This is a genomic window from Escherichia sp. WS1368, from assembly GCF_046487485.1.
GTDB lineage: Bacteria > Pseudomonadota > Gammaproteobacteria > Enterobacterales > Enterobacteriaceae > Escherichia > Escherichia coli.
This window is the reverse complement of the sequence record NZ_JBJQJI010000016.1, coordinates 1-57671: the sequence shown is the minus strand read 5'-3', so window position 1 is coordinate 57671 and position 57671 is coordinate 1. Positions and strand designations below refer to the sequence as shown.

Here is a 57671-nt window from a genome sequence, read left to right as displayed (position 1 = left end):
TACTGGTTTATGTGGATGGCGGTGGGGATCTCAGAAATCACCGCCATTGGCGTTTATGTCCAGTTCTGGTTCCCGGAGATGGCGCAGTGGATACCCGCATTGATCGCGGTGGCGCTGGTGGCGTTGGCGAATCTGGCGGCGGTGCGGTTGTACGGCGAAATCGAGTTCTGGTTCGCGATGATCAAAGTCACCACGATTATCGTGATGATTGTCATTGGCCTGGGCGTGATTTTCTTTGGCTTTGGCAATGGCGGGCAGTCGATTGGTTTTAGCAACCTCACAGAGCATGGCGGTTTCTTTGCGGGGGGCTGGAAAGGGTTCCTGACCGCATTGTGTATTGTGGTGGCGTCCTACCAGGGCGTGGAGCTGATTGGCATTACCGCTGGTGAAGCGAAGAATCCGCAGGTGACGCTGCGCAGTGCAGTAGGCAAAGTGCTGTGGAGGATTCTGATTTTCTACGTAGGCGCGATTTTCGTTATCGTTACTATCTTCCCGTGGAATGAAATAGGCAGCAACGGTAGCCCGTTCGTACTGACTTTCGCCAAAATCGGCATTACCGCAGCGGCGGGCATTATCAACTTTGTGGTGCTGACGGCTGCGCTCTCTGGCTGTAACAGCGGCATGTACAGTTGCGGACGTATGCTCTACGCACTGGCGAAAAACCGTCAGTTACCGACGGCGATGGCGAAAGTTTCCCGTAACGGCGTACCGGTTGCGGGTGTGGCAGTATCTATTGCTATCCTGTTAATTGGCTCATGCCTGAACTACATCATTCCCAATCCGCAGCGTGTGTTTGTCTACGTCTACAGTGCCAGCGTGCTTCCGGGGATGGTGCCATGGTTTGTGATATTGATAAGCCAGCTGCGTTTTCGTCGTGCGCATAAAGCGGCGATTGCCAGCCATCCGTTCCGCTCAATCCTGTTCCCGTGGGCCAACTACGTAACAATGGCATTCCTGATTTGCGTTTTGATCGGCATGTACTTTAATGAAGATACGCGTATGTCGCTGTTTGTCGGCATCATCTTTATGCTGGCGGTGACGGCGATTTATAAAATTTTTGGGCTTAATCGCCACGGTAAAGCGCATAAACTGGAGGAATAAGCAGCAAAACGCACAAATCGTAACCAAACGCGCAATTTATTTAAAAAGGGACTAGACAGAGGGGTGGGAAGTCCGTATTATCCACCCCCGCAACGGCGCTAAGCGCCCGTAGCTCAGCTGGATAGAGCGCTGCCCTCCGGAGGCAGAGGTCTCAGGTTCGAATCCTGTCGGGCGCGCCATTTAGTCCCGGCGCTTGAGCTGCGGTGGTAGTAATACCGCGTAACAAGATTTGTAGTGGTGGCTATAGCTCAGTTGGTAGAGCCCTGGATTGTGATTCCAGTTGTCGTGGGTTCGAATCCCATTAGCCACCCCATTATTAGAAGTTGTGACAATGCGAAGGTGGCGGAATTGGTAGACGCGCTAGCTTCAGGTGTTAGTGTCCTTACGGACGTGGGGGTTCAAGTCCCCCCCCTCGCACCACGACTTTAAAGAATTGAACTAAAAATTCAAAAAGCAGTATTTCGGCGAGTAGCGCAGCTTGGTAGCGCAACTGGTTTGGGACCAGTGGGTCGGAGGTTCGAATCCTCTCTCGCCGACCAATTTTGAACCCCGCTTCGGCGGGGTTTTTTGTTTTCTGTGCATTTCGTCTCTTTCCCTTCGCAATAAACGCCCGTAATAACTCATTGCGCCACGGTATGATTTCGCCCTTAACTTATTGAAGGATGACTTCAGGCAAGGAGCGACCATGCTGCAACAGGTTCCAACGCGTGCTTTTCATGTGATGGCGAAACCGAGCGGTTCCGATTGTAATCTGAACTGTGACTACTGTTTTTATCTCGAAAAACAATCCCTTTACCGCGAAAAGCCAGTCACGCATATGGACGATGACACGCTGGAAGCGTATGTCCGTCACTATATCGCTGCCAGCGAAACCCAAAACGAAGTGGCTTTTACCTGGCAGGGCGGCGAACCAACGTTACTCGGGCTGGATTTTTACCGCCGTGCCGTGGCGCTACAGGCGAAATATGGTGCTGGCAGGAAGATAAGTAACAGCTTCCAGACTAACGGCGTTCTGCTTGATGACGAATGGTGTGCATTTCTGGCAGAAAATCATTTTCTTGTAGGGTTATCGCTGGATGGTCCGGCTGAGATCCACAATCAATATCGCGTGACCAAAGGCGGCAGACCAACGCATAAGCTGGTGATGCGTGCCCTGACGCTCCTGCAAAAACATCATGTCGACTATAACGTGCTGGTCTGCGTTAATCGCACCAGTGCGTTACAACCTTTGCAAGTCTATGATTTTCTGTGTGATGCAGGCGCTGAGTTCATCCAGTTTATTCCGGTGGTCGAGCGCCTGGCTGATGAAACGGCTGCTCATGCTGGACTTAAGCTACATGCTCCCGGCGATATTCAGGGCGAACTGACGGAATGGTCGGTACGCCCCGATGAGTTCGGTGAATTTTTGGTGGCGATATTCGACCACTGGATCAAACGCGACGTCGGCAAGATTTTCGTGATGAATATCGAATGGGCGTTTGCCAATTTTGTTGGTGCGCCAGGTGCGGTTTGCCATCATCAGCCAACCTGTGGGCGCTCGGTGATTGTTGAACACAACGGCGACGTTTACGCCTGCGATCACTATGTTTATCCGCAATATCGACTGGGGAATATGCACCAGCAAACAATTGCAGAAATGGTAGATTCCCCGCAACAGCAGGTGTTTGGTGAAGATAAATTTAAGCAGTTACCGGCGCAGTGTCGCAGTTGCAACGTGTTAAAAGCGTGCTGGGGAGGCTGTCCGAAACACCGCTTTATGCTCGATGCCAGCGGCAAACCCGGGCTGAATTATTTGTGTGCCGGGTATCAGCGTTATTTCCGCCATCTACCGCCATATCTTAAAGCAATGGCTGATTTGCTGGCGCACGGTCGTCCGGCCAGCGACATTATGCAGGCGCATTTGATGGTGGTGAATAAGTAAAAAAGCGGCCATTTTGTGGCCGCCTGCGGTTAATTGCCGGATAAGGCGTTCACGTCGCATCCGGCAAGGTCAGTGTGGCCCGATGTAGCGATAGCGCCGGCTTAATCAGATTTAATCTGCGCGCGTGGTGGATATTTTTTCAGGATCTCCATATACGCGTGCATTTCGGTCTGTAGCGGTACACCCATTGGGATATGGCGCACGCCGATGGAGTCGCTTTCCTGCGGATCGGTGTACAGGTTAAACACCGACGATCCCGCCGTTTGCATTACTGTGCCGGTGAATCCACCCTGATACCCGCTCTGGGTATACGCGTACGGTTGCTGGATCAGGACGTGATACTTGAACTCATCCATACGCACAGCAGAAAGTTTACCGTTGAGGAAGTAGTGCTCGGCCTTACGGTTAGACTGACCATTTGTTCCCAGGAAGAAAGATGTCTGGTCCACACCATCGATAAAGGTGGTTTTCGGTACTAAATTCGCTACTTTCGCCCCAGGATGCCCCGCCAGATCCAGCGCCGTAGGGAAGAGATCCGCCAGATCGACAATGCCGTCAGATTTACGCGGTTGGATCATGCCTTTCCAGTAAACGAAGGTTGGCACACGAACGCCGCCTTCCCATGTAGAACCTTTCGCACCGCGGAACGGCGTGCGACCGTGTGGCGGAACTTCGGCTTCCGGACCGTTATCAGAGGTGAACACAATCAGCGTGTTATCAAGCTGACCGTTTTTCTCCAGTGCTTTATACAGATTGGCGAAGATATCGTTCATCTCCACCATGCAGTCGCCGTAAGAGGTGCGCGCCGGAGAGCTACCCGCATATTTCGCATTTGGGTAGTTATCGAAGTGACAGCCGCGAGTGCCGTAGTAGAGGAAGAAAGGCTTATCGCTCTTCGCCATCTTGTCGAGGAACTTAACGCCATATTCCATCCAGCGTTGATCCAGGTCTTCCATATATTTCGGCGTAATGTCGGCAATGGCTTCCTGTTCACCGCCGCGCACGGCATGAACGTCATCTTTGCTGAACGGCAGTTTTTGGATGTATTCAGAACGATCCGGGCTCAGGGCGACTTCCGGGTTGACGTGAACATCACGCCATTCGGTATACATATCGGATACCGAGTTAAAGCCGCGGAAATCATCAAAGCCAACGTTCTGCGGCTGCGACTCTTTGTTTTCCCCCATATGCCATTTCCCGATGGCCTGAGTGACGTAGCCCTGATCGTGCAGCAACTGCGGCAGAGTGGTTAACCCTTGCAGACCGCCCGGTTGCCCGTACATTGGCGGCATCAGAATGCCGTGGTGGATGGAGTATTGTCCGGTAAGAATCGTGGCGCGGGTTGGGGAAGAACTCGGTTGAGAATACGCCGAAGTTAAAATCAGCCCCTGGCTGGCAACGGCGTCGATATCTGGTGTAGGATTACCCACCGCCACGCCGCCGCCGTTAAAGCCAACATCCATCCAGCCCACATCATCCAGCAAGAAAACAACCACGTTCGGTTTCTTACCGGTTTTTTTCTCAAGTTCTGCCAGCTTCTGCTGGGTTTCTTTGTCTTGTGCAGGATGCTGCATCACCGGCATCATGTTGTCGGCAATAGTGGTCGCCGGTTTAACCAGATACTGGTTTGGGTGATCGTATCCGGCAAAGCCTTTGCGTGCGGTGGCGGTTGACGGGGTATCTGCTGCGTTGGCCATGAGTGGAAGAGCGGCGGCGACAGCCACAACAAGAAGTTTGGGTGAAAACGAAAATTCCATGCAAAATGCTCCGGTTTCATGTCGTCAAAATGTTGACGTAATTAAGCATTGATAATTGAGATCCCTCTCCCTGACAGGATGATTGCATAAATAATAGTGATGAAAATAAATTATTTATTTATCCAGATAATGAATTGGAAAATCAGGAGAGCGTTTTCAATCCTACCTCTGGCGCAGGTGATATGTAAGGCGGTGATGTTATATCGCGTTGATTATTGATGCTGTTTTTAGTTTTAACGGCAATTAATATATATGTTATTAATTGAATGACTTTTATTATTCATTATATATATGTGTAGAATCGTGCGCAGGAGAAATATTCACTCAGGAAGTTATTACTCAGGAAGCAAAGAGGATTACAGAATTATCTCATAAAAAGTGTTAAGGGATGTTATTTCCCGGTTCTCTGTGGCATAATAAACGAGTAGATGCTCATTCCATCTCTTATGTTCGCCTTAGTGCCTCATAAACTCCGGAATGACGCAGAGCCGTTTACGGTGCTTATCGTCCACTGACAGATGTCGCTTATGCCTCATCAGACACCATGGACACAACGTTGAGTGAAGCACCCACTTGTTGTCATACAGACCTGTTTTAACGCCTGCTCCGTAATAAGAGCAGGCGTTTTTTTATGTATCAGAAAGGTCCCGGAGGTGCTTGCCTCCGGGTGAGAAAGAACTACTGTGGCGGGTTGTTCTGCAACGTTAACATCAAACCGTCGCGGCGCATCGCTGCAGCTTCTTCTGGTTTGTGCAGTCTGTCCAGCGCGTCGGCGAGCCATGCGTAATCGTAGGCGTCCGGACGTTGTTTCAGCGCCGCGCGGAAGGCGAGCGATGCTTCCTGCCATTCACCGTGCTTCATCAGTGACTGACCCAATGTGCTCCACAACAGCGGGCGATCACCGACGTTTTTGATTTGCTGGCGTAGCACTTTTTCCAGCTGTTCCGGGTTATTGGTTTTCAGACGCGGGATCGGCAGCAGCAGACGATCATCATACTGGCGTTTCAGGCCGTCGATGATAATTTGCTGAGCAGTATCATGATCGTCACATTCAATAAGATGTTCCGCCATTGCCACCTGTAACGCCACCTGATGACGCGTTTTCCGGCTTTGGTTTTTCCACCAGTTTCGCAAACCTTCGCTACCGTCATCGGCGCGCGCCTGATCCATCAGGCCAATCCATGCCTGTTGTTCCAGCATTGCACGATGTTCTTCATCGCCAACGTGGGCTTTCGCCATTGATGGGATGATATCCAGCAGCGAACTCCATGCACCTGTGCGGATATACGCCTGTTCCGCCAGACGTAATACTTCCGGATGGCGTGGCGTAACTTCCAGCAGCTTATCCACGCCGTGGCGTGCAGCATGGTTTTCATTACGGGCCAGTTGAAGACGTACACGGGTGATTTCTACCGGAATGGTGTCGTTGCCGGCCAGCTCCGCTGCACGTTCCAGATGTTGGTTGGCGCGTGCTTCATCACCACGTTGTTGCGCGGCTTCGGCAGCCAGTAGATAGTTCACCACCGGTTGTTCAGCGTGATCGGCATTTTTCGCCATCAGCTTTTCAACTTGCTGATAATCGCCTTCCGCTAGTTTCAGCAGCGCCTGCTCGGTCTGCTTACGGGCACGGCGACGCTTACGTCCGACAAACCACCCACGGGTGTGTGCGCCTGTGCGGAAGATCCGCCGCAGTAGCCACTCAATGGCAAACAGCACTACCATCGCCAGAATCAAAATAATCGCCAGGCCAGTGACGCTGGTTTCGATATTGTAGTTGTCGGTCTGGATCAGCACGTAACCCTGATGACCGGCAATCATCGGGCCAACCACTATCCCCGCAATCAGCAAAACAAAGAGCAATAACACTTTTAGCATGGTTATTCTCCTTGCGGCGCGGCTGCCGGAGTATCAGCTTGCGGTGCAGGTGCAGGTGCAGGTGCAGGTGCAGGTGCAGGTGCAGGTTTAGCTTCCGTTGTCCCCGCTGCCGGTTGTGCCAGCAGGTTACGCACGCGAGTCTGCATCAGTTTTTCCAGCATCGCCTGGCTTTGCAGGGTTTCCGGAAGATCCATCGAGATATTTTGCTGGCTTAACTGGTCCACCTCGTCGAGGAACGCTTTGGTGGTGGCATCATCAGTATCGTAGTAAGCACGTACCCAGGTGGAGACGTTCTCCAGCGCCTGGCGATAAGTCTCTTGCTGGTGACGCGGTACAGCTTGTGCTGCGACCAGCAGGCGAGAGCGAATATTTTCGCGCAGATAGATATCCTGATTTGGCGCTAACAGCGGTACGGCGGTGTCATCACGACGGCGAATCGTAATGAAGTTGTCCATAAAATTCTGCCAGCTTTTTTGTAGATTGATACGCCATTCGCTGATGGAACTGGAAAGCTCTTCACCGTCGGAATCCATCGGCGAACCATCGCTGTCATTATCGGCCAGACGCAGGTTATCTACCTGATTTGAAAGCTGATTAAGCTTAAGGATGATGCCGTCATAATCCACCTGCGATACCGCAGAAAGGCTGGCGATATCATCGGTAATTGCCCGACGAACGGTAATCAGACTCGGGTCATTCATATCCGCCAGGCTGGCATCTGCACTTTTCAGCAACGCTGCAGCGGTCGTGACGTCTTGATCGCTCCACAGCTTCCGTCCTGCGAGTTTCACCAGAAAATCGGCCTGAGCCAGCAGCCAGGTTTTAGCATCGCTGCCGGAAATGGTGGCGACCTTTTGTTGGACTTCATCCAACTGTTTTGCCAGCGTTTCTTGCTGACGATTCGCCTGTTCAAGCTGCGTAGCCTGTTGCTTGATAATGCCTTCCAGCTCGGCTTTTTGGCTCTCCTGGGCTTTTTGCAATGCCGTCAGTTGGTTAGCCAGGGCATCGCTGGTGGCGGTCTGATTGACGGCCTGTTGTTTACCCCAGCCATACAAACCGACGCCCGCCGCCAGAGCAATAGCGATAGCCACCGCGCTGAGAATCAATGCGGTATTGTTCTTACTCTTTTTTTCTGTTGCGACAGGTTGTGACGTGGTGTCCACGGCCTCCCTGGTCTCTTCAACCACGGCGGAGGTTTTTTCTTGTTCCGTCATTATGGCTTCCTGTTATGAGAGTTATTGTAATGCCCGTAAAAGCGCATCGTTGTCAGCGTTATCGGCGATCTTAATGTCTTGCCAGCCCAGTTCCCGGGCGAGTTTCGCCAAACGCTCACTGACGACCAATAGTCGACAGTGTAGTAACCAGTGCTCACGATACCATTGTGGGATCAGCGACCAGAGTTGCTGCAACATTTCACCGCTGGTAACAACGACCGTCGTCACCTCGCGGGATTGCCAGCGCATCGCTTCTTCTGCACCATCGTAATGGATTGCGCATCGTTGATAACATTCACAAAAAGTGACCTCAGCACCGCGCGCCGTCAGGGTATCCCCAATTAGCTCACGACCGCCATTGCCACGTAATATCAGCGCACGTTTGCCCGCAATATTTTGTAATTCAGGTAATTGTAGCAAGACTTCGCTGATTTCCCGATCCTGCGGGTAGAGAATCTTCTGTCCGCTTACAGTATGTAGCGCCAGTGCGGTGGTGCGTCCAATGGCGAAATAATCAGGTAGTCGGGGCCATTTACGATCTTGCTGATGCAGCTGTGATTGGGCAAAAGCAACCGCGTGTTGCGAGAGGGCAAACAACAGATCGCTCTCCCCCAGCGCTGCAAGTTGATCAGCAAGTTGCGGTAATTGTCGACCCGGAGAAAACTCAATCAGCGGAAAATGCCAGGCCACCTGCCCCAGTGTGCGCAGACGGCTCACTAACTCTTCTCCAGCGGGAGACGGGCGGGTGACCAGGATACTCATGCCGGGGCGTCTCCGTTATAGACTTCAGCAAGGATCTCGCGCGCGCCGTTATTCAGTAGCTCTTCTGCCAGCGAAATCCCCATTTGTTCGGCATCTTGCGGCGCACCGCGGCGTTCACCGCGAATAATCTGCGAACCGTCCGGCGCGCCGACCAGCGCACGCAGCCAGATTTCGCCATCAATAAGCTCGGCGTAGCTACCAATTGGTACCTGACATCCGCCTTCGAGACGGGTATTCATGGCGCGTTCTGCGGTAACGCGCAGTGCAGTTTCGTGGTGATTCAGCGCGGCAAGCAGCTCGCGAGTGCGTGTATCATCAAGGCGGCATTCAATACCGACCGCACCTTGTCCTACCGCCGGAAGAGAAATCTCGGGTGGCAACGCGGCGCGAATGCGTGACTCCAGACCTAAACGTTTTAGTCCGGCTACGGCAAGAATGATGGCATCGTATTCGCCGTTATCCAGTTTGCTCAGGCGAGTGCCGACGTTGCCGCGCAGGGAGCGGATAATCAGATCCGGGCGGCGTTCAGCCAGTTGGCACTGGCGACGTAAACTGGACGTCCCGACGATACTGCCTGCCGGTAACGCATCCAGACTGTCATAGTTATTGGACACAAAGGCATCGCGAGGATCTTCACGCTCACAAATAGTGACCAGTCCCAGACCTTGCGGGAATTCAACCGGCACATCTTTCATTGAATGTACGGCGATATCGGCGCGATTTTCGAGGAGCGCGACTTCCAGCTCTTTTACAAATAAGCCTTTTCCGCCTACTTTCGCCAGCGGCGTATCAAGAATCACATCGCCGCGCGTCACCATCGGTACCAGTTCAACGACCAGGCCCGGATGGCTCGCCATCAACTTGTCTTTGACATAGTGTGCCTGCCAGAGTGCAAGTGGGCTTTGGCGTGTGGCAATTCTTAAAACATTGTCTAACATGCTTGTTACCGTCATTATCATCCGTGGCCCATCCTAACATCCTTGCCAGAGCGATGTCAGTGTTGTGGTGAAACGTAGACGCCTGCGCAAACCGTAAAATGAGGTCTGGCAGTGGATCCTGACAGGCGTTTCACGCCGTCGTAATAAGGAATTTACAGAGAATAAACGGTGCTACACTTGTATGTAGCGCATCTTTCTTTACGGTCAATCAGCAAGGTGTTAAATTGATCACGTTTTAGACCATTTTTTCGTCGTGAAACTAAAAAAACCAGGCGCGAAAAGTGGTAACGGTTACCTTTGACATACGAAATATCCCGAATGCCGCGTGTTACCGTTGATGTTGGCGGAATCACAGTCATGACGGGTAGCAAATCAGGCGATACGTCTTGTACCTCTATATTGAGACTCTGAAACAGAGACTGGATGCCATAAATCAATTGCGTGTGGATCGCGCGCTTGCTGCTATGGGGCCTGCATTCCAACAGGTCTACAGTCTACTGCCGACATTGTTGCACTATCACCATCCGCTAATGCCGGGTTACCTTGATGGTAACGTTCCCAAAGGCATTTGCCTTTACACGCCTGATGAAACTCAACGCCACTACCTGAACGAGCTTGAACTGTATCGTGGAATGTCAGTACAGGATCCGCCGAAAGGTGAGCTTCCAATTACTGGTGTATACACCATGGGCAGCACCTCGTCCGTAGGGCAAAGTTGTTCCTCTGACCTGGATATCTGGGTCTGTCATCAATCCTGGCTTGATAGCGAAGAGCGCCAGTTACTACAACGTAAATGCAGCCTGCTGGAAAGCTGGGCCGCCTCGCTGGGCGTGGAAGTTAGCTTCTTCCTGATTGATGAAAATCGCTTCCGTCATAATGAAAGCGGCAGCCTGGGGGGCGAAGATTGTGGCTCCACCCAGCATATACTGCTGCTTGACGAATTTTACCGTACCGCCGTGCGTCTCGCTGGTAAGCGTATTCTGTGGAATATGGTGCCGTGCGACGAAGAAGAGCATTACGACGACTATGTGATGACGCTTTACGCGCAGGGCGTGCTGACGCCAAATGAATGGCTGGATCTCGGTGGCTTAAGCTCGCTTTCTGCTGAAGAGTACTTTGGTGCCAGCCTTTGGCAGCTCTACAAGAGTATTGATTCCCCATACAAAGCGGTGCTGAAAACACTGCTGCTGGAAGCCTATTCCTGGGAATACCCGAACCCACGTCTGCTGGCGAAAGATATCAAACAGCGTTTGCACGACGGCGAGATTGTGTCGTTTGGCCTCGATCCTTACTGCATGATGCTGGAGCGTGTTACTGAATACCTGACGGCGATTGAAGATTTCACTCGTCTGGATTTAGTACGCCGCTGCTTCTATTTAAAAGTGTGCGAAAAACTCAGCCGTGAACGCGCCTGCGTAGGCTGGCGTCGTGAAGTGCTAACCCAGTTAGTGAAAGAGTGGGAATGGGACGATGCTCGTCTGGCAATGCTCGATAACCGCGCTAACTGGAAGATTGATCAGGTACGTGAGGCGCACAACGAGTTGCTCGACGCGATGATGCAGAGCTACCGTAATCTGATTCGCTTTGCGCGCCGCAATAACCTTAGCGTCTCCGCCAGTCCGCAGGATATCGGCGTGCTGACGCGTAAGCTGTATGCCGCGTTTGAAGCATTGCCGGGTAAAGTGACGCTGGTAAACCCGCAGATTTCACCCGATCTCTCGGAACCGAATCTGACCTTTATTTATGTGCCGCCGGGCCGGGCTAACCGTTCAGGTTGGTATCTGTATAACCGCGCGCCAAATATTGAGTCGATCATCAGCCATCAGCCGCTGGAATATAACCGTTACCTGAATAAACTGGTGGCGTGGGCATGGTTTAACGGCCTGCTGACCTCGCGTACCCGCTTGTATATTAAAGGCAACGGCATTGTCGATTTGCCTAAGTTGCAGGAGATGGTCGCCGATGTGTCACACCATTTCCCGCTGCGCCTGCCTGCACCGACGCCAAAAGCGCTCTACAGCCCGTGTGAAATTCGCCATCTGGCGATTATCGTTAACCTGGAATATGACCCGACAGCTGCGTTCCGCAATCAGGTGGTGCATTTTGATTTCCGTAAGCTGGACGTCTTCAGCTTTGGCGAGAATCAAAATTGCCTGGTAGGTAGCGTGGACCTGCTGTACCGCAACTCGTGGAACGAAGTGCGTACGTTGCACTTCAACGGCGAGCAGTCGATGATCGAAGCCCTGAAAACCATTCTCGGTAAAATGCATCAGGACGCCGCACCGCCAGATAGCGTGGAAGTCTTCTGCTACAGCCAGCATCTGCGCGGATTAATCCGTACTCGCGTGCAGCAACTGGTTTCTGAGTGCATTGAACTGCGTCTTTCCAGCACCCGCCAGGAAACCGGGCGCTTCAAGGCGCTGCGCGTTTCTGGTCAAACCTGGGGCTTATTCTTCGAGCGCCTGAATGTATCGGTACAGAAACTAGAAAATGCCATCGAGTTTTATGGCGCTATTTCGCATAACAAACTGCACGGCCTGTCAGTGCAGGTTGAAACCAATCACGTCAAATTACCGGCGGTGGTGGACGGCTTTGCCAGCGAAGGGATCATCCAGTTCTTCTTCGAAGAAACGCAAGACGAGAATGGCTTTAATATCTACATTCTCGACGAAAGCAACCGGGTTGAGGTGTATCACCACTGCGAAGGCAGCAAAGAGGAGCTGGTGCGTGACGTCAGTCGCTTCTACTCGTCATCGCACGACCGTTTTACCTACGGCTCAAGCTTCATCAACTTCAACCTGCCGCAGTTCTATCAGATTGTGAAGGTTGATGGTCGTGAACAGGTGATTCCGTTCCGCACCAAATCGATTGGCAACATGCCGCCTGCCAATCAGGATCACGATACGCCGCTATTACAGCAGTATTTTTCGTGATGAACGTGCCGGAAAGCGAGGCTTATCCGGCATGCAATCTTAGCGGAAACTGACTGTTTCACCCGCCTGCTGCGTCGCCGCCTGTTCCAGCAAATCCCAGAAGGTTTCGCCGCTACGATCGCAAATCCACTCATCGCCTTTCAGATCAAAATGGTAGCCGCCTTGTTTGGTTGCCAGCCATACCTGGTGCAGCGGCTCCTGGCGGTTGATAATGATTTTGCTGCCGTTTTCAAAGGTAATGGTCAGTACACCGCCGTTGATTTCACAGTCGATATCGCTGTCGCCATCCCAGTCGTCCAGACGCTCTTCAATGGTCAGCCACAGTTGATCAGCCAGGCGATGAAATTCACTGTCGTTCATTGTTGTATCCTGTTTTTAAGTGATGGCGGCAGTATAGCGGCATGGGGTCAGGGCTTCAAAGTTTGCTCGTCTTCTGCGTTCTGGCATGAATCATCCGTCAACGGAATAATAATGTCTCTATATAGCGAAAGATTGGTCTTTTCATAAGGGCGCAAATACACCACGCCTTTTCCCTGTTTCTGGTAAATATTATGTTCCGGCTCATCAAGCCGACATCCCCATGCCGACGATAAAAACAACGAACAAGCCAACAAACAAACCACATTGCGATAGTGCATAAAGCCATCCTGGCGCGAGGTGCCGATCACGAAACTACCAGCAAAACATAAATCGCCACGAGTAAGCGTTATACTCGCAGCATTTCCTCACTTTTCAGACTTCATAAAGAGTCGCTAAACGCTTGCTTTTACGCCTTCTCCTGCGATGATAGAAAGCAGAAAGCGATGAACTTTACAGGCAATCCATAATGAAAAACGTGTTTAAGGCACTCACTGTATTACTTACTCTCTTCAGCCTGACGGGCTGCGGTCTGAAAGGTCCGCTCTATTTCCCGCCTGCAGATAAAAACGCACCGCCGCCGACCAAACCGGTAGAGACGCAAACGCAATCCACAGTGCCGGATAAAAACGACCGCGCCACTGGCGATGGTCCATCCCAGGTGAATTACTAAAAGTCAGTTTCTGTACCCGCGTGATTGGAGTAAATGATGCAGTTCTCGAAAATGCATGGCCTTGGCAACGATTTTATGGTCGTCGACGCGGTAACGCAGAATGTCTTTTTTTCACCGGAGCTGATTCGTCGCCTGGCGGATCGGCACCTGGGGGTAGGGTTTGACCAACTGCTGGTGGTTGAGCCACCGTATGATCCTGAACTGGATTTTCACTATCGCATTTTCAATGCTGATGGCAGTGAAGTGGCGCAGTGCGGCAACGGCGCGCGCTGCTTTGCCCGTTTTGTGCGTCTGAAAGGGCTGACCAATAAGCGCGATATCCGCGTCAGCACCGCCAACGGACGGATGGTTCTGACCGTCACCAATGATGATCTGGTCCGCGTCAATATGGGCGAACCCAACTTCGAACCTTCTGCCGTGCCATTTCGCGCTAACAAAGCGGAAAAGACCTATATTATGCGCGCCGCCGAGCAGACAATCTTATGCGGCGTGGTGTCGATGGGAAATCCGCACTGCGTGATTCAGGTCGATGATGTCGATACCGCGGCGGTAGAAACGCTTGGTCCTGTTCTGGAAAGCCACGAGCGTTTTCCGGAGCGCGCCAATATCGGTTTTATGCAAGTGGTTAAGCGCGAGCATATTCGTTTACGCGTTTATGAGCGTGGGGCAGGAGAAACCCAGGCCTGCGGCAGCGGCGCGTGTGCGGCGGTGGCGGTAGGGATCCAGCAAGGTTTGCTGGCCGAAGAAGTACGCGTGGAACTCCCCGGCGGTCGTCTTGATATCGCCTGGAAAGGTCCGGGTCACCCGTTATATATGACTGGCCCGGCGGTACATGTCTACGACGGATTTATTCATCTATGAAGCAACCAGGGGAAGAACTGCAGGAAACACTCACGGAGCTTGATGACCGGGCGGTTGTCGATTATCTGATTAAAAATCCTGAGTTTTTTATCCGCAATGCGCGCGCAGTTGAAGCGATACGTGTGCCGCATCCGGTACGCGGCACCGTTTCGTTGGTCGAATGGCACATGGCCCGCGCACGTAATCATATTCATGTTCTGGAAGAGAACATGGCGCTGTTGATGGAACAGGCTATCGCCAACGAAGGCCTGTTTTATCGCTTACTCTACCTGCAGCGTAGTCTCACCGCCGCCAGCAGTCTCGACGATATGCTGATGCGCTTTCACCGCTGGGCGCGCGATCTCGGCCTGGCAGGTGCGAGTCTGCGCCTGTTTCCAGATCGCTGGCGCTTAGGTGCGCCGTCGAACCACACTCATCTGGCATTAAGCCGTCAGTCTTTCGAACCGCTGCGTATTCAGCGTCTGGGGCAGGAACAGCACTATCTGGGGCCGCTTAACGGACCGGAGCTTCTGGTGGTGCTACCGGAAGCGAAAGCGGTGGGATCGGTGGCGATGTCGATGCTGGGAAGCGATGCTGATTTGGGTGTTGTGCTGTTTACCAGTCGCGATGCCAGTCACTATCAACAAGGGCAGGGAACGCAGTTACTTCATGAAATTGCGCTGATGTTGCCGGAGCTTCTGGAGCGTTGGATTGAACGCGTATGACCGATTTACACACCGATGTAGAACGCTACCTACGTTATCTGAGCGTGGAGCGCCAGCTAAGCCCGATAACCCTGCTTAACTACCAGCGTCAGCTTGAGGCGATCATCAATTTTGCCAGCGAAAACGGCCTGCAAAGCTGGCAGCAATATGATGTGACGATGGTGCGCAATTTCGCTGTACGCAGTCGCCGTAAAGGGCTGGGAGCTGCAAGTTTGGCGTTACGGCTTTCTGCGCTACGTAGCTTTTTTGACTGGCTGGTCAGCCAGAACGAGCTCAAAGCTAACCCGGCGAAAGGTGTTTCGGCACCGAAAGCGCCGCGTCATCTGCCGAAAAACATCGACGTCGACGATATGAATCGGCTGCTGGATATTGATATCAACGATCCCCTCGCTGTGCGCGATCGGGCAATGCTGGAAGTGATGTACGGCGCGGGTCTGCGTCTTTCCGAGCTGGTGGGGCTCGATATCAAACACCTCGACCTGGAGTCTGGTGAAGTGTGGGTGATGGGAAAAGGCAGCAAAGAGCGCCGCCTGCCGATTGGTCGCAACGCTGTGGCGTGGATTGAGCACTGGCTTGATTTGCGCGACCTGTTTGGAAGCGAAGACGATGCGCTTTTTCTGTCGAAACTGGGCAAGCGTATCTCCGCGCGTAATGTGCAGAAACGCTTTGCCGAATGGGGCATAAAACAAGGGCTGAATAATCACGTTCACCCGCATAAATTACGTCACTCGTTCGCTACGCATATGCTGGAGTCGAGCGGCGATCTTCGTGGTGTGCAGGAGCTGCTGGGTCATGCCAACCTCTCCACCACGCAAATCTATACTCATCTTGATTTTCAACACCTTGCCTCGGTGTACGATGCGGCGCATCCACGCGCCAAACGGGGGAAATAATGCGTTTTTACCGGCCTTTGGGGCGCATCTCGGCGCTCACCTTTGACCTGGATGATACCCTTTACGATAACCGTCCGGTGATTTTGCGCACCGAGCGAGAGGCGCTTACCTTTGTGCAAAATTATCATCCGGCGCTGCGCAGCTTCCAGAATGAAGATCTGCAACGCCTGCGCCAGGCGGTACGGGAAGCGGAACCCGAGATTTATCACGACGTGACGCGCTGGCGTTTTCGTTCGATTGAACAAGCCATGCTCGACGCCGGGCTGAGTGCCGAAGAAGCCAGTGCAGGCGCACACGCAGCAATGATCAACTTTGCCAAATGGCGCAGCCGAATCGATGTTCCGCAGCAAACCCACGACACCTTAAAACAGCTGGCGAAGAAATGGCCGCTGGTGGCGATCACCAACGGTAACGCCCAGCCGGAGCTGTTTGGTTTAGGGGATTATTTTGAGTTTGTGCTGCGCGCTGGCCCGCACGGGCGCTCAAAACCGTTCAGCGATATGTACTTTCTGGCTGCGGAAAAACTCAACGTGCCGATCGGCGAGATCTTACATGTTGGGGACGATCTCACCACTGACGTGGGTGGGGCAATTCGCAGCGGAATGCAGGCTTGTTGGATCAGACCGGAAAATGGCGATCTGATGCAAACCTGGGACAGCCGTTTACTCCCGCATCTGGAAATTTCCCGGTTGGCATCTCTGACCTCGCTGATATAATCAGCAAATCTGTATATATACCCAGCTTTTTGGCGGAGGGCGTTGCGCTTCTCCGCCCAACCTATTTTTACGCGGCGGTGCCAATGGACGTTTCTTACCTGCTCGACAGCCTTAATGACAAACAGCGCGAAGCGGTGGCCGCGCCACGCAGCAACCTTCTGGTGCTGGCGGGCGCGGGCAGTGGTAAGACGCGCGTACTGGTGCACCGTATCGCCTGGCTGATGAGCGTGGAAAACTGCTCGCCATATTCGATTATGGCGGTAACGTTTACCAACAAAGCGGCGGCGGAGATGCGTCATCGTATCGGGCAGCTGATGGGCACCAGCCAGGGCGGCATGTGGGTCGGCACCTTCCACGGGCTGGCGCACCGTCTGCTGCGTGCGCACCATATGGACGCCAATCTGCCGCAGGATTTTCAGATCCTCGACAGCGAGGACCAGCTACGCCTGCTCAAACGCCTAATCAAGGCGATGAACCTCGACGAGAAGCAGTGGCCGCCGCGCCAGGCAATGTGGTACATCAACAGCCAGAAAGATGAAGGCCTGCGTCCACATCATATTCAAAGCTACGGTAATCCGGTGGAGCAGACCTGGCAGAAGGTGTATCAGGCGTATCAGGAAGCGTGTGACCGCGCGGGCCTGGTGGACTTCGCGGAACTGCTGCTACGCGCGCACGAGCTGTGGCTTAACAAGCCGCATATTCTGCAACACTACCGCGAACGTTTTACTAACATCCTGGTAGACGAATTCCAGGATACCAACAACATTCAGTACGCGTGGATCCGCCTGCTGGCGGGCGACACCGGCAAAGTGATGATCGTTGGCGATGACGACCAGTCAATCTACGGCTGGCGTGGGGCGCAGGTCGAGAATATTCAGCGTTTCCTCAATGATTTCCCCGGTGCTGAAACTATCCGTCTGGAGCAGAACTACCGCTCTACCAGCAATATTCTGAGCGCCGCGAACGCCCTGATTGAAAACAACAACGGGCGTTTGGGTAAAAAACTGTGGACCGATGGCGCGGATGGTGAGCCTATTTCCCTCTATTGCGCTTTTAACGAACTCGATGAAGCGCGTTTTGTGGTTAACCGTATCAAAACCTGGCAGGACAACGGCGGGGCGCTTGCCGAGTGCGCCATTCTCTACCGCAGCAACGCCCAGTCGCGTGTGCTGGAAGAAGCACTGTTACAGGCAAGTATGCCGTACCGTATTTACGGCGGGATGCGATTCTTCGAACGCCAGGAAATCAAAGATGCGCTCTCGTATCTGCGCCTGATTGCCAACCGTAATGACGACGCGGCCTTTGAGCGCGTGGTGAATACACCAACGCGGGGTATTGGTGACCGGACGCTGGACGTGGTACGTCAGACATCGCGCGATCGCCAGTTAACACTCTGGCAGGCATGTCGTGAACTGTTGCAGGAAAAAGCCCTCGCCGGACGTGCTGCCAGTGCCTTACAGCGGTTTATGGAACTGATCGACGCCTTAGCGCAGGAAACTGCCGATATGCCGCTGCATGTACAGACTGACCGGGTAATTAAAGACTCCGGCCTGCGCACAATGTACGAGCAGGAGAAAGGCGAAAAAGGCCAGACGCGTATCGAAAACTTAGAGGAACTGGTGACGGCGACGCGCCAGTTCAGCTACAACGAAGAAGACGAAGATTTAATGCCGCTGCAGGCGTTCCTCTCCCATGCGGCACTGGAAGCGGGCGAGGGGCAGGCGGATACCTGGCAGGATGCGGTGCAGTTGATGACGCTACACTCGGCGAAAGGTCTGGAGTTCCCGCAGGTGTTTATCGTCGGTATGGAAGAGGGCATGTTCCCAAGCCAGATGTCGCTGGATGAAGGTGGGCGTCTGGAAGAAGAACGCCGTCTGGCCTACGTTGGCGTAACCCGCGCGATGCAGAAACTGACGCTGACCTACGCGGAAACCCGCCGTCTGTATGGCAAAGAAGTTTACCATCGCCCGTCGCGCTTTATCGGCGAGCTGCCGGAAGAGTGTGTGGAAGAGGTGCGCCTGCGCGCCACGGTAAGCCGCCCGGTCAGCCATCAACGGATGGGTACGCCGATGGTCGAGAACGACAGCGGCTACAAGCTCGGCCAGCGCGTACGCCACGCTAAGTTTGGTGAAGGCACCATTGTCAATATGGAAGGCAGCGGTGAGCATAGCCGTTTGCAGGTGGCGTTCCAGGGCCAGGGTATTAAATGGCTGGTGGCGGCTTATGCCCGGTTGGAGACGGTGTGACGTTGCGGGATGCGGTGCGCCACACCGCATTCCGCATCAGCACCTTACTTAGCGCACTTCTTCACATCAATATTCCAGTCAGCACCAGACGCAACCTGATGTTTCTGCGCAAAATTATCCATATTCAGCGCCACGGAAACATTCAATAAGCTGTTCAGATACACCATCGGCTGGCCTTCCGGCACATCGCCGAAGCTTGCGACATACGGCATTTTCCCTGCGTATTTTTGCTGGGAACCTTCGGAAATGGTCACACACAACGTGTCGTTGAGTTTGATTCCTGCCTGATTCAGCAACTCGTCGCTGATATTGCTCCAGACGTTGCCGTACTGAATATCGAGAATCGGGATATTGCCCTTCACTTCACCTTTTGTTGCTTTTGCTTTCTGATAAGAAAGTTCGACAACTTTTGCAGGAAGCTCTGGCCCCACCTGTTCGAACGTAATCGCTCCGGAAGCCAGACGCGCACCAGTGTAGGCATATACATCGCGACCATGGAAGGTATATGACTTTTCAGAACCTTTCAGGCGGTTAGCTTTTTCGTCGATTTCCCGGACGCTATCAATACCCAGAGTTTGTGCCACCAAAGTGAGCGTACCGTTATCTGGTGAAACGAAGTATTGACCGTTTTTGGTTTTCAGCACTACCGATTTACGGTCAGTGCCTACGCCCGGATCGACCACGCTAACAAACACCGAACCTTGCGGCCAGTAACTGGCAGTCTGATACAGGCGATAAGCGCCTTCCCAGATGTTATACGGTGGAATTTCGTGTGTTAAATCAAAGATTTTAAGATTATGGTCAACGCCGAATGCGACCCCTTTCATCGCCGAGACGGCACCATCTTTCAGGCTAAAATCAGTTTGTAAAATCAAAGCGTTATCCGCATAGGCGGATGATGATCCCAGACACGTTAATAAAAATAACGTTGCGAGCGTTTTTTTCATTTTTGTTTCCCTTCATTTATCTGATGATTTTCCAGCTGTGTAGCCAGTCCCAGTTTGTCTGGCCTCCTCGAGTGTACAATGCTTAACCTTTCCGCTCGACGGAAATCATGGTGACAAAAGGATAGCGTTGCCACGGGATTGCCCCGCCTTTCATATACATATGTGAAATTGTGCCATCAAGATAAAGCAACTGCTCAACGTTCAGTTTCGCTTTGGCATAACAGGCAAAATCATAAAAATTTGTCGCCTGCTGGCTCAACAAAAACACGGCGTTCCCTTGTTTATTAATCCTACACCGTTACGAATTTTACGCGAGGCAACATTCGGGTGAATGCGTGGATTAATTACGTCGTTTTCTAATAACATTGGCCCTGACTGCACCGCAAACTGAATCTCTTTACTGGTTTTAAAGGCATCCAGACGAACGATGCCGACTTTATCTCCCGCGACATAAAACACGCCGCCAGGACGAATAAAGAAATTCCCTTCACCTGAAGCGAGATTTAACGCCACCTTCTGCTGACCGTTTTCGATGTACAAACCGAGCGGCGCATAGCTTTCATCATAGATGCCGCCGTTCATCGCCATCTGCACCTGACCCTGACTATTCATATCCGCCAGCAGAGCATGTAACGTTCCCCACGCTTCGCCATTGGCTTTTTGCCAGTACATTTTCACCCGCTCTGTTTGAGGATTAACGGTATACGCCTGTACGGTCAGCGTCGGATCTGAGAGTGCGCAATCATCAGCGGCAACAGCAAACAAGGGAAGTAAGGTGAGGGCGAGAAAAATCCGTTTGAGATTCAAGGTGATCATTCCTTTACCAATGAGTAGCCGATGCGCCATTATAGGTCCTGGATGTGGGATTTCTTTATCCTGTTAGCGACCTTGACGAGTACCAAAAAGCGCGAAGTTCAACTATTGTTCTGTGGTGTTCTGTTGCGTGTTGACGGCAAAATTTTGCTGGCGTAACATGCGCGCACGATCACTCTAAGAGGACATTCGCCTTGGACACACCCAGTAGATACTGGCTCACTATCCTGTCATCCAGGATCAACTCCTAAGGCTATCCCTTTTTGCTGATAGCCTTAGCGGTTGTCAGCGACCTCAATTTTTCCCGTCGCGCTGAGTCAGGCTGTTTAATGGTCTGAAACCCAATTTGTTTCTGTGTGCCCACCGAACTGTCCGATATTTTAAGCATTGGGAGTCCCGGTCATGCTGAGCGCATTTCAACTGGAAAATAACCGACTGACCCGGCTGGAAGTCGAAGAGTCACAACCCCTTGTAAATGCAGTATGGATTGATCTTGTCGAACCGGACGACGACGAGCGACTGCGCGTACAATCTGAACTTGGTCAGAGCCTGGCAACCCGCCCGGAACTGGAAGACATCGAAGCATCGGCACGTTTCTTTGAAGACGATGACGGCCTGCATATTCACTCCTTCTTCTTCTTTGAAGATGCGGAAGATCACGCCGGTAACTCCACTGTGGCATTTACCATCCGTGATGGTCGTCTGTTTACTCTGCGTGAGCGTGAACTGCCTGCATTCCGTCTGTATCGTATGCGTGCCCGTAGCCAGTCGATGGTAGACGGTAATGCCTACGAGCTGCTGCTGGATCTGTTCGAAACCAAAATCGAACAGTTGGCAGATGAAATTGAAAATATCTACAGCGACCTGGAGCAGTTGAGCCGGGTAATTATGGAAGGGCATCAGGGCGATGAGTACGACGAGGCGCTCTCCACGCTGGCGGAACTGGAAGATATCGGCTGGAAAGTTCGCCTGTGTCTGATGGATACCCAGCGTGCGCTCAACTTCCTGGTGCGTAAGGCGCGTTTACCGGGCGGGCAACTAGAGCAGGCGCGTGAAATCCTGCGAGATATCGAATCCCTGCTGCCGCATAACGAATCTCTGTTCCAGAAGGTGAACTTCCTGATGCAGGCGGCGATGGGCTTTATCAACATCGAGCAGAACCGCATCATCAAAATCTTCTCGGTGGTATCCGTCGTGTTCCTGCCGCCAACACTGGTTGCTTCCAGCTACGGGATGAACTTTGAGTTTATGCCAGAACTGAAGTGGAGTTTCGGCTACCCAGGCGCGATTATCTTTATGATCCTCGCGGGCCTGGCACCGTATCTGTACTTTAAGCGGAAGAACTGGTTGTAATATGAGTGCCGGATAAAGCTATTTTTTATCCGGCTTATTTCTAAAAATTGTCTTTTTTAAAGTCATGCGGATTGAAAACTCGCTCTATTTTATTTTCTTGTGTTAATTGATACTCAGTAAAATCGTTAATACCAATATGAGTGTTACGATAAGGGTATTCATTAATAACCATTAAGTAATTTTTCACGATGCAATTATCATTGCTCTTAATTGTCGGGAAACAGTAGAGATCTTCATACGGCCCTTCGATATATTTTTTATAGTCAGTGAAGCCATTACCGATATCAATGACATACCAGGTATGCCAACTACCTTCTGGTAGGGGATGTTGATTTTTAATTTCATTCTGATGCTTCAGATACCAATTTATTTTATCGCTGTCAGTCCATGGCAGATGATCAACGACCAGAAAGACTGAATTGCCAGCATCAGAGTATGTATACAACATCTGTACAGGACGCAATGTCCATAAATTATAGATGCAGCATAGAAGAAATAAACATAATATAATTTTCTGGAGTTTACTTTTCATAGATAATTTTTGATTCTTTCGATAGTGTTAAAATTGGTGAAAAAAGGTTTGAAAGCAAAGTCTTTATGCCGTTGTAAAAAGAACCATATGCGAAAAAATCTATATTTGCTGTAAGTCTTGTTTTTTATATCAGTTACATCAAAACCAAAGTGGTCTTGTGCTATGAAATGAATGGTAGCGCTCCAGCCCATAGGATATTTTTGAAAATTTAAAAGAGATATTTTTTGAGCTGAGATATCATGAATGCTGATTCCCAGGCCATTAAAATTATCTTTAAAATCATTGAATTTATTTAGTCTTGATGAAAGTAATTCGATCTTAATCTTTTGTAGGAGAAGAGGCCGGTATCCTGTCGTAGGTGTTGAAGAAATATCATTTTCGATACATTCTTTGATTACACGTATTGGGCTATTATAATCATATTTGTTTATTCGTTCATGAAAAGATAAGTTCAATTCCTGGCTATGGAAACTGTTGCCATTTCCATATCTAAAATGATCAATCAGATCCTGGATGAGTGTTTTGTATTGTCCAAAAAAGGAAAACATTTTTGCCAGATCTTTCATTTCTGCAAATAAAATATCAATACATTCACTTTGTGATATTTTTGTTCCGGAAGTTGGAACACTAAAAGCACCATAAGTAGAATTCGGCCCAGGAAAATGGTATTTAATGAGGCGGTAAGGATCAACTTTTGCAGAGATGTCGCTTAAGCCGAGTGAGAGAAAATCTTGTTCTTCCATATCCCCATATTGCATATCATCAGCAGAAAAATCATCGAATAAAGTAATAGTTTCGAAAAGTGTACAGGGCATATTAATTGATGAGCCTAATATGTTGTTCATTTATATTCTCCTTTCTTATAATTAAGGGCAATGTTAATTTGATAAGAAATAATAGGGTAAAAAAATTTTAAAAAAGAAATGCACTTCACATTTTTCATTACATTCTGAAGAGAGCTTGGTTAATGATTGGTCTTGCTTATCGCTAATAACATAATGCTGAATTTACTAAAAATGAAATTTATTAAAGCAAATGAAAATATACAACGACGTCTGGAAATTCTGCCTTTCCTTATGTGAGTCTCCTGTCAGCATGGCAATATGCCCACTCTCATGCAAGAGTCGGCATATTTTTTCAGAATATATTTATTTTTTATTTGGACGTTCTACGCTGCGTATAAATCGCATCCATCACAAAAATTGCCAGCGCCACCCAAATAAAGGCGAAGGTCACCATCTTATCGGCACCCGGTTTTTCACCATAAAACGTCACAGCCAGCAGGAACATCAGCGTCGGGCCAATGTACTGAAAAAAGCCTAACGTTGAGAGACGCAGGCGTGTCGCAGCCGCAGTAAAACACAACAGCGGTACGGTAGTGACAATCCCGGCGGCGATCAGCAGTAAATTCAGTGAAATCGGGTTTTGCCCCATATGGCTGGTTGAGCTGTCGGCAATAGCAAACAGGTAAATCGCCGCCACGGGCAGCAACCACATAGTTTCGATTAACATGCCGGTTTGCGCTTCAACAGCAATCTTCTTGCGTACCAGGCCGTAGAAGGCAAAACTAAACGCCAGCCCCAGCGCGATAATCGGTAGTGAACCAAAAGTCCACAACTGAACCAACACGCCACATATCGCCAGAATCACCGCCAGCCATTGCATCCGGCGGAATCGCTCGCCGAGGAAAATCATCCCCAGCACAATGTTCACCAGCGGGTTAATAAAGTAACCAAGGCTCGCTTCCAGCATATGGTGATTGTTCACCGCCCAGATAAACAGTAGCCAGTTGCCACCAATCAGCACGGCAGAGACTGCCAGCATAAAAATTTTCTGTGGCGTCTGAATCAGCGTTTTTAAATAGGACCACTGGCGGCAGATGCTCATCAGCACCACCATAAAGAAAAACGACCAGATCACGCGATGCGTCAGGATCTCATCGGCGGGCACGTAGTAAATCAGCTTGAAGTACGCTGGCGCAATACCCCAAATAAAATAAGCGGCAAGAGCGAGTAATACGCCCTGCCGCGTTTGTTTTGCATCCATCGGGAATACTCATTTTTAATTGGTAACAGCAGTTTACCTGCTTTTACGTTATCAACCTACCATATAGGTGGCTGTAGCGCTGGCAATATAAAGCTGTTCTTCATTGTGTAATTCAACGCGGGCGACGGCGACTTTATTGCCTGCCCGCAACAGGCTACTGGTAGCAGTAAAACGCTCGCCTCTGCCTGGGCGCAGATAATCGACGCGAAGATCAATGGTCCCCATTCGCGATAGCCGCTGACGTAGTTCATCTTCACTGATGGTTTCGTGGCGGGTTAAGGTACTTCCCACGCACACCAGACCGGCGGCGACATCCAGCGCCGACGCAATGACCCCGCCGTGCAAAATGCTTTGCGCCCAGTTACCCACCATCATTGGCTGATTTTTAAAGGCCAGCTGTGCGAACTCTTTTTCGTAACGCTCCAGTTCCATCCCCAATGCGCGGTTAAATGGCATGTGATAAACAAACATCTCACCCACTAATTTCAGGGCTTGTTCAGCGGTCAGTACGGCAGACATATCATCCTTACACTTCATTAGTTAATGAAATGTTGATTTTATGCTTCTTTGTTGTTGGTTTCTACTTTAGGAAGGGATAACTAACGGCTATGGAGTTAAGTATGTAAAATAGCCCGCAGAAAAATATTCACCTTATCAATAATTCGTTACGGAGAACACGAGCGATGCGGACTCTGCAGGGCTGGTTGTTGCCGGTGTTTATGTTGCCTATGGCAGTATATGCACAAGAGGCAACGGTGAAAGAGGTGCATGACGCGCCAGCGGTGCGTGGCAGTATTATCGCCAATATGCTGCAGGAGCATGACAATCCGTTCACCCTTTATCCTTATGACACCAACTACATCATCTATACCCAAACCAGCGATCTGAATAAAGAAGCGATTGCCAGTTACGACTGGGCGGAAAATGCGCGTAAGGATGAAGTAAAGTTTCAGTTGAGCCTGGCGTTTCCGCTGTGGCGTGGGATTTTAGGCCCGAACTCGGTGTTGGGTGCGTCTTATACGCAAAAATCCTGGTGGCAACTGTCCAATAGCGAAGAGTCTTCACCGTTTCGTGAAACTAACTACGAACCGCAATTGTTCCTCGGTTTTGCCACGGATTACAACTTTGCTGGCTGGACGCTGCGCGATGTGGAAATGGGCTACAACCACGACTCAAACGGGCGTTCAGACCCGACTTCCCGCAGCTGGAACCGCCTTTATACCCGCCTGATGGCAGAAAACGGTAACTGGCTGGTAGAGGTGAAGCCGTGGTATGTGGTGGGGAATACGGACGATAACCCGGACATCACCAAATATATGGGCTATTACCAGCTTAAAATCGGCTATCACCTCGGTGATGCGGTGTTGAGTGCGAAAGGACAGTACAACTGGAACACCGGCTACGGCGGCGCGGAGTTAGGCTTAAGTTACCCGATCACCAAACATGTGCGCCTTTATACTCAGGTTTACAGCGGCTATGGCGAATCGCTCATCGACTATAACTTCAACCAGACCCGTGTCGGTGTGGGGGTTATGCTAAACGATTTGTTTTGATGAACGGTTGAGTGGTTGGCAAATCTGGAATCCAGTATCCAGGATTACCCTCTCAGAGACTAAAAGCATTGCAGTTTCTCGCGCAGGCGCTGAAAATAGCGCCTGTTTTTATTTCAGGCAATCGGGGTGAATGTGGCGCAGGCGGAAGTGTTGAATCTGGAGTCCGGAGCTAAACAGGTTTTACAAGAAACCTTTGGCTACCAACAGTTTCGCCCCGGCCAGGAAGAGATTATCGACACTGTGCTTTCCGGTCGCGATTGCCTGGTCGTCATGCCCACTGGTGGCGGAAAATCCCTTTGCTATCAAATTCCTGCTTTATTGCTAAACGGCCTTACCGTGGTTGTTTCACCGCTGATTTCGTTGATGAAAGATCAGGTGGATCAACTGCAAGCCAACGGCGTGGCGGCGGCGTGCCTTAACTCGACGCAAACCCGCGAGCAGCAACTTGAAGTTATGACAGGCTGTCGCACCGGGCAAATCCGCCTGCTTTATATCGCGCCGGAACGCCTGATGCTGGATAACTTTCTTGAGCATCTGGCGCACTGGAATCCGGTGTTATTAGCCGTTGATGAAGCGCACTGTATCTCCCAATGGGGCCACGATTTCCGCCCGGAATATGCCGCGCTCGGTCAGTTGCGCCAGCGGTTCCCGACGCTGCCGTTTATGGCGCTGACCGCCACAGCCGATGACACCACGCGCCAGGATATCGTGCGCCTGCTGGGGCTGAACGATCCGCTGATTCAAATCAGCAGTTTTGACCGTCCGAATATTCGCTACATGCTGATGGAGAAATTCAAACCGCTCGATCAGTTGATGCGTTATGTACAGGAACAACGCGGTAAGTCGGGGATTATTTACTGTAATAGTCGTGCGAAAGTAGAAGACACCGCTGCGCGCCTGCAAAGCAAGGGAATTAGCGCGGCGGCCTATCATGCCGGGCTGGAAAATAATGTTCGCGCTGATGTGCAGGAGAAATTCCAGCGCGATGACCTGCAAATTGTGGTGGCGACGGTGGCGTTCGGCATGGGCATCAATAAACCAAACGTTCGCTTCGTGGTGCATTTTGATATTCCGCGCAACATTGAATCCTATTATCAGGAAACCGGACGCGCCGGGCGTGATGGCCTGCCCGCGGAAGCGATGCTGTTTTACGATCCGGCGGATATGGCGTGGCTGCGTCGTTGTCTGGAAGAGAAACCGCAGGGGCAGTTACAGGATATCGAACGTCATAAACTCAATGCGATGGGCGCGTTTGCCGAAGCGCAAACCTGTCGCCGTCTGGTGCTGCTAAACTATTTTGGCGAAGGGCGGCAGGAGCCGTGCGGGAACTGCGATATCTGCCTCGATCCGCCGAAACAATACGATGGTTCAACCGATGCTCAGATTACCCTTTCCACCATTGGTCGTGTGAATCAGCGGTTTGGGATGGGTTATGTGGTGGAAGTGATTCGTGGCGCTAATAACCAGCGTATCCGCGACTATGGTCATGACAAACTGAAAGTCTATGGCATGGGCCGTGATAAAAGCCATGAACATTGGGTGAGCGTGATCCGCCAGCTGATTCACCTCGGCCTGGTGACGCAAAATATTGCCCAGCATTCTGCCCTACAACTGACAGAGGCTGCGCGTCCGGTGCTGCGCGGCGAATCCTCTTTGCAACTTGCCGTGCCACGTATCGTGGCGCTCAAACCGAAAGCGATGCAGAAATCCTTCGGCGGCAACTACGATCGCAAACTGTTCGCCAAATTACGCAAACTGCGTAAATCGATTGCCGATGAAAGCAATGTCCCGCCGTACGTGGTGTTTAACGACGCGACCTTGATTGAGATGGCGGAACAGATGCCGATCACTGCCAGCGAAATGCTCAGCGTTAACGGCATTGGGATGCGCAAGCTGGAACGCTTTGGCAAACCGTTTATGGCGCTGATTCGTGCGCATGTTGATGGCGATGACGAAGAGTAGTCAGCAGCATAAAAAAGTGCCAGGATGAAGACTCCGTAAACGTTTCCCCCGCGAGTCTAATGTATGTTGATGTTATTCCTCACCGTCGCCATGGTGCACATTGTGGCGCTTATGAGCCCCGGTCCCGATTTCTTTTTTGTCTCTCAGACCGCTGTTAGTCGTTCCCGTAAAGAAGCGATGATGGGCGTGCTGGGCATTACCTGCGGCGTAATGGTTTGGGCTGGGATTGCGTTGCTTGGCCTACATTTGATTATCGAAAAAATGGCCTGGCTGCATACGCTGATTATGGTGGGCGGTGGCCTGTATCTCTGCTGGATGGGTTATCAGATGCTGCGTAGCGCACTGAAAAAAGAGGTCGTTTCTGCGCCTGCGCCACAGGTAGAACTGGCAAAAAGCGGACGCAGTTTCCTGAAAGGCTTACTGACCAATCTCGCCAATCCGAAAGCGATTATCTACTTTGGTTCGGTATTCTCGCTGTTTGTCGGCGATAACGTCGGCACCACTGAGCGCTGGGGCATTTTCGCGTTGATTATTATCGAAACACTGGCGTGGTTTACCGTCGTTGCCAGCCTGTTTGCCCTGCCGCAAATGCGCCGTGGTTATCAACGTCTGGCGAAGTGGATTGATGGTTTTGCCGGGGCGTTATTTGCCGGATTTGGCATTCATTTGATTATTTCGCGTTGATGCCAGACGCGTCATCAGAGTAAGTCGGATAAGGCGTTTACGCCGCATCCGACATTATTTTTCACGCATGCCTCGCCGATGCTAACAGCGCCCCCACCAGCATAAACAACGAGCCGAAAATCTTATTCAGCGCCTTCATCTGCTTTGGTCCTTTAATCCATAGAGCAATCCGTTGAGCAAGGGTGGCGTAACCGATCATCACAATAATATCGACCACAATAGTCGTGACGCCGAGCACGATATACTGCATCAGCTGCGGCTGTTGCGGCATGATGAATTGCGGAAATAGCGCCGCCAGAAACACAATACTTTTGGGATTGGTAAGATTCACAAAAACTGCGCGCTGGAACAAATGTCGACGCGATTGAGTAGAGGCCAGCGATTTAAGGTCAATTGCACCAGCGGCGCGCCATTGCTGTATTCCCAGCCAAATCAAGTAAGCTGCGCCTGCCCACTTCAACACTTCAAACGCAATCACTGAGCGGGAAAATAGCGTCCCCAACCCCACGCCAACCAGCACAATATGAATCGCCAGTCCGGTCTGAAGCCCAGCAATAGACGCCACCGCGCCGCGATAACCGTGGTTGAGCGAGGTGGTCATGGTGTTGATTGCGCCAGAGCCTGGCGACAGGCTTAAAATGATCGATGTCAGCAGGTAGGCAAACCACCATTCTAAGGTCATGATGAACTCCCGGTGTGTCTATTTTTGTGCCACAATACGCTACTGTCGCAGCGTTGTGTCAGGCACGCTTAAAAAAACGATTTTACGTGGTTTAAGAGGCAGATTACCCGATGTTTCAGCAGCAAAAAGACTGGGAAACAAGAGAAAACGCGTTTGCTGCTTTTACCATGGGACCGCTGACTGATTTCTGGCGTCAGCGAGATGAAGCAGAGTTTACTGGTGTGGATGACATTCCGGTGCGCTTTGTCCGTTTTCGCGCACAGCACCATGACCGGGTGGTAGTCATCTGCCCGGGGCGTATTGAGAGCTACGTAAAATATGCGGAACTGGCCTACGACCTGTTCCATTTGGGGTTTGATGTCTTAATCATCGACCATCGCGGGCAGGGACGTTCCGGTCGCCTGTTAGCCGATCCGCATCTCGGGCATGTTAATCGCTTTAATGATTATGTTGATGATCTGGCGGCATTCTGGCAACAGGAGGTCCAGCCCGGTCCGTGGCGTAAACGCTATATACTGGCACATTCGATGGGCGGTGCGATCTCCACATTATTTCTGCAACGCCATCCAGGTGTATGTGACGCTATTGCGCTAACTGCGCCAATGTTTGGGATCGTGATTCGTATGCCGTCATTTATGGCACGGCAGATCCTCAATTGGGCCGAAGCGCATCCACGTTTCCGTGATGGCTATGCAATAGGCACCGGGCGCTGGCGCGCGTTGCCGTTTGCTATCAACGTACTGACCCACAGCAGACAGCGATATCGACGTAACTTACGCTTCTATGCTGATGACCCAACGATTCGCGTCGGTGGGCCAACCTACCATTGGGTACGCGAAAGTATTCTGGCTGGCGAACAGGTGTTAGCCGGTGCGGGTGATGACGCCACGCCAACGCTTCTTTTACAAGCTGAAGAGGAACGCGTGGTGGATAACCGCATGCACGACCGTTTTTGTGAACTCCGCACCGCCGCGGGCCATCCTGTCGAAGGAGGACGGCCGTTGGTAATTAAAGGTGCTTACCATGAGATCCTTTTTGAAAAGGACGCAATGCGCTCAGTCGCGCTCCACGCCATCGTTGATTTTTTCAACAGGCATAACTCACCCAGCGGAAACCGCTCTACAGAGGTTTAAATTTCTTATGTACCAGGTTGTTGCGTCTGATTTAGATGGCACGTTACTTTCTCCCGACCATACGTTATCCCCTTACGCCAAAGAAACTCTGAAGCTGCTCACCGCGCGCGGCATCAACTTTGTGTTTGCGACCGGTCGTCACCACGTTGATGTGGGGCAAATTCGCGATAATCTGGAGATTAAGTCTTACATGATTACCTCCAATGGCGCGCGCGTTCACGATCTGGATGGCAATCTGATTTTTGCTCATAACCTGGATCGCGACATTGCCAGCGATCTGTTTGGCGTAGTCAACGACAATCCGGACATCATTACTAACGTTTATCGCGACGACGAATGGTTTATGAATCGCCATCGCCCGGAAGAGATGCGCTTTTTTAAAGAAGCGGTGTTCAAATATGCGCTGTATGAGCCGGGATTACTGGAGCCGGAAGGCGTCAGCAAAGTGTTCTTCACCTGCGATTCCCATGAACAACTTCTGCCGCTGGAGCAGGCGATCAACGCTCGCTGGGGCGATCGCGTCAACGTTAGTTTCTCTACCTTAACCTGTCTGGAAGTGATGGCGGGCGGCGTGTCGAAAGGTCATGCGCTGGAAGCGGTGGCGAAGAAACTGGGCTACAGCCTGAAGGATTGTATTGCCTTTGGTGACGGGATGAACGACGCCGAAATGCTGTCGATGGCGGGGAAAGGCTGCATTATGGGCAGTGCGCACCAGCGTCTGAAAGATCTGCATCCGGAGCTGGAAGTGATTGGTACTAATGCCGACGACGCGGTGCCGCATTATCTGCGTAAGCTCTATTTATCGTAATCGTTCTTTATTTGGCCAGTTGTCAACCTGATACTTCGCTACAATGGATACTCGTTAATCAAAGAGTTTTCCATTGTGGCGCTACTTATCATCACCACGATTCTGTGGGCCTTCTCCTTTAGCTTTTATGGCGAGTACCTTGCGGGGCACGTCGATAGCTATTTTGCGGTGCTGGTGCGCGTTGGCCTGGCGGCACTCGTTTTTCTGCCGTTTCTGCGTACCCGTGGCAATAGCCTGAAAACGGTCGGCCTGTATATGCTGGTGGGCGCGATGCAGCTCGGCGTGATGTATATGCTGAGTTTTCGCGCCTATCTCTACCTGACGGTCTCCGAATTGTTGCTGTTCACCGTACTGACGCCGCTCTACATTACGTTGATTTATGACATCATGAGTAAGCGCCGTCTGCGCTGGGGCTATGCTTTTAGCGCCTTGTTGGCGGTGATTGGTGCCGGGATTATTCGCTATGATCAGGTCACCGACCACTTCTGGATTGGCCTGCTGCTGGTGCAGCTCTCCAATATCACTTTTGCCATCGGCATGGTGGGTTACAAACGTCTGATGGAAACTCGCCCGATGCCGCAGCATAACGCCTTTGCGTGGTTCTATCTTGGCGCGTTCCTGGTGGCGGTGATTGCATGGTTCTTGCTGGGAAATGCGCAGAAAATGCCACAAACCACGTTGCAATGGGGCATTCTGGTGTTTCTTGGCGTGGTGGCTTCCGGGATTGGCTACTTTATGTGGAACTACGGCGCAACCCAAGTAGACGCCGGAACGCTGGGTATTATGAATAATATGCACGTTCCGGCAGGGCTGCTGGTAAACCTGGCTATCTGGCACCAACAGCCGCACTGGCCAACGTTCATTACAGGCGCGCTGGTGATCCTGGCCTCACTGTGGGTGCATCGTAAGTGGGTCGCTCCGCGCTCTTCACAAACGGCAGATGATCGCAGGCGTGATTGCGCGCTGAGCGAATAAACGCTTCAGTAATCGGCTGACGCTGCTCGCCATCGCGCACGGCGGCGTACAGTCGGCTCCACAAGCCTTCGCCCAGGGTTTTGGTCACCACCAGACCCTGGCGCTCAAAACTCTCTACTACCCAATGCGGCAGGGCGGCAATACCCATCCGCGCGGCAACCATCTGAATCAACAATAAGGTGTTATCGACGCTTTTCAGTGACGGGCTGACGCCTGCCGGCTGAAGAAAATGCCGCCAGACATCCAGTCGGCTACGCTGCACCGGATAAATCAACAGCGTCTCGCTGGCGAGATCTTCCGGTGTAATACGCGTTTTTGCCGCCAGCGGATGGTCAGGTGCCAACACCAGACGCACTTCATAATCGAACATCGGCGAATAATGCAGGCCACTGCGCGGCAGAATATCTGACGTCATCACCAGATCCAGCTCGCCCTGTTGCAACGCAGGCTGCGGGTCAAACGTCACGCCCGATTTAAAGTCCATCTCGACCTGCGGCCAGTTCTTATGGAAATTTTCTAACGCGGGCGTCAGCCACTGAATACAGCTATGGCACTCAATGGCGATGCGCAGACGCGTCTGCTGCGGTTCATTGCAGGCTTGCAGTGCCTGGCTAATTTGTGGCAGCACCTGGTTTGCCAGTTGCAACAGGATTTCTCCCTGCGGTGTAAAGCGAAGCGGCTGGCTCTTACGCACAAATAGCCGGAAGCCAAGGCGTTGTTCCAGATCGCTAAACTGGTGAGACAGGGCGGATTGCGTCTGATGCAACGTCGCCGCAGCGGCTGCGAGCGAGCCGCAGTTCCGCAACGCTTGTAGCGTTTTCAGATGTTTTACTTCGATCATGAAAGTCCTTCACTTCGGCATGAATAATTTGCGCTTGAGGAATATACAGTAACCGCCAATTATGGATGTGTAAACATCTGGACGGCTAAATACTAAAAATTCCATAAGGGGCATATAATGACAATTCTTAATCACACCCTCGGTTTCCCTCGCGTTGGCCTGCGTCGCGAGCTGAAAAAAGCGCAAGAGAGTTATTGGGCGGGGAACTCCACGCGTGAAGAACTGCTGGCGGTAGGGCGTGAATTGCGTGCTCGTCACTGGGATCAACAAAAGCAAGCGGGTATCGACCTGCTGCCGGTGGGCGATTTTGCCTGGTACGATCATGTACTGACCACCAGTCTGCTGCTGGGTAACGTTCCGGCGCGTCATCAGAACAAAGATGGTTCGGTAGATATCGACACCCTGTTCCGTATTGGTCGTGGACGTGCGCCGACTGGCGAACCTGCGGCGGCAGCGGAAATGACCAAATGGTTTAATACCAACTATCACTACATGGTGCCGGAATTCGTTAAAGGCCAACAGTTCAAACTGACCTGGACGCAGCTGCTGGACGAAGTGGACGAGGCGCTGGCGCTGGGCCACAAGGTGAAACCTGTGCTGCTGGGGCCGGTTACCTACCTGTGGCTGGGTAAAGTGAAAGGTGAACAGTTTGATCGCCTGAGCCTGCTGAACGACATTCTTCCGATTTATCAGCAAGTGCTGGCAGAACTGGCAAAACGCGGCATTGAGTGGGTACAGATTGATGAACCCGCGCTGGTACTGGAACTGCCGCAGGCGTGGCTGGACGCATACAAACCCGCTTACGACGCGCTCCAGGGACAGGTGAAACTGCTGCTGACCACCTATTTTGAAGGCGTAACGCCAAATCTCGACACGATTACTGCGCTGCCTGTTCAGGGTCTGCATGTCGATCTTGTACATGGTAAAGATGACGTTGCTGAACTGCACAAGCGTCTGCCTTCTGACTGGCTGCTGTCTGCGGGTCTGATCAATGGTCGTAACGTCTGGCGCGCCGATCTTACCGAGAAGTATGCGCAAATTAAGGACATTGTCGGCAAACGCGATTTGTGGGTGGCATCTTCCTGCTCACTGCTGCACAGCCCCATCGACCTGAGCGTGGAAACGCGTCTTGATGCAGAAGTGAAAAGCTGGTTTGCCTTCGCCCTGCAAAAATGTCATGAACTGGCACTGCTGCGCGATGCGCTGAACAGTGGTGACACGGCTGCTCTGGCAGAGTGGAGCGCTCCGATTCAGGCGCGTCGTCACTCTACTCGTGTTCATAATCCGGCAGTAGAAAAGCGTCTGGCGGCGATCACCGCCCAGGACAGTCAGCGTGCGAATGTCTATGAAGTGCGTGCTGAAGCCCAGCGTGCGCGTTTTAAACTGCCCGCGTGGCCGACCACCACGATTGGTTCCTTCCCGCAAACCACGGAGATTCGTACCCTGCGTCTGGATTTTAAAAAGGGTAATCTCGACGCCAATAACTACCGCACGGGCATTGCGGAACATATCAAGCAGGCCATTGTTGAGCAGGAACGTTTGGGACTGGATGTGCTGGTACATGGCGAGGCTGAGCGTAATGACATGGTGGAATACTTTGGCGAGCACCTCGACGGTTTTGTCTTTACGCAAAACGGTTGGGTACAGAGCTACGGTTCACGCTGCGTGAAGCCACCGATTGTTATTGGTGACGTTAGCCGCCCGGCACCGATTACCGTTGAGTGGGCGAAGTATGCGCAATCCCTGACTGATAAACCGGTGAAAGGGATGTTGACCGGCCCGGTGACTATTCTCTGCTGGTCGTTCCCGCGTGAAGATGTCAGCCGTGAAACCATCGCCAAACAAATTGCGCTGGCGCTGCGTGATGAAGTGGCGGACCTGGAAGCCGCTGGAATTGGCATCATCCAGATTGATGAACCGGCACTGCGCGAAGGTTTACCGCTGCGTCGCGGCGACTGGGATGCCTATCTCCAGTGGGGCGTGGAGGCTTTCCGTATCAACGCCGCCGTGGCGAAAGATGACACACAAATCCACACTCACATGTGTTACTGCGAGTTCAACGACATCATGGATTCGATTGCGGCGCTGGACGCAGACGTCATCACCATCGAAACCTCGCGTTCCGACATGGAGTTGCTGGAGTCGTTTGAAGAGTTTGATTATCCAAATGAAATCGGTCCTGGCGTCTATGACATTCACTCGCCAAACGTACCGAGCGTAGAATGGATTGAAGCCTTGCTGAAGAAAGCGGCAAAACGCATTCCGGCAGAGCGTCTGTGGGTCAACCCGGACTGTGGCCTGAAAACGCGCGGCTGGCCAGAAACCCGCGCGGCACTGGCGAACATGGTGCAGGCGGCGCAGAATTTGCGTCGGGGATGACGAATATTAACGAGTCACTGTAAATTGCAGTACGATAATGGCTTCCAGCACTGGAAGCCATTTTGCATGAGTGCCAGATTGAAGCTGATCTTCAGGAGCAGAAATAACCGAATCGTTTTTTTCGCAAAACACAGTTTTGAGTGATTCCGTTCAGTAATCAACGCTACGTTATTTATTCTCACGTTGCACGAGATTGTATCCCTTTTCACTAACGTGGTAGTGAGGCATAGACTTATTCCCGCTATCCTCAATAATAACCAAACCTTCGTTAGCTAATTTGTTAACAATGTTAACAACATTCCCGAATCCTGGAATTTGCCTTATGGATAGTGTGCGATCGAGATTCATCCAGTTCCAGTTTATATCTTTCTCAGTCATAACGTTCAGCACGTTAAGTTCATTTTTAGTGATCACGATATTCTGTACCAAAATTGATGAGTATCTTATTGAAAGATCACAATGTAAATCATGCTCCTGTAATGGCTGGATCAGAAGAGGTTGTCTTGTTGTTCTTTGATAAGATTCAATCCATATTGAGAAACTCTGTAGCGTGGTCTAGAGTTGCCCTCACCATTTACGATATCAACCAACCCATGATTAACCAGCTTTGTTACGATATTCGCTACGTTGCCAAATCCTGGAATATTTCGTATAGCTAAAGTACGATCCAGCACCATCCAGCTCCAGTCAATATCTTTCTCAGCCATAACTTTCAGCACGTTAAATTCAACTATCGTAATCGTCATTTTGTTGCATCCGGATGAAATAAGTCAGTATCTTTAATTTTAAAGTCTTCTAGAGTTGCAGTATGTACATTATTCCATAATTCATATCCATCTAAACCTTTCGGTTCACCTGTTTCCCATCCTAAATTACAATAACGCTGATACTCGCGACATTCATGAGTATAGTAGTTCAGATCGTATTTTTCAGGAAGCAATTCTTTATTTGCTATTTTCTTTAGCCTTGAAATCATTACATCATTAGCTGGATCATGATCAAATCTGGAGATATGCTTTTCAACAATAGCGATACCTTCCCTGTTGATTGTTACGCCATCTATCGTCAGGTTTTCAATTGGACCACCGGCAAGGTCGGGATTAAATGGTCTTCCTGATACTGCTCCTCTGGCTCCGAAATGCTCAAGTGATTCCAAATCAGGGAATCTCATTCTTCCCAGAACAACTCCAGCAACTATTGAAGCACCAGCGATGAGTAACCCTTTGTTATCCATAACTTGATCGTAACCAGCAGGTGCATCTCCTCCCAACTTGTTTGCTGTTTCCCTGAATCCTTCGATATTCCCATTGTATATGCCGCCAGCAGCAAGCAGTCTGCCAACCGCTTTACTATTGAGTGTTTTGAGGCCATTATCATCTTTAGTTTTTGGCCGTGGTATAAACAGACGGTTGTAGTTATCGGGAAATGCCAAATAACTAAATTCAGTATTAGCAATCAGATGCCTGGAGAGTATATATTCATAACTGACAGTGATGGTTTCTGTATCCAGATTGTTCTCAGTAAACAGGTGATTGATTGCTGATAAGAGCGCGCCGCGAAGTTGAATGTTGTAATATTTCTCCCATCGACCAAATCTATTGATCCGATAGAAGTCAAACTCCATGAACAACTGCTCGTTATTGTTAATAGCGTTAATAAGTAACGGGGAGCTTTTGTCAATCAATTTACAGAAACTAAGGCCATGCAATTGTGACCCTTTGCCTGTATTCGTAATACTATTAGAGAGCGAGAACGCGAAGATTTCATCTTCATGGCCAATCTGCCAGCGATTACCTATTGATGCGCTCGTTCCACAACGAGAGGAAATACATCCTTGTTGTTCTCCGGTTATGTTCAGGTAAATAATATCACTCATCCTTGAAAAACCTTTTGTTAATTCTTTTGTGAAAGAAAAATAGTATTGTTATTTTTTACCTTTATTTACGCCTAAAAGGGATGAACTAAAATGTGAAAAACAAAATGTTTCACTTTAATATCTTTTTATCAGGAAGGTCTGAGATAATTTATAATTAATGTGAATGTGTTGATAATAATTAATGTTTGTTTGAGAATGGGAGTTGATGGTAAATCTCTAAGGTGTCTGCCAGTGAAGAGACTCACTTATGACTATTACTTGCCGACTTTCTTAAGGTCAAATAGCGGAGTCGTGCTCTCCAATCAATTCATACTGATTATTTTTTGGGGGACAGAGATGGCAGCAAAACGCACTCGTTCACTCACCATCTCAAATATAGACTAAGAGGAAACTAATTCCGCTTCCCACCATACTGCTTAAACCACTCCAGCATACGCTGCCAGCCATCTTTCGCAGATTCGGCATGATAGCTCGGGCGATAATCGGCGTTGAATGCATGCCCGGCATCCGGGTAGACGATAATCTCTGCTTTCGCATTAGCAGCCCGCAGCGCCTGGCGCATGGTTTCAACGCTCTCCTGCGGAATGCTGTTATCCTGACCACCATATAAGCCGAGAACCGGCGCGTTAAGATCGGTTGCGATATCAACAGGTTGTTTCGGTGAATTCAGCGACTTATCGCCTGTCAGTTTGCCGTACCATGCCACCGCCGCTTTCAGTTGCGGGTTATGCGCAGCATACAGCCAGGTGATACGTCCACCCCAGCAGAATCCGGTGATCATTAAACGATGAACATCGCCGCCGTTGCGGGAAGCCCAACTGGCGACATGATCGAGATCGGCCAGCACCTGCGAGTCAGGCACTTTTGCTACCAGACCGCTAAGTAACGTGGGGATATCGGCAAAATCATTCGGATCGCCTTCGCGGAAGTAAAGTTCAGGTGCGATAGCCAGATACCCCTCCAGCGCCAGACGGCGACAAATGTCGCGGATATGTTCATGCACGCCAAAAATTTCCTGCACTACAATGACCACTGGCAGTGGGCCATCGCTTTGCTTTGGTCTGGCATGGTAAGCAGGCATGTTATCCCCTTGTGAAGGGATAGAGGTGAAGCCCGCCACAATCGCGTCGTCCAGGGTCTGAACGATGGTCGAAGCTAGAGGCGATGCAGCAGGTGCAAATCCAGATTGTTGTGTTGTTGCCATGGTATTCTCCGTACCCTTATAAAAATGTTGCGCAATGTTAACTATAGTCAGCATGCAACAAATCACATTGCCTGAATCGGCTCATCTTTTATGCAGTCCTGCAGAATGAAGAGTGATTTATGTGATTTGCATCACTTTTGGTGGGTAAATTTATGCAACGCATTTGCGTCATGGTGATGAGTATCACGAAAAAATGTTAAACCCTTCGGTAAAGTGTCTTTTTGCTTCTTCTGACTAAACCGATTCACAGAGGAGTTGTATATGTCCAAGTCTGATGTTTTTCATCTCGGCCTCACTAAAAACGATTTACAAGGGGCTACGCTTGCCATCGTCCCTGGCGACCCGGATCGTGTGGAAAAGATCGCCGCGCTGATGGATAAGCCGGTTAAGCTGGCATCTCACCGCGAATTCACCACCTGGCGTGCAGAGCTGGATGGTAAACCTGTTATCGTCTGCTCTACCGGTATCGGCGGCCCGTCTACCTCTATTGCTGTTGAAGAGCTGGCACAGCTGGGCATTCGCACCTTCCTGCGTATCGGTACAACGGGCGCTATTCAGCCGCATATTAATGTGGGTGATGTCCTGGTTACCACGGCGTCTGTTCGTCTGGATGGCGCGAGCCTGCACTTCGCACCGCTGGAATTCCCGGCTGTCGCTGATTTCGAATGTACGACTGCGCTGGTTGAGGCTGCGAAATCCATCGGCGCGACGACTCACGTTGGCGTGACGGCTTCTTCTGATACCTTCTACCCAGGTCAGGAACGTTACGATACTTACTCTGGTCGCGTAGTTCGTCACTTTAAAGGTTCTATGGAAGAGTGGCAGGCGATGGGCGTAATGAACTATGAAATGGAATCTGCAACCCTGCTGACCATGTGTGCAAGTCAGGGCCTACGTGCCGGTATGGTAGCGGGTGTTATCGTTAACCGCACCCAGCAAGAGATCCCGAATGCTGAGACGATGAAACAAACTGAAAGCCAAGCGGTGAAAATCGTGGTGGAAGCGGCGCGTCGTCTGCTGTAATCCTCTTCTCCTGTCTGAAGGCCGACGCGTTCGGCCTTTTGTATTTTTGCGTAGCGCCTCGCAGGAAATGCCTTTCCAACTGGACGTTTGTACAGCACAATTCTATTTTGTGCGGGTAAGTTGTTGCGTCAGGAGGCGTTGTGGATTTCTCAATCATGGTTTACGCAGTTATTGCGTTGGTGGGTGTGGCAATTGGCTGGCTGTTTGCCAGTTATCAACATGCGCAGCAAAAAGCCGAGCAATTAGCTGAACGTGAAGAGATGGTCGCGGAGTTAAGCGCGGCAAAACAACAAATTACCCAAAGCGAGCACTGGCGCGCTGAGTGCGAGTTACTCAATAACGAAGTGCGCAGCCTGCAAAGTATTAACACCTCTCTGGAGGCCGATCTGCGTGAAGTAACCACGCGGATGGAAGCCGCACAGCAACATGCTGACGATAAAATTCGCCAGATGATTAACAGCGAGCAGCGCCTCAGTGAGCAGTTTGAAAACCTCGCCAACCGTATTTTTGAGCACAGCAATCGCCGGGTTGATGAGCAAAACCGTCAGAGTCTGAACAGCCTGTTGTCGCCGCTACGTGAACAACTGGACGGTTTCCGCCGTCAGGTTCAGGACAGCTTTGGTAAAGAAGCACAAGAACGCCATACCCTGACCCACGAAATTCGCAATCTCCAGCAGCTCAACGCGCAAATGGCCCAGGAAGCGATCAACCTGACGCGCGCGCTGAAAGGCGACAATAAAACCCAGGGCAACTGGGGCGAGGTAGTATTGACGCGGGTGCTGGAGGCTTCCGGTCTGCGTGAAGGGTATGAATATGAAACCCAGGTCAGCATCGAAAATGACGCCCGCTCGCGGATGCAGCCGGATGTCATCGTGCGGTTGCCGCAGGGAAAAGATGTGGTGATCGACGCCAAAATGACGCTGGTCGCCTATGAACGCTATTTCAACGCCGAAGATGACTACACCCGCGAAAGCGCGCTACAGGAACATATCGCGTCGGTGCGTAACCATATCCGTTTGCTGGGACGCAAAGATTATCAACAGCTGCCGGGGCTGCGAACCCTGGATTACGTGCTGATGTTTATTCCCGTTGAACCCGCTTTTTTACTGGCGCTTGACCGCCAGCCGGAGCTGATCACCGAAGCGTTGAAAAACAATATCATGCTGGTTAGCCCGACCACGCTGCTGGTGGCGCTGCGCACTATCGCCAACCTCTGGCGCTATGAGCATCAAAGTCGTAACGCCCAGAAAATAGCCGATCGCGCCAGCAAGCTGTACGACAAGATGCGTTTGTTCGTCGATGACATGTCAGCGATTGGTCAAAGTCTCGACAAAGCGCAGGATAACTATCGCCAGGCAATGAAAAAACTCTCTTCAGGTCGCGGAAATGTGCTGGCGCAGGCAGAAGCGTTTCGCGGTTTAGGGGTAGAAATTAAACGCGAGATTAATCCGGATTTGGCTGAACAAGCGGTGAGCCAGGATGAAGAGTATCGACTGCGGTCGGTTCCGGAGCAGCCGAATGATGAAGCTTATCAACGCGATGATGAATATAATCAGCAGTCGCGCTAGCCCATTGGGGGTAGTTAAGCCGGGTAGAAATCTAGGGCATCGACGCCCAATCTGTTACACTTCTGGAACAATTTTTTGATGAGCAGGCATTGAGATGGTGGATAAGTCACAAGAAACGACGCACTTTGGTTTTCAGACCGTCGCGAAGGAACAAAAAGCGGATATGGTCGCCCACGTTTTCCATTCCGTGGCATCAAAATACGATGTCATGAATGATTTGATGTCATTTGGTATTCATCGTTTGTGGAAGCGATTCACGATTGATTGCAGCGGCGTACGCCGTGGGCAGACCGTGCTGGATCTGGCTGGTGGCACCGGCGACCTGACAGCGAAATTCTCCCGCCTGGTCGGAGAAACTGGCAAAGTGGTCCTTGCTGATATCAATGAATCCATGCTCAAAATGGGCCGCGAGAAGCTGCGTAATATCGGTGTGATTGGCAACGTTGAGTATGTTCAGGCGAACGCTGAGGCGCTGCCGTTCCCGGATAACACCTTTGATTGCATCACTATTTCGTTTGGTCTGCGTAACGTCACCGACAAAGATAAAGCACTGCGTTCAATGTATCGCGTGCTGAAACCCGGCGGCCGCCTGCTGGTGCTTGAGTTCTCGAAGCCAATTATCGAGCCGCTGAGCAAAGCCTATGATGCATACTCCTTCCATGTGCTGCCGCGTATTGGCTCATTGGTCGCGAACGACGCCGACAGCTACCGTTATCTGGCAGAATCCATCCGTATGCATCCCGATCAGGATACCCTGAAAGCCATGATGCAGGATGCCGGATTCGAAAGTGTCGACTACTACAATCTGACGGCAGGGGTTGTGGCGCTGCATCGTGGTTATAAGTTCTGACAGGAGACCGGAAATGCCTTTTAAACCTTTAGTGACGGCAGGAATTGAAAGTCTGCTCAACACCTTCCTGTATCGCTCACCCGCGCTGAAAACGGCCCGCTCGCGTCTGTTGGGCAAAGTGCTGCGCGTGGAGGTAAAAGGCTTTTCGACATCATTGATTCTGGTGTTCAGCGAACGCCAGGTTGATGTACTGGGCGAATGGGCAGGCGATGCTGACTGCACCGTTATCGCCTACGCCAGCGTGTTGCCGAAACTTCGCGATCGCCAGCAGCTTGCCGCACTGATTCGCAGTGGTGAGCTGGAAGTACAGGGCGATATTCAGGTGGTGCAAAACTTCGTTGCGCTGGCAGATCTGGCAGAGTTCGACCCTGCGGAACTGCTGGCCCCTTATACCGGTGATATCGCCGCTGAAGGTATCAGCAAAGCCATGCGCGGAGGCGCAAAGTTCCTGCATCACGGCATTAAGCGCCAGCAACGTTATGTGGCAGAAGCCATTACTGAAGAGTGGCGTATGGCACCTGGTCCGCTTGAAGTGGCCTGGTTTGCGGAAGAGACGGCTGCCGTCGAGCGTGCTGTTGATGCCCTGACCAAACGGCTGGAAAAACTGGAGGCTAAATGACGCCAGGTGAAGTACGGCGCCTATATTTCATCATTCGCACTTTTTTAAGCTACGGACTTGATGAACTGATCCCCAAAATGCGTATCACCCTGCCACTACGGCTATGGCGATACTCATTATTCTGGATGCCAAATCGGCATAAAGACAAACCTTTAGGTGAGCGACTACGACTGGCCCTGCAAGAACTGGGGCCGGTATGGATCAAGTTCGGGCAAATGTTATCAACCCGCCGCGATCTTTTTCCGCCGCATATTGCCGATCAGCTGGCGTTATTGCAGGACAAAGTCGCTCCGTTTGATGGCAAGCTGGCGAAGCAGCAGATTGAAGCTGCAATGGGCGGCTTGCCGGTAGAAGCGTGGTTTGACGATTTTGAAATCAAGCCGCTGGCTTCTGCTTCTATCGCCCAGGTTCATACCGCGCGATTGAAATCGAATGGTAAAGAGGTGGTGATTAAAGTCATCCGCCCGGATATTTTGCCGGTTATTAAAGCGGATCTGAAACTTATCTACCGTCTGGCTCGCTGGGTGCCGCGTTTGCTGCCGGATGGTCGCCGTCTGCGCCCAACCGAAGTGGTGCGCGAGTACGAAAAGACCTTGATTGATGAACTGAATTTGCTGCGGGAATCTGCCAACGCCATTCAGCTTCGGCGCAATTTTGAAGACAGCCCGATGCTCTACATCCCGGAAGTTTACCCTGACTATTGTAGTGAAGGGATGATGGTGATGGAGCGCATTTACGGCATTCCGGTGTCTGATGTTGCAGCGCTGGAGAAAAACGGCACTAACATGAAATTGCTGGCGGAACGCGGCGTGCAGGTGTTCTTCACTCAGGTCTTTCGCGACAGCTTTTTCCATGCCGATATGCACCCTGGCAACATCTTCGTAAGCTATGAACACCCGGAAAACCCGAAATATATCGGCATTGATTGCGGGATTGTTGGCTCGCTAAACAAAGAAGATAAACGCTATCTGGCAGAAAACTTTATCGCCTTCTTTAATCGCGACTATCGCAAAGTGGCAGAGCTACACGTCGATTCTGGCTGGGTGCCACCAGATACCAACGTTGAAGAGTTCGAATTTGCCATTCGTACGGTCTGTGAACCTATCTTTGAGAAACCGCTGGCCGAAATTTCGTTTGGACATGTACTGTTAAATCTGTTTAATACGGCGCGTCGCTTCAATATGGAAGTGCAGCCGCAACTGGTGTTACTCCAGAAAACCCTGCTCTACGTCGAAGGGGTAGGACGCCAGCTTTATCCGCAACTCGATTTATGGAAAACGGCGAAGCCTTTCCTGGAGTCGTGGATTAAAGATCAGGTCGGTATTCCTGCGCTGGTGAGAGCATTTAAAGAAAAAGCGCCGTTCTGGGTCGAAAAAATGCCAGAACTGCCTGAACTGGTTTACGACAGTTTGCGCCAGGGCAAGTATTTACAGCACAGTGTTGATAAGATTGCCCGCGAGCTTCAGTCAAATCATGTACGTCAGGGACAATCGCGTTATTTTCTCGGAATTGGCGCTACGTTAGTATTAAGTGGCACATTCTTGTTGGTCAGCCGACCTGAATGGGGGCTGATGCCCGGCTGGTTAATGGCAGGTGGTCTGATCGCCTGGTTTGTCGGTTGGCGCAAAACACGCTGATTTTTTCATCGCTCAAGGCGGGCCGTGTAACGTATAATGCGGCCTTGTTTAATCATCATCTACCACAGAGGAACATGTATGGGTGGTATCAGTATTTGGCAGTTATTGATTATTGCCGTCATCGTTGTACTGCTTTTTGGCACCAAAAAGCTCGGCTCCATCGGTTCCGATCTTGGTGCGTCGATCAAAGGCTTTAAAAAAGCAATGAGCGATGATGAACCAAAGCAGGATAAAACCAGTCAGGATGCTGATTTTACTGCGAAAACTATCGCCGATAAGCAGGCGGATACGAATCAGGAACAGGCTAAAACAGAAGACGCGAAGCGCCACGATAAAGAGCAGGTGTAATCCGTGTTTGATATCGGTTTTAGCGAACTGCTATTGGTGTTCATCATCGGCCTCGTTGTTCTGGGGCCGCAACGACTGCCTGTGGCGGTAAAAACGGTCGCGGGCTGGATTCGCGCGTTGCGTTCACTGGCGACAACGGTGCAGAACGAACTGACCCAGGAGTTAAAACTCCAGGAGTTTCAGGACAGTCTGAAAAAGGTTGAAAAGGCGAGCCTCACTAACCTGACGCCCGAACTGAAAGCGTCGATGGATGAACTACGCCAGGCCGCGGAGTCGATGAAGCGTTCCTACGTTGCAAACGATCCTGAAAAGGCGAGCGATGAAGCGCACACCATCCACAACCCGGTGGTGAAAGACAATGAAGCTGCGCATGAAGGCGTAACGCCTGCTGCTGCACAAACGCAGGCCAGTTCGCCGGAACAGAAGCCAGAAACCACGCCAGAGCCGGTGGTAAAACCTGCTGCGGACGCTGAACCGAAAACCGCTGCACCTTCCCCTTCGTCGAGTGATAAACCGTAAACATGTCTGTAGAAGATACTCAACCGCTTATCACGCATCTGATTGAGCTGCGTAAGCGTCTGCTGAACTGCATTATCGCGGTGATCGTGATATTCCTGTGTCTGGTCTATTTCGCCAATGACATCTATCACCTGGTATCCGCGCCATTGATCAAGCAGTTGCCGCAAGGTTCAACGATGATCGCCACCGACGTGGCCTCGCCGTTCTTTACGCCGATCAAGCTGACCTTTATGGTGTCGCTGATTCTGTCAGCGCCGGTGATTCTCTATCAGGTGTGGGCGTTTATCGCCCCAGCGCTGTATAAGCATGAACGTCGCCTGGTGGTGCCGCTGCTGGTTTCCAGCTCTCTGTTGTTTTATATCGGCATGGCGTTCGCCTACTTTGTGGTCTTTCCGCTGGCATTTGGCTTCCTTGCCAATACCGCGCCGGAAGGGGTACAGGTATCCACCGACATCGCCAGTTATTTAAGCTTCGTTATGGCGTTGTTTATGGCGTTTGGTGTCTCCTTTGAAGTGCCTGTGGCAATAGTGCTGCTGTGCTGGATGGGGATTACCTCGCCAGAAGACTTACGCAAAAAACGCCCGTATGTGCTGGTTGGTGCATTCGTTGTCGGGATGCTGCTGACACCGCCGGATGTCTTCTCGCAAACGCTGTTGGCGATCCCGATGTACTGTCTGTTTGAAATCGGTGTCTTCTTCTCACGCTTTTACGTTGGTAAAGGGCGAAATCGGGAAGAGGAAAACGACGCTGAAGCAGAAAGCGAAAAAACTGAAGAATAAATTCAACCGCCCGTCAGGGCGGTTGTCATATGGAGTACAGGATGTTTGATATCGGCGTTAATTTGACCAGTTCGCAATTTGCGAAAGACCGTGATGATGTTGTAGCACGCGCTCTTGACGCGGGAGTTAATGGGCTACTCATCACCGGTACTAACCTGCGTGAAAGCCAGCAGGCGCAAAAGCTGGCGCGTCAGTATTCATCCTGTTGGTCAACGGCGGGCGTACATCCTCACGACAGCAGCCAGTGGCAAGCTGCGACTGAAGAAGCGATTATTGAGCTGGCCGCGCAGCCAGAAGTGGTGGCGATTGGTGAATGTGGTCTCGACTTTAACCGCAACTTTTCGACGCCGGAAGAGCAGGAACGCGCTTTTGTTGCCCAGCTACGCATTGCCGCAGAATTAAACATGCCGGTATTTATGCACTGTCGCGATGCCCACGAGCGGTTTATGACATTGCTGGAGCCGTGGCTGGATAAACTGCCTGGTGCGGTTCTTCATTGCTTTACCGGCACACGCGAAGAGATGCAGGCGTGCGTGGCGCATGGAATTTATATCGGCATTACCGGTTGGGTTTGCGATGAACGACGCGGACTGGAGCTGCGGGAACTTTTGCCGTTGATTCCGGCGGAAAAATTGCTGATCGAGACTGATGCGCCGTATCTGTTCCCTCGCGATCTCACGCCAAAGCCATCATCCCGGCGCAACGAGCCAGCCCATCTGCCCCATATTTTGCAACGAATTGCGCACTGGCGTGGAGAAGATGCCGCATGGCTGGCTGCCATCACGGATGCCAATGTTAAGACACTGTTTGGGATTGCGTTTTAGAGTTTGCGGAACTCGGTGTTCTTCACACTGTGCTTAATCTCTTTATTGATAAGATTAAGTAACAGCATGGAGCGAGCCTCGCCGTCGGGTTCGGTGAAAATGGCCTGAAAACCTTCGAACGCGCCTTCGGTAATAATCACCTTATCACCCGGATAAGGGGTTGCCGGATCGACAATGTCTTTCGGTTTATATACCGATAGCTGATGAATCACCGCCGATGGGACTATCGCTGGCGATGCGCCAAAGCGCACGAAGTGGCTGACACCGCGGGTCGCGTTGATAGTCGTGGTATGAATCACTTCTGGATCAAATTCCACAAACAGGTAGTTGGGGAACAATGGTTCACTGACTGCAGTACGTTTGCCACGCACCATTTTTTCCAGGGTGATCATCGGTGCCAGGCAATTCACAGCCTGTCTTTCGAGGTGTTCCTGGGCACGTTGAAGTTGCCCGCGCTTGCAGTACAGTAAATACCAGGATTGCATAATGACTCTTATCCGTTTAATCGGGGCGCAAGGATAGCAAAAGCTTTACGCTAAGTTAATTATATTCCCCGGTTTGCGTTATACCGTCAGAGTTCACGCTAATTTAACAAATTTACAGCATCGCAAAGATGAACGCCGTATAATGGGCGCAGATTAAGAGGCTACAATGGACGCCATGAAATATAACGATTTACGCGACTTCCTGACGCTGCTTGAACAGCAGGGTGAGCTAAAACGTATCACGCTCCCGGTGGATCCGCATCTGGAAATCACTGAAATTGCTGACCGCACTTTGCGTGCCGGTGGGCCTGCGCTGTTGTTCGAAAACCCTAAAGGCTACTCAATGCCGGTGCTGTGCAACCTGTTCGGTACGCCAAAGCGCGTGGCGATGGGCATGGGGCAGGAAGATGTTTCTGCGCTGCGTGAAGTCGGTAAATTATTAGCCTTTCTCAAGGAACCTGAACCGCCAAAAGGTTTTCGCGACCTGTTTGATAAACTGCCGCAGTTCAAGCAAGTATTGAACATGCCGACAAAGCGACTGCGTGGTGCGCCGTGTCAGCAAAAAATTATCTCCGGCGATGACGTCGATCTTCACCGTATCCCCATTATGACCTGCTGGCCGGAAGACGCCGCGCCGCTGATTACCTGGGGGTTGACCGTGACGCGTGGCCCGCATAAAGAGCGGCAGAATCTGGGTATTTATCGTCAACAGTTGATTGGTAAAAATAAACTGATTATGCGCTGGTTGTCGCATCGCGGCGGCGCGCTGGATTTCCAGGAGTGGTGTGCGGCGCATCCGGGCGAACGTTTCCCGGTTTCTGTGGCGCTGGGTGCCGATCCCGCCACGATTCTCGGTGCAGTCACCCCCGTTCCGGATACGCTTTCAGAGTATGCGTTTGCCGGATTGCTGCGCGGCACCAAAACCGAAGTAGTAAAGTGTATTTCCAATGATCTCGAAGTGCCCGCCAGTGCGGAGATTGTGCTGGAAGGGTATATCGAACAAGGCGAAACTGCGCCGGAAGGGCCGTATGGCGACCACACCGGTTACTATAACGAAGTCGATAGTTTCCCGGTATTTACTGTGACGCATATTACCCAGCGTGAAGATGCGATTTATCATTCCACCTATACCGGGCGTCCGCCGGATGAACCTGCGGTGCTGGGTGTCGCACTGAACGAAGTGTTTGTGCCGATTCTGCAAAAACAGTTCCCGGAAATTGTCGATTTTTACCTGCCGCCGGAAGGCTGCTCTTATCGCCTGGCGGTAGTGACAATCAAAAAACAGTACGCCGGACACGCGAAGCGCGTCATGATGGGCGTCTGGTCGTTCTTACGCCAGTTTATGTACACTAAATTTGTGATCGTTTGCGATGATGACGTCAACGCACGCGACTGGAACGATGTGATTTGGGCGATTACTACCCGTATGGACCCGGCGCGGGATACTGTTCTGGTAGAAAATACGCCTATTGATTATCTGGATTTTGCCTCGCCTGTCTCCGGGCTGGGTTCAAAAATGGGGCTGGATGCCACGAATAAATGGCCGGGGGAAACCCAGCGTGAATGGGGACGTCCCATCAAAAAAGATCCAGATGTTGTCGCGCATATTGACGCCATCTGGGATGAACTGGCTATTTTTAACAACGGTAAAAGCGCCTGATGCGCGTTTGTTTTGCCCTATTTATCGATCCGACAGAGAAAGCGCATGACAACCTTAAGCTGTAAAGTGACCTCGGTAGAAGCTATCACGGATACCGTATATCGTGTCCGCATCGTGCCAGACGCGGCCTTTTCTTTTCGTGCTGGTCAGTATTTGATGGTAGTGATGGATGAGCGCGACAAACGTCCGTTCTCAATGGCCTCGACGCCGGATGAAAAAGGGTTTATCGAGCTGCATATTGGCGCTTCTGAAATCAACCTTTACGCGAAAGCAGTCATGGACCGCATTCTTAAAGATCATCAAATCGTGGTCGATATTCCGCACGGTGAGGCATGGCTGCGCGATGATGAAGAACGTCCAATGATTCTCATCGCGGGCGGCACCGGGTTCTCTTATGCGCGCTCGATTTTGCTGACGGCGCTGGCGCGTAACCCAAACCGTGATATCACCATTTACTGGGGCGGGCGTGAAGAGCAGCATCTTTATGATCTCTCCGAGCTTGAGGCGCTTTCGCTTAAGCATCCAGGTTTGCAAGTGGTGCCGGTGGTTGAACAACCGGAAGCGGGCTGGCGTGGGCGTACTGGCACCGTGTTAACGGCGGTATTGCAGGATCATGGTACGCTGGCAGAGCATGATATCTATATTGCCGGACGTTTTGAGATGGCGAAAATTGCCCGTGACCTGTTTTGCAGTGAGCGTAATGCGCGGGAAGATCGCCTGTTTGGCGATGCGTTTGCATTTATCTGAGATATAAAAAACCCGCCCCTGACAGGCGGGAAGAACGGCAACTAAAACTTTATACAGTGGCATTTAGATCTATGTCGCATCCGGCATTCGGCACACGATGCCTGATGCGACGCTGGCGCGTCTTATCAGGCCTACATTGGTGCCGGATCGGTAGACCGGATAAGGCGTTCACGCCGCATTCGGCAAGTGGTTAAATCCGCTCAAACACCGTCGCAATACCCTGACCCAGACCGATACACATCGTCGCTAGACCAAACTGGGCATCTTTGCGCTCCATCAGATTCAGCAGCGTGGTGCTGATACGCGCACCGGAACAACCCAGCGGATGACCCAGCGCGATCGCGCCACCGTTGAGGTTGATCTTCTCGTCAATCTGCTCAATCAGTCCCAGATCTTTAATACATGGCAGGATCTGCGCGGCAAAGGCTTCATTCATTTCAAACACGCCGATATCACTGACAGAAAGCCCCGCTTTTTTCAGTGCCAGCTTCGAGGCCGGAACCGGGCCGTAACCCATAATCGATGGGTCACAACCAACGACCGCCATCGAACGCACGCGGGCGCGCGGCTTAAGACCTAATTCATGGGCGCGGCTTTCACTCATCACCAGCATGGCAGCTGCGCCATCGGAAAGCGCAGAAGATGTACCCGCCGTTACCGTACCGCTGACGGGATCAAACGCCGGACGCAGCGTGGCGAGGGCTTCCACGGTGGTTTCCGGGCGAATCACTTCGTCGTAATTAAACTGCTTCAGGACGCCGTCGGCATCGTGACCACCGGTCGGGATAATTTCATTTTTAAATGCACCCGACTGCGTGGCAGCCCAGGCGCGGGCGTGTGACCGCGCGGCAAAGGCATCCTGCATTTCACGGTTGATACCGTGCATACGCGCCAGCATTTCTGCCGTTAAGCCCATCATGCCCGCCGCTTTGGCGACATTGCGGCTCAGGCCGGGGTGAAAATCGACGCCGTGACTCATCGGCACATGGCCCATATGCTCCACGCCGCCAACCAGACATGCCTGCGCATCGCCGGTCATGATCATTCGTGCTGCATCATGCAGTGCCTGCATGGATGAACCACACAAGCGATTGACGGTAACCGCCGGGACAGAGTGTGGTACTTCTGCCAGCAGCGCCGCGTTACGGGCGATATTAAAACCCTGCTCCAGCGTCTGCTGCACACAACCCCAGTAAATATCGTCGAGGGCCGCCGCTTCCAGCGTCGGGTTACGCGCCAGCAGGCTACGCATTAAATGAGCGGAGAGATCTTCTGCACGCACTTGACGAAAAGCACCGCCCTTCGAACGGCCCATCGGGGTGCGAATTGCATCGACAATGACAACCTGTTCCATTGTGACTCCTTAAGCCGTTTTCAGGTCGCCAACCGGACGGGCTGGCTCAACCGGGGGATAGTACGGTTCGTTATGACGCGCTTTATTACGCAGACCTTCCGGCACTTCATACAGCGGGCCGAGGTGCTGATATTGCTGTGCCATATCGAGGTATTTTGCGCTACCGAGGGTGTCCAGCCAGCGGAACGCGCCACCGTGGAACGGAGGGAAGCCCAGGCCGTAGACCAGCGCCATATCCGCTTCTGCCGGAGTGGCGATAATGCCTTCTTCCAGACAGCGCACCACTTCGTTGACCATCGGGATCATCATGCGGGCGATAATCTCTTCTTCGCTGAAATCGCGCTTCGGCTGGCTCACTTCTGCCAGCAGGTCGTCAACAGCGGCGTCTTCTTCTTTCTTCGGCTTACCTTTGCTGTCTTCTTTATAACGCCAGAAACCGAGGCCGTTCTTCTGACCAAAGCGGTTGGCATCAAACAGCGCGTCGATGGCATCGCGGTAATCTTTCTGCATCCGCTGCGGGAAGCCTGCTGCCATGACAGCCTGGGCATGATGCGCGGTGTCAATGCCCACAACGTCCAGCAGATATGCCGGACCCATAGGCCAGCCAAACTGTTTTTCCATCACTTTGTCGATCTTGCGGAAATCCGCGCCGTCGCGCAGCAGCTGGCTGAAACCCGCGAAGTAGGGGAACAGCACGCGGTTAACGAAGAATCCGGGGCAGTCGTTAACCACAATCGGCGTTTTGCCCATCTTGCTCGCCCAGGCGACGACTTTCGCGATGGTTTCGTCGGAGCTTTTCTCGCCGCGAATAATTTCTACCAACGGCATCCGGTGTACCGGGTTAAAAAAGTGCATTCCGCAGAAGTTTTCCGGACGTTCCAGCGCGTTGGCCAGCTCGCTGATAGGAATGGTTGAAGTGTTAGACGCCAGCACGGTATCCGGGCGTACTTTTTGCTCGGTTTCTGCCAGCACGGCTTTTTTCACTTTCGGGTTTTCGACAACCGCTTCTACCACAACATCCACGCGGTCAAATCCGGCGTAGTCGAGCGTTGGGTGGATTGTGGAGATCACGCCAGCCAGTTTCAGACCATCGATCTTGCCGCGCTCAAGCTGCTTGTTCAGCAGTTTCGCGGCTTCAGTCATGCCGAGGGTTAACGACTTGTCGTTGATATCTTTCATGATAACCGGCACACCTTTCCACGCAGACTGGTAAGCGATGCCGCCGCCCATAATGCCTGCGCCCAGCACAGCGGCCCGTTTCGGCGTTTCAACGTCTTTGGTGAGTTTCTTCGCTTTGCCTTTTACATATTGATCGTTAAGGAATATGCCGACCAATGCGCGAGCTTCGTTGGTATGCGCCAGCGGGACAAAACTTTTGTTTTCCAGGTTTAGGGCTTCTTCACGACCAAAACGGGCCGCAGCTTCAATGGTTTTTACTGCGGTGATGGGGGCCGGATAATGTTTCCCCGCCGTTTGTGCGACCATCCCTTTAGCGATGGTGAAGCTCATGATGGCTTCAATCTTGCTCAGTTTTAGCGGTTCCAGCTTCGGCTGACGTTTCGCTTTCCAGTCGAGGTCGCCGTTAATGGCCTGGCGTAAAATCGCCATCGCCCCTTCAATCAGTTTTTCTGCTTTGACTACACCATCCACCAGACCGATTTTCAGCGCCTGATCCGCGCCGACATCTTTACCGGCGGCAATGATTTCCAGCGCACTGTCAGCGCCCAGCATACGTGGCATACGTACAGAACCGCCAAAGCCCGGCATGATGCCCAGTTTGGTTTCCGGCAGACCGATGCGCAGATCCGGCGTCGCCAGACGATAATCGGTCGCCAGCACGCATTCGCAGCCACCGCCCAGCGCATAGCCGTTGACGGCAGCAATGGTCGGCACCGGGAGATCTTCCAGGCGATTAAACACGCTATTGGCAAAGTGCAGCCACTGACTTAACTGTTCTTCAGGAACGAGGAACAGGGACAAAAATTCGGTGATATCAGCACCGACGATAAAGGCTGCTTTGTTCGAACGCAGCAGCAGCCCTTTTAGATCTGATTGCTGTTCCAGCACGCCGATGGCCTCGCCGAGGCTGGCGACGGTCGCAGTGTCGAGTTTATTAACTGAACCTGGGGCATCAAATACCAGTTCGGCAATGCCATCTTCCAGCCAGTCAAGGTACAGGGTGTCGCCTTTGTAAAGCATGTCAGTCTCCTGAATCCGCAAGGTGATCTGGTCGTACCAGATGCATCGAAGTGTGTATTTTGTGTTAAAAATATGCAAATAAAAGATTAAAGAAATGCCGATCTGATCACGCTCGGCAGAAATCACGCTCTGGATGAACGATGTGCTAAGATGCGGAGACTTAAGGTCAAAAAAACAGAAGGGTAAAAAATGGAATCACTGGCCTCACTCTATAAAAATCATATAGCTACCTTACAAGAACGGACTCGCGATGCGCTGGCGCGCTTCAAGCTGGATGCGTTACTTATTCACTCCGGCGAACTGTTCAACGTTTTTCTCGACGATCATCCCTATCCGTTTAAAGTGAATCCGCAATTCAAAGCGTGGGTGCCGGTAACTCAGGTGCCAAACTGCTGGCTGTTGGTGGATGGCGTGAACAAGCCGAAACTGTGGTTTTATCTGCCGGTTGATTACTGGCACAACGTCGAACCGCTGCCGACCTCCTTCTGGACTGAAGATGTAGAAGTGATCGCGCTGCCGAAAGCCGATGGCATTGGTAGCCTGCTGCCTGCTGCGCGCGGGAATATCGGTTATATCGGTCCGGTGCCGGAGCGTGCGCTGCAACTGGGTATTGAGGCCAGCAATATCAACCCGAAAGGGGTGATCGACTACCTGCATTACTACCGCTCCTTCAAAACCGAGTACGAACTGGCCTGTATGCGTGAAGCGCAGAAAATGGCGGTCAACGGTCATCGCGCGGCAGAAGAAGCGTTCCGTTCTGGCATGAGCGAGTTCGATATCAATATTGCCTATCTGACCGCGACCGGTCATCGTGATACCGACGTACCTTACAGCAACATTGTGGCGCTTAACGAACACGCTGCGGTGTTGCATTACACCAAACTGGACCACCAGGCACCGGAAGAGATGCGCAGCTTCCTGCTGGATGCCGGGGCCGAATATAACGGCTATGCGGCTGACCTGACCCGTACCTGGTCGGCAAAAAGCGATAACGACTACGCACAGCTGGTGAAAGACGTAAATGATGAACAACTGGCGCTGATCGCCACCATGAAAGCAGGCGTCAGCTATGTGGATTACCACATCCAGTTCCATCAGCGCATCGCCAAACTGCTGCGTAAACATCAAATCATCACCGATATGAGTGAAGAAGCGATGGTCGAAAACGATCTCACCGGACCGTTTATGCCGCACGGTATCGGTCATCCGCTGGGCCTGCAGGTGCATGACGTCGCCGGTTTTATGCAGGATGATAGCGGTACACACCTCGCGGCACCGGCAAAATATCCGTACCTGCGCTGCACCCGTATTCTCCAGCCGGGCATGGTGTTAACCATCGAGCCGGGTATCTACTTCATCGAATCGCTACTGGCACCGTGGCGTGAAGGGCAGTTCAGTAAACACTTTAACTGGCAGAAAATTGAAGCACTGAAACCGTTCGGCGGCATTCGTATCGAAGACAACGTGGTGATCCACGAAAACAACGTGGAAAACATGACCCGGGATCTGAAACTGGCGTGATGGAAAGCTGGTTAATTCCTGCGGCACCAGTCACGGTCGTTGAAGAGATCAAAAAGAGCCGCTTCATAACGATGTTGGCGCATACCGATGGCGTTGAGGCGGCGAAAGCGTTTGTTGAATCGGTGCGGGCAGAACACCCCGATGCCCGCCACCATTGCGTGGCGTGGGTGGCGGGTGCGCCGGATGATTCTCAACAGCTCGGTTTCTCTGACGACGGGGAACCGGCGGGAACGGCCGGTAAACCGATGCTCGCCCAACTAATGGGCAGCGGCGTCGGGGAAATTACCGCTGTGGTGGTGCGCTACTACGGCGGCATATTGCTTGGTACCGGTGGGTTAGTGAAAGCGTATGGCGGCGGAGTGAATCAGGCGCTGCGCCAGCTAACGACCCAACGCAAGACGCCATTAACCGAATATACTTTGCAATGTGAATATAGTCAGTTAACCGGCATTGAAGCGTTGCTGGGGCAGTGTGACGGCAAAATTATCAACAGTGATTATCAGGCATTCGTTCTGCTGCGGGTGGCGCTTCCGGCGGCGAAAGTGGCTGAATTTTCCGCAAAACTGGCGGATTTTAGCCGTGGTTCATTGCAATTGTTAGCGATTGAAGAATAATCCCCACTTCGTTTTGCAGAACTAAGGAAGCGGCAGAGATGCATTTTCGCGCCATTACCCGAATCGTTGGACTACTGGTCATCTTATTTTCAGGGACCATGATTATCCCTGGGCTGGTAGCACTCATCTACCGGGATGGAGCGGGCCGCGCTTTTACCCAGACCTTTTTTGTCGCCCTCGCCATTGGCTCTATGCTGTGGTGGCCGAACCGTAAAGAGAAGGGCGAACTGAAATCCCGTGAGGGGTTTCTGATAGTGGTGCTGTTCTGGACCGTGCTGGGTAGTGTCGGTGCGCTCCCTTTTATCTTCTCGGAAAGCCCGAACCTCACGATTACCGATGCGTTTTTTGAATCTTTCTCTGGCCTGACCACCACGGGGGCCACTACGCTGGTGGGGCTGGATTCGCTCCCTCACGCCATCCTATTTTATCGCCAGATGCTGCAATGGTTTGGCGGGATGGGGATCATCGTGTTGGCGGTTGCGATACTGCCTATCCTCGGCGTGGGTGGGATGCAGCTCTATCGCGCAGAAATGCCCGGCCCGCTGAAAGATAACAAAATGCGCCCGCGAATTGCGGAAACGGCGAAAACCCTGTGGTTGATTTATGTCTTGCTGACCGTCGCCTGTGCGCTGGCGTTGTGGTTTGCCGGAATGGATGCCTTTGATGCCATCGGCCATAGCTTTGCGACTATCGCTATTGGCGGCTTCTCGACACATGATGCCAGTATCGGTTATTTCGACAGCCCGACTATTAACACTATCATTGCTATCTTCCTGCTGATCTCCGGCTGTAACTACGGTCTGCACTTTTCGCTGTTAAGTGGGCGTAGTCTGAAGGTTTATTGGCGCGATCCGGAATTTCGCATGTTTATCGGCGTACAGTTTACGCTGGTGGTTATTTGTACCCTCGTACTGTGGTTTCATAATGTCTACAGTTCGGCGCTGATGACAATTAACCAGGCGTTTTTCCAGGTGGTGTCGATGGCGACAACCGCCGGGTTTACGACTGACAGCATTGCTCGCTGGCCGCTCTTTTTACCGGTACTGCTTTTATGTTCAGCTTTTATCGGCGGTTGTGCCGGGTCAACGGGCGGTGGCCTGAAAGTGATCCGCATCCTGCTGCTGTTTAAGCAGGGGAACCGTGAGCTGAAACGACTGGTGCATCCGAACGCCGTCTATAGCATTAAGCTGGGGAATCGCGCACTGCCGGAACGTATCCTCGAAGCCGTTTGGGGATTTTTCTCCGCCTATGCATTGGTGTTTATTGTCAGTATGCTGGCGATTATCGCCACGGGCGTGGATGACTTTTCTGCCTTTGCCTCAGTTGTTGCGACATTGAATAACCTGGGGCCAGGGCTTGGCGTGGTTGCTGATAACTTTACCAGTATGAACCCGGTGGCTAAATGGATCCTGATTGCCAACATGCTGTTTGGTCGTCTCGAGGTCTTTACATTGCTGGTGCTCTTTACCCCGACTTTCTGGCGTGAATGATGGAGTAATACGTGAAAACATTAATTCTTTTCTCAACAAGGGACGGACAAACGCGCGAGATTGCCTCCTACCTGGCTTCGGAACTGAAAGAACTGGGGATCCAGGCGGATGTCGCCAATGTGCACCGCATTGAAGAACCACAATGGGAAAACTATGACCGTGTGGTCATTGGTGCTTCTATTCGCTATGGTCACTACCACTCTGCGTTCCAGGAGTTTGTCAAAAAGCATGCGACGCGGCTGAATTCGATGCCGAGCGCCTTTTACTCCGTAAACCTGGTGGCGCGTAAACCGGAGAAGCGTACTCCACAGACCAACAGCTACGCGCGGAAGTTTCTGATGAGTTCACAATGGCGTCCCGATCGCTGTGCCGTCATTGCCGGGGCGCTGCGTTATCCACGTTACCGCTGGTACGACCGTTTTATGATCAAGCTAATTATGAAGATGTCAGGCGGTGAAACGGATACGCGTAAAGAAGTTGTCTATACCGATTGGGAGCAGGTGGCGAATTTCGCCCGAGAAATCGCCCATTTAACCGACAAATCGACGCTGAAATAAGCATAAAGAATAAAAAATGCGCGGTCGGAAAATTATTTTAAATTTCCTCTTGTCAGGCCGGAATAACTCCCTATAATGCGCCACCACTGACACGGAACAACGGCAAACACGCCGCCGGGTCAGCGGGGTTCTCCTGAG

At 51.6% G+C, this 57671-nt stretch carries 53 protein-coding genes, 4 tRNA genes and 2 pseudogenes (1 of these 59 running past the window's edge); 37 read left to right on the top strand and 22 right to left on the bottom strand.

The genetic code is table 11. The features are described from left to right. The 6 genes from thrP to ACJHYD_RS20500 all read left to right on the top strand — a co-directional run. Window positions 1–1101: the 3' portion of a bifunctional threonine/serine APC transporter ThrP gene (thrP, locus tag ACJHYD_RS20525; RefSeq protein ID WP_000774741.1), read on the top strand. Its footprint begins 285 nt before the window's first position; 1101 of the gene's 1386 nt are visible here — the last part of the coding sequence; the start codon falls outside the window, past its left edge; the stop codon is at window positions 1099–1101. 102 nt (window positions 1102–1203) lie between these two features. Beyond that, window positions 1204–1280: transfer RNA gene (locus ACJHYD_RS20520), tRNA-Arg, on the top strand. 58 nt (window positions 1281–1338) lie between these two features. Continuing rightward, window positions 1339–1414 (top strand) — tRNA-His (locus ACJHYD_RS20515). Between the two features lie 20 nt (window positions 1415–1434). After that, window positions 1435–1521 (top strand) — tRNA-Leu (locus ACJHYD_RS20510). Between the two features lie 42 nt (window positions 1522–1563). Beyond that, window positions 1564–1640: transfer RNA gene (locus tag ACJHYD_RS20505), tRNA-Pro, on the top strand. A 146-nt stretch (window positions 1641–1786) separates the two neighbouring features. Then, on the top strand, window positions 1787–3022 hold the full coding sequence (locus ACJHYD_RS20500) for an anaerobic sulfatase maturase (RefSeq protein WP_000941552.1): 1236 nt from the start codon (window positions 1787–1789) through the stop codon (window positions 3020–3022). A 101-nt stretch (window positions 3023–3123) separates the two neighbouring features. Here the strand turns inward: ACJHYD_RS20500 and aslA are convergent, their stop codons facing one another. The 5 genes from aslA to hemC form a co-directional block, all read right to left on the bottom strand. After that, window positions 3124–4779 (bottom strand): arylsulfatase AslA, encoded by a 1656-nt coding sequence (gene aslA / locus ACJHYD_RS20495; RefSeq protein WP_000395844.1) that lies wholly within the window; start codon window positions 4777–4779, stop codon window positions 3124–3126. 678 nt (window positions 4780–5457) lie between these two features. Continuing rightward, complete coding sequence (hemY, locus tag ACJHYD_RS20490; RefSeq protein WP_000921783.1) at window positions 5458–6654, bottom strand: protoheme IX biogenesis protein HemY; 1197 nt, start codon at window positions 6652–6654, stop codon at window positions 5458–5460. Window positions 6655–6656: 2 nt separating this feature from the next. Further along, window positions 6657–7868: a uroporphyrinogen-III C-methyltransferase gene (gene hemX, locus ACJHYD_RS20485; RefSeq protein ID WP_049067715.1), complete on the bottom strand. Its 1212-nt coding sequence runs from the start codon at window positions 7866–7868 to the stop codon at window positions 6657–6659. 21 nt (window positions 7869–7889) lie between these two features. Beyond that, window positions 7890–8630, bottom strand: a complete 741-nt coding sequence (hemD, locus tag ACJHYD_RS20480) for a uroporphyrinogen-III synthase (protein ID WP_001551970.1) — start codon at window positions 8628–8630, stop codon at window positions 7890–7892. Continuing rightward, window positions 8627–9568, bottom strand: a complete 942-nt coding sequence (gene hemC / locus ACJHYD_RS20475; RefSeq protein ID WP_001303155.1) for a hydroxymethylbilane synthase — start codon at window positions 9566–9568, stop codon at window positions 8627–8629. The genes hemD and hemC overlap by 4 nt, the downstream gene beginning before the upstream one ends. A gap of 386 nt (window positions 9569–9954) precedes the next feature. Between hemC and cyaA the strand changes: the two genes are divergently transcribed. After that, entirely contained in the window at window positions 9955–12501 is a 2547-nt protein-coding gene (cyaA, locus tag ACJHYD_RS20470; RefSeq protein WP_000281696.1) for a class I adenylate cyclase, read from the top strand. A gap of 39 nt (window positions 12502–12540) precedes the next feature. Here cyaA and cyaY read toward each other — a convergent pair whose 3' ends face one another. Further along, complete coding sequence (gene cyaY, locus ACJHYD_RS20465; protein ID WP_000999947.1) at window positions 12541–12861, bottom strand: iron donor protein CyaY; 321 nt, start codon at window positions 12859–12861, stop codon at window positions 12541–12543. 122 nt (window positions 12862–12983) lie between these two features. Beyond that, window positions 12984–13169 (bottom strand): annotated as a pseudogene (locus ACJHYD_RS20460) (DKNYY family protein); the annotation flags it as partial. Between the two features lie 158 nt (window positions 13170–13327). Between ACJHYD_RS20460 and lptM the strand changes: the two are divergent. From lptM to uvrD, 6 genes are all read left to right on the top strand, one after another. Continuing rightward, window positions 13328–13531: an LPS translocon maturation chaperone LptM gene (lptM, locus tag ACJHYD_RS20455; protein ID WP_000799889.1), complete on the top strand. Its 204-nt coding sequence runs from the start codon at window positions 13328–13330 to the stop codon at window positions 13529–13531. Between the two features lie 36 nt (window positions 13532–13567). Further along, window positions 13568–14392 carry a diaminopimelate epimerase gene (gene dapF, locus ACJHYD_RS20450; protein WP_001160658.1) on the top strand — a complete coding sequence of 275 codons (825 nt, stop codon included), beginning with the start codon at window positions 13568–13570 and terminating at the stop codon, window positions 14390–14392. Further along, complete coding sequence (locus ACJHYD_RS20445; protein ID WP_000812796.1) at window positions 14389–15096, top strand: DUF484 domain-containing protein; 708 nt, start codon at window positions 14389–14391, stop codon at window positions 15094–15096. The genes dapF and ACJHYD_RS20445 overlap by 4 nt, the downstream gene beginning before the upstream one ends. Continuing rightward, window positions 15093–15989, top strand: a complete 897-nt coding sequence (gene xerC, locus ACJHYD_RS20440) for a tyrosine recombinase XerC (protein WP_001551974.1) — start codon at window positions 15093–15095, stop codon at window positions 15987–15989. Before ACJHYD_RS20445 ends, xerC begins: the two co-directional genes overlap by 4 nt. Next, complete coding sequence (gene yigB, locus ACJHYD_RS20435) at window positions 15989–16705, top strand: 5-amino-6-(5-phospho-D-ribitylamino)uracil phosphatase YigB (RefSeq protein ID WP_001213584.1); 717 nt, start codon at window positions 15989–15991, stop codon at window positions 16703–16705. The genes xerC and yigB overlap by 1 nt, the downstream gene beginning before the upstream one ends. An 83-nt stretch (window positions 16706–16788) precedes the next feature. Beyond that, window positions 16789–18951, top strand: a complete 2163-nt coding sequence (gene uvrD, locus ACJHYD_RS20430; protein WP_000383407.1) for a DNA helicase II — start codon at window positions 16789–16791, stop codon at window positions 18949–18951. 44 nt (window positions 18952–18995) lie between these two features. On the opposite strand, the gene ACJHYD_RS20425 is transcribed toward uvrD, so the two are convergent. After that, window positions 18996–19898, bottom strand: coding sequence for an S-adenosyl-l-methionine hydroxide adenosyltransferase family protein (locus ACJHYD_RS20425; RefSeq protein WP_000751627.1), 903 nt, complete (start codon window positions 19896–19898; stop codon window positions 18996–18998). Between the two features lie 82 nt (window positions 19899–19980). Further along, window positions 19981–20744: pseudogene (locus ACJHYD_RS20420) on the bottom strand (phosphodiester glycosidase family protein). Between the two features lie 161 nt (window positions 20745–20905). On the opposite strand from ACJHYD_RS20420, the gene ysgD reads away from it, so the two are divergent. After that, window positions 20906–20962, top strand: a complete 57-nt coding sequence (gene ysgD / locus ACJHYD_RS20415; RefSeq protein ID WP_211180520.1) for a protein YsgD — start codon at window positions 20906–20908, stop codon at window positions 20960–20962. Window positions 20963–21113: 151 nt separating this feature from the next. After that, a complete protein-coding gene (corA, locus tag ACJHYD_RS20410) occupies window positions 21114–22064 on the top strand; it encodes a magnesium/cobalt transporter CorA (RefSeq protein WP_000947159.1) in 951 nt (316 codons plus the stop codon). A 40-nt stretch (window positions 22065–22104) separates the two neighbouring features. On the opposite strand, the gene ACJHYD_RS20405 is transcribed toward corA, so the two are convergent. The 4 genes from ACJHYD_RS20405 to yigI all read right to left on the bottom strand — a co-directional run bounded on the left by ACJHYD_RS20405 (window position 22105) and on the right by yigI (window position 25161). Continuing rightward, entirely contained in the window at window positions 22105–22596 is a 492-nt protein-coding gene (locus ACJHYD_RS20405) for a DUF943 family protein (protein ID WP_001551977.1), read from the bottom strand. After that, window positions 22593–23441, bottom strand: a complete 849-nt coding sequence (locus tag ACJHYD_RS20400; RefSeq protein WP_001551979.1) for a YPO3983 family protein — start codon at window positions 23439–23441, stop codon at window positions 22593–22595. The genes ACJHYD_RS20405 and ACJHYD_RS20400 overlap by 4 nt, the downstream gene beginning before the upstream one ends. 310 nt (window positions 23442–23751) lie before the next feature. Continuing rightward, complete coding sequence (rarD, locus tag ACJHYD_RS20395; RefSeq protein ID WP_001551980.1) at window positions 23752–24642, bottom strand: EamA family transporter RarD; 891 nt, start codon at window positions 24640–24642, stop codon at window positions 23752–23754. A gap of 51 nt (window positions 24643–24693) precedes the next feature. Then, on the bottom strand, window positions 24694–25161 hold the full coding sequence (gene yigI, locus ACJHYD_RS20390) for an acyl-CoA thioesterase YigI (RefSeq protein ID WP_001277142.1): 468 nt from the start codon (window positions 25159–25161) through the stop codon (window positions 24694–24696). A 164-nt stretch (window positions 25162–25325) separates the two neighbouring features. Between yigI and pldA the strand changes: the two genes are divergently transcribed. From pldA to rhtC, 3 genes are all read left to right on the top strand, one after another. Next, the gene (gene pldA, locus ACJHYD_RS20385; protein ID WP_001259693.1) at window positions 25326–26195 is read left to right on the top strand and encodes a phospholipase A; all 870 of its coding nucleotides are present in this window, start codon (window positions 25326–25328) and stop codon (window positions 26193–26195) included. A 132-nt stretch (window positions 26196–26327) separates the two neighbouring features. Further along, on the top strand, window positions 26328–28157 hold the full coding sequence (recQ, locus tag ACJHYD_RS20380) for an ATP-dependent DNA helicase RecQ (RefSeq protein ID WP_220412365.1): 1830 nt from the start codon (window positions 26328–26330) through the stop codon (window positions 28155–28157). A 63-nt stretch (window positions 28158–28220) separates the two neighbouring features. After that, entirely contained in the window at window positions 28221–28841 is a 621-nt protein-coding gene (gene rhtC / locus ACJHYD_RS20375; protein WP_000928844.1) for a threonine export protein RhtC, read from the top strand. 61 nt (window positions 28842–28902) lie between these two features. On the opposite strand, the gene rhtB is transcribed toward rhtC, so the two are convergent. Continuing rightward, window positions 28903–29523: a homoserine/homoserine lactone efflux protein gene (rhtB, locus tag ACJHYD_RS20370; protein WP_000171710.1), complete on the bottom strand. Its 621-nt coding sequence runs from the start codon at window positions 29521–29523 to the stop codon at window positions 28903–28905. Window positions 29524–29633: 110 nt separating this feature from the next. On the opposite strand from rhtB, the gene pldB reads away from it, so the two are divergent. The 3 genes from pldB (at window position 29634) to bioP (ending at window position 32439) form a co-directional block, all read left to right on the top strand. Then, entirely contained in the window at window positions 29634–30656 is a 1023-nt protein-coding gene (gene pldB / locus ACJHYD_RS20365; RefSeq protein WP_000487654.1) for a lysophospholipase L2, read from the top strand. A 7-nt stretch (window positions 30657–30663) separates the two neighbouring features. Further along, the gene (gene yigL / locus ACJHYD_RS20360; RefSeq protein ID WP_000285352.1) at window positions 30664–31464 is read left to right on the top strand and encodes a sugar/pyridoxal phosphate phosphatase YigL; all 801 of its coding nucleotides are present in this window, start codon (window positions 30664–30666) and stop codon (window positions 31462–31464) included. Between the two features lie 75 nt (window positions 31465–31539). Next, the gene (gene bioP / locus ACJHYD_RS20355; protein WP_001551984.1) at window positions 31540–32439 is read left to right on the top strand and encodes a biotin transporter; all 900 of its coding nucleotides are present in this window, start codon (window positions 31540–31542) and stop codon (window positions 32437–32439) included. Here bioP and metR read toward each other — a convergent pair. After that, window positions 32327–33280 carry an HTH-type transcriptional regulator MetR gene (gene metR, locus ACJHYD_RS20350; RefSeq protein WP_000573618.1) on the bottom strand — a complete coding sequence of 318 codons (954 nt, stop codon included), beginning with the start codon at window positions 33278–33280 and terminating at the stop codon, window positions 32327–32329. The genes bioP and metR overlap by 113 nt on opposite strands. 117 nt (window positions 33281–33397) lie before the next feature. Here metR and metE point away from each other — a divergent pair, with 117 nt between their 5' ends. Next, complete coding sequence (gene metE / locus ACJHYD_RS20345) at window positions 33398–35659, top strand: 5-methyltetrahydropteroyltriglutamate--homocysteine S-methyltransferase (protein WP_001551985.1); 2262 nt, start codon at window positions 33398–33400, stop codon at window positions 35657–35659. Between the two features lie 168 nt (window positions 35660–35827). On the opposite strand, the gene ACJHYD_RS20340 is transcribed toward metE, so the two are convergent. The 4 genes from ACJHYD_RS20340 to ACJHYD_RS20325 all read right to left on the bottom strand — a co-directional run bounded on the left by ACJHYD_RS20340 (window position 35828) and on the right by ACJHYD_RS20325 (window position 38739). After that, on the bottom strand, window positions 35828–36073 hold the full coding sequence (locus tag ACJHYD_RS20340; RefSeq protein ID WP_001445370.1) for a hypothetical protein: 246 nt from the start codon (window positions 36071–36073) through the stop codon (window positions 35828–35830). Between the two features lie 74 nt (window positions 36074–36147). Beyond that, window positions 36148–36405 carry a hypothetical protein gene (locus ACJHYD_RS20335; protein ID WP_001521776.1) on the bottom strand — a complete coding sequence of 86 codons (258 nt, stop codon included), beginning with the start codon at window positions 36403–36405 and terminating at the stop codon, window positions 36148–36150. Beyond that, window positions 36402–37535, bottom strand: a complete 1134-nt coding sequence (gene tssD / locus ACJHYD_RS20330; protein WP_001521777.1) for a type VI secretion system tube protein TssD — start codon at window positions 37533–37535, stop codon at window positions 36402–36404. The genes ACJHYD_RS20335 and tssD overlap by 4 nt, the downstream gene beginning before the upstream one ends. Window positions 37536–37926: 391 nt before the next feature. Then, on the bottom strand, window positions 37927–38739 hold the full coding sequence (locus ACJHYD_RS20325; protein WP_001551986.1) for a dienelactone hydrolase family protein: 813 nt from the start codon (window positions 38737–38739) through the stop codon (window positions 37927–37929). A gap of 261 nt (window positions 38740–39000) precedes the next feature. Here ACJHYD_RS20325 and udp point away from each other — a divergent pair, with 261 nt between their 5' ends. The 9 genes from udp to tatD all read left to right on the top strand — a co-directional run bounded on the left by udp (window position 39001) and on the right by tatD (window position 46906). Next, entirely contained in the window at window positions 39001–39762 is a 762-nt protein-coding gene (gene udp / locus ACJHYD_RS20320) for a uridine phosphorylase (protein ID WP_000045180.1), read from the top strand. Window positions 39763–39902: 140 nt separating this feature from the next. After that, window positions 39903–41330 (top strand): DNA recombination protein RmuC, encoded by a 1428-nt coding sequence (gene rmuC, locus ACJHYD_RS20315; protein WP_000347712.1) that lies wholly within the window; start codon window positions 39903–39905, stop codon window positions 41328–41330. Window positions 41331–41424: 94 nt separating this feature from the next. Continuing rightward, complete coding sequence (gene ubiE / locus ACJHYD_RS20310) at window positions 41425–42180, top strand: bifunctional demethylmenaquinone methyltransferase/2-methoxy-6-polyprenyl-1,4-benzoquinol methylase UbiE (protein WP_000227958.1); 756 nt, start codon at window positions 41425–41427, stop codon at window positions 42178–42180. Window positions 42181–42193: 13 nt separating this feature from the next. Then, window positions 42194–42799: a ubiquinone biosynthesis protein UbiJ gene (ubiJ, locus tag ACJHYD_RS20305; protein ID WP_001309097.1), complete on the top strand. Its 606-nt coding sequence runs from the start codon at window positions 42194–42196 to the stop codon at window positions 42797–42799. Then, window positions 42796–44436, top strand: coding sequence for a ubiquinone biosynthesis regulatory protein kinase UbiB (gene ubiB, locus ACJHYD_RS20300; protein WP_000187543.1), 1641 nt, complete (start codon window positions 42796–42798; stop codon window positions 44434–44436). Before ubiJ ends, ubiB begins: the two co-directional genes overlap by 4 nt. A gap of 78 nt (window positions 44437–44514) precedes the next feature. Beyond that, complete coding sequence (gene tatA, locus ACJHYD_RS20295; protein ID WP_001295260.1) at window positions 44515–44784, top strand: Sec-independent protein translocase subunit TatA; 270 nt, start codon at window positions 44515–44517, stop codon at window positions 44782–44784. Between the two features lie 3 nt (window positions 44785–44787). Beyond that, window positions 44788–45303: a Sec-independent protein translocase protein TatB gene (gene tatB / locus ACJHYD_RS20290; protein ID WP_000459594.1), complete on the top strand. Its 516-nt coding sequence runs from the start codon at window positions 44788–44790 to the stop codon at window positions 45301–45303. Window positions 45304–45305: 2 nt separating this feature from the next. Beyond that, window positions 45306–46082, top strand: coding sequence for a Sec-independent protein translocase subunit TatC (gene tatC / locus ACJHYD_RS20285; protein WP_000109943.1), 777 nt, complete (start codon window positions 45306–45308; stop codon window positions 46080–46082). A 41-nt stretch (window positions 46083–46123) separates the two neighbouring features. Continuing rightward, on the top strand, window positions 46124–46906 hold the full coding sequence (gene tatD, locus ACJHYD_RS20280) for a 3'-5' ssDNA/RNA exonuclease TatD (protein WP_001551988.1): 783 nt from the start codon (window positions 46124–46126) through the stop codon (window positions 46904–46906). On the opposite strand, the gene rfaH is transcribed toward tatD, so the two are convergent. Then, a complete protein-coding gene (rfaH, locus tag ACJHYD_RS20275; protein ID WP_001192406.1) occupies window positions 46903–47391 on the bottom strand; it encodes a transcription/translation regulatory transformer protein RfaH in 489 nt (162 codons plus the stop codon). The genes tatD and rfaH overlap by 4 nt on opposite strands. A gap of 166 nt (window positions 47392–47557) precedes the next feature. On the opposite strand from rfaH, the gene ubiD reads away from it, so the two are divergent. Then, entirely contained in the window at window positions 47558–49051 is a 1494-nt protein-coding gene (ubiD, locus tag ACJHYD_RS20270) for a 4-hydroxy-3-polyprenylbenzoate decarboxylase (RefSeq protein WP_000339783.1), read from the top strand. A gap of 45 nt (window positions 49052–49096) precedes the next feature. After that, window positions 49097–49798, top strand: a complete 702-nt coding sequence (fre, locus tag ACJHYD_RS20265) for an NAD(P)H-flavin reductase (protein ID WP_001306785.1) — start codon at window positions 49097–49099, stop codon at window positions 49796–49798. Window positions 49799–49988: 190 nt separating this feature from the next. On the opposite strand, the gene fadA is transcribed toward fre, so the two are convergent. Both fadA and fadB read right to left on the bottom strand, forming a co-directional pair. Continuing rightward, window positions 49989–51152: an acetyl-CoA C-acyltransferase FadA gene (gene fadA, locus ACJHYD_RS20260; RefSeq protein WP_001551989.1), complete on the bottom strand. Its 1164-nt coding sequence runs from the start codon at window positions 51150–51152 to the stop codon at window positions 49989–49991. Between the two features lie 9 nt (window positions 51153–51161). Beyond that, window positions 51162–53351 carry a fatty acid oxidation complex subunit alpha FadB gene (gene fadB, locus ACJHYD_RS20255; protein WP_001551990.1) on the bottom strand — a complete coding sequence of 730 codons (2190 nt, stop codon included), beginning with the start codon at window positions 53349–53351 and terminating at the stop codon, window positions 51162–51164. 189 nt (window positions 53352–53540) lie between these two features. Between fadB and pepQ the strand changes: the two genes are divergently transcribed. Genes pepQ through hemG form a run of 4 tightly spaced genes read left to right on the top strand, consistent with a single transcriptional unit; the run spans window position 53541 to window position 57533 of the window. Next, window positions 53541–54872: a Xaa-Pro dipeptidase gene (pepQ, locus tag ACJHYD_RS20250; protein WP_000444561.1), complete on the top strand. Its 1332-nt coding sequence runs from the start codon at window positions 53541–53543 to the stop codon at window positions 54870–54872. Further along, complete coding sequence (locus tag ACJHYD_RS20245) at window positions 54872–55486, top strand: IMPACT family protein (RefSeq protein ID WP_001296979.1); 615 nt, start codon at window positions 54872–54874, stop codon at window positions 55484–55486. The genes pepQ and ACJHYD_RS20245 overlap by 1 nt, the downstream gene beginning before the upstream one ends. A 38-nt stretch (window positions 55487–55524) precedes the next feature. Further along, a complete protein-coding gene (gene trkH, locus ACJHYD_RS20240) occupies window positions 55525–56976 on the top strand; it encodes a Trk system potassium transporter TrkH (RefSeq protein WP_000545677.1) in 1452 nt (483 codons plus the stop codon). Between the two features lie 11 nt (window positions 56977–56987). After that, a complete protein-coding gene (gene hemG / locus ACJHYD_RS20235; RefSeq protein ID WP_000853964.1) occupies window positions 56988–57533 on the top strand; it encodes a menaquinone-dependent protoporphyrinogen IX dehydrogenase in 546 nt (181 codons plus the stop codon). Window positions 57534–57671: the final 138 nt, after the last annotated feature.

Bases quoted from the DNA above. Each gene is read 5' to 3' on its own strand.
- ACJHYD_RS20500 (WP_000941552.1), top strand. From the start codon at position 1,787: ATGCTGCAACAGGTTCCAACGCGTGCTTTTCATGTGATGGCGAAACCG.
- aslA (WP_000395844.1), bottom strand. From the start codon at position 4,779: ATGGAATTTTCGTTTTCACCCAAACTTCTTGTTGTGGCTGTCGCCGCC.
- hemY (WP_000921783.1), bottom strand. From the start codon at position 6,654: ATGCTAAAAGTGTTATTGCTCTTTGTTTTGCTGATTGCGGGGATAGTG.
- hemX (WP_049067715.1), bottom strand. From the start codon at position 7,868: ATGACGGAACAAGAAAAAACCTCCGCCGTGGTTGAAGAGACCAGGGAG.
- hemD (WP_001551970.1), bottom strand. From the start codon at position 8,630: ATGAGTATCCTGGTCACCCGCCCGTCTCCCGCTGGAGAAGAGTTAGTG.
- hemC (WP_001303155.1), bottom strand. From the start codon at position 9,568: ATGTTAGACAATGTTTTAAGAATTGCCACACGCCAAAGCCCACTTGCA.
- cyaY (WP_000999947.1), bottom strand. From the start codon at position 12,861: ATGAACGACAGTGAATTTCATCGCCTGGCTGATCAACTGTGGCTGACC.
- lptM (WP_000799889.1), top strand. From the start codon at position 13,328: ATGAAAAACGTGTTTAAGGCACTCACTGTATTACTTACTCTCTTCAGC.
- dapF (WP_001160658.1), top strand. From the start codon at position 13,568: ATGCAGTTCTCGAAAATGCATGGCCTTGGCAACGATTTTATGGTCGTC.
- ACJHYD_RS20445 (WP_000812796.1), top strand. From the start codon at position 14,389: ATGAAGCAACCAGGGGAAGAACTGCAGGAAACACTCACGGAGCTTGAT.
- xerC (WP_001551974.1), top strand. From the start codon at position 15,093: ATGACCGATTTACACACCGATGTAGAACGCTACCTACGTTATCTGAGC.
- yigB (WP_001213584.1), top strand. From the start codon at position 15,989: ATGCGTTTTTACCGGCCTTTGGGGCGCATCTCGGCGCTCACCTTTGAC.
- uvrD (WP_000383407.1), top strand. From the start codon at position 16,789: ATGGACGTTTCTTACCTGCTCGACAGCCTTAATGACAAACAGCGCGAA.
- ACJHYD_RS20425 (WP_000751627.1), bottom strand. From the start codon at position 19,898: ATGAAAAAAACGCTCGCAACGTTATTTTTATTAACGTGTCTGGGATCA.
- corA (WP_000947159.1), top strand. From the start codon at position 21,114: ATGCTGAGCGCATTTCAACTGGAAAATAACCGACTGACCCGGCTGGAA.
- ACJHYD_RS20405 (WP_001551977.1), bottom strand. From the start codon at position 22,596: ATGAAAAGTAAACTCCAGAAAATTATATTATGTTTATTTCTTCTATGC.
- ACJHYD_RS20400 (WP_001551979.1), bottom strand. From the start codon at position 23,441: ATGAACAACATATTAGGCTCATCAATTAATATGCCCTGTACACTTTTC.
- rarD (WP_001551980.1), bottom strand. From the start codon at position 24,642: ATGGATGCAAAACAAACGCGGCAGGGCGTATTACTCGCTCTTGCCGCT.
- yigI (WP_001277142.1), bottom strand. From the start codon at position 25,161: ATGTCTGCCGTACTGACCGCTGAACAAGCCCTGAAATTAGTGGGTGAG.
- pldA (WP_001259693.1), top strand. From the start codon at position 25,326: ATGCGGACTCTGCAGGGCTGGTTGTTGCCGGTGTTTATGTTGCCTATG.
- rhtC (WP_000928844.1), top strand. From the start codon at position 28,221: ATGTTGATGTTATTCCTCACCGTCGCCATGGTGCACATTGTGGCGCTT.
- rhtB (WP_000171710.1), bottom strand. From the start codon at position 29,523: ATGACCTTAGAATGGTGGTTTGCCTACCTGCTGACATCGATCATTTTA.
- pldB (WP_000487654.1), top strand. From the start codon at position 29,634: ATGTTTCAGCAGCAAAAAGACTGGGAAACAAGAGAAAACGCGTTTGCT.
- yigL (WP_000285352.1), top strand. From the start codon at position 30,664: ATGTACCAGGTTGTTGCGTCTGATTTAGATGGCACGTTACTTTCTCCC.
- metR (WP_000573618.1), bottom strand. From the start codon at position 33,280: ATGATCGAAGTAAAACATCTGAAAACGCTACAAGCGTTGCGGAACTGC.
- metE (WP_001551985.1), top strand. From the start codon at position 33,398: ATGACAATTCTTAATCACACCCTCGGTTTCCCTCGCGTTGGCCTGCGT.
- ACJHYD_RS20335 (WP_001521776.1), bottom strand. From the start codon at position 36,405: ATGACGATTACGATAGTTGAATTTAACGTGCTGAAAGTTATGGCTGAG.
- tssD (WP_001521777.1), bottom strand. From the start codon at position 37,535: ATGAGTGATATTATTTACCTGAACATAACCGGAGAACAACAAGGATGT.
- ACJHYD_RS20325 (WP_001551986.1), bottom strand. From the start codon at position 38,739: ATGGCAACAACACAACAATCTGGATTTGCACCTGCTGCATCGCCTCTA.
- udp (WP_000045180.1), top strand. From the start codon at position 39,001: ATGTCCAAGTCTGATGTTTTTCATCTCGGCCTCACTAAAAACGATTTA.
- ubiE (WP_000227958.1), top strand. From the start codon at position 41,425: ATGGTGGATAAGTCACAAGAAACGACGCACTTTGGTTTTCAGACCGTC.
- ubiJ (WP_001309097.1), top strand. From the start codon at position 42,194: ATGCCTTTTAAACCTTTAGTGACGGCAGGAATTGAAAGTCTGCTCAAC.
- ubiB (WP_000187543.1), top strand. From the start codon at position 42,796: ATGACGCCAGGTGAAGTACGGCGCCTATATTTCATCATTCGCACTTTT.
- tatA (WP_001295260.1), top strand. From the start codon at position 44,515: ATGGGTGGTATCAGTATTTGGCAGTTATTGATTATTGCCGTCATCGTT.
- tatC (WP_000109943.1), top strand. From the start codon at position 45,306: ATGTCTGTAGAAGATACTCAACCGCTTATCACGCATCTGATTGAGCTG.
- tatD (WP_001551988.1), top strand. From the start codon at position 46,124: ATGTTTGATATCGGCGTTAATTTGACCAGTTCGCAATTTGCGAAAGAC.
- rfaH (WP_001192406.1), bottom strand. From the start codon at position 47,391: ATGCAATCCTGGTATTTACTGTACTGCAAGCGCGGGCAACTTCAACGT.
- ubiD (WP_000339783.1), top strand. From the start codon at position 47,558: ATGGACGCCATGAAATATAACGATTTACGCGACTTCCTGACGCTGCTT.
- fre (WP_001306785.1), top strand. From the start codon at position 49,097: ATGACAACCTTAAGCTGTAAAGTGACCTCGGTAGAAGCTATCACGGAT.
- fadA (WP_001551989.1), bottom strand. From the start codon at position 51,152: ATGGAACAGGTTGTCATTGTCGATGCAATTCGCACCCCGATGGGCCGT.
- fadB (WP_001551990.1), bottom strand. From the start codon at position 53,351: ATGCTTTACAAAGGCGACACCCTGTACCTTGACTGGCTGGAAGATGGC.
- pepQ (WP_000444561.1), top strand. From the start codon at position 53,541: ATGGAATCACTGGCCTCACTCTATAAAAATCATATAGCTACCTTACAA.
- ACJHYD_RS20245 (WP_001296979.1), top strand. From the start codon at position 54,872: ATGGAAAGCTGGTTAATTCCTGCGGCACCAGTCACGGTCGTTGAAGAG.
- trkH (WP_000545677.1), top strand. From the start codon at position 55,525: ATGCATTTTCGCGCCATTACCCGAATCGTTGGACTACTGGTCATCTTA.